Annotated in this window: 55 protein-coding genes (2 of these 55 only partly in view); 26 read left to right on the top strand and 29 right to left on the bottom strand. The window is 71.9% G+C overall.

The annotated features are described in order from the left end of the window. Positions 1-1,548, bottom strand: partial view of a DEAD/DEAH box helicase gene (locus F6J85_RS07690; RefSeq protein ID WP_150924496.1) — the 5' portion only. Its footprint begins 363 nt before the window's first position; 1,548 of the gene's 1,911 nt are visible here — the first part of the coding sequence; it begins with the start codon at positions 1,546-1,548; the stop codon falls past the left edge of the window. Positions 1,549-1,675: 127 nt separating this feature from the next. Here F6J85_RS07690 and F6J85_RS07685 point away from each other — a divergent pair, with 127 nt between their 5' ends. Continuing rightward, complete coding sequence (locus tag F6J85_RS07685) at positions 1,676-2,641, top strand: SGNH/GDSL hydrolase family protein (protein WP_150924495.1); 966 nt, start codon at positions 1,676-1,678, stop codon at positions 2,639-2,641. Here F6J85_RS07685 and F6J85_RS07680 read toward each other — a convergent pair. Next, on the bottom strand, positions 2,638-3,447 hold the full coding sequence (locus tag F6J85_RS07680) for a TrmH family RNA methyltransferase (RefSeq protein ID WP_150924494.1): 810 nt from the start codon (positions 3,445-3,447) through the stop codon (positions 2,638-2,640). The two genes, F6J85_RS07685 and F6J85_RS07680, sit on opposite strands and share 4 nt — an antisense overlap. A 72-nt stretch (positions 3,448-3,519) precedes the next feature. Between F6J85_RS07680 and F6J85_RS07675 the strand changes: the two genes are divergently transcribed. The 3 genes from F6J85_RS07675 to F6J85_RS07665 all read left to right on the top strand — a co-directional run bounded on the left by F6J85_RS07675 (position 3,520) and on the right by F6J85_RS07665 (position 6,440). Continuing rightward, positions 3,520-4,386, top strand: coding sequence for a Sir2 family NAD-dependent protein deacetylase (locus F6J85_RS07675; RefSeq protein WP_238707094.1), 867 nt, complete (start codon positions 3,520-3,522; stop codon positions 4,384-4,386). 9 nt (positions 4,387-4,395) lie between these two features. Continuing rightward, positions 4,396-5,001 carry a histidine phosphatase family protein gene (locus tag F6J85_RS07670; protein ID WP_150921163.1) on the top strand — a complete coding sequence of 202 codons (606 nt, stop codon included), beginning with the start codon at positions 4,396-4,398 and terminating at the stop codon, positions 4,999-5,001. Positions 5,002-5,123: 122 nt separating this feature from the next. Further along, a complete protein-coding gene (locus F6J85_RS07665) occupies positions 5,124-6,440 on the top strand; it encodes an HNH endonuclease signature motif containing protein (protein ID WP_150924493.1) in 1,317 nt (438 codons plus the stop codon). 64 nt (positions 6,441-6,504) lie between these two features. Here the strand turns inward: F6J85_RS07665 and F6J85_RS07660 are convergent, their stop codons facing one another. Genes F6J85_RS07660 through pdhA form a run of 8 tightly spaced genes read right to left on the bottom strand, consistent with a single transcriptional unit; the run spans position 6,505 to position 15,878 of the window. Further along, positions 6,505-7,314 carry an HpcH/HpaI aldolase/citrate lyase family protein gene (locus F6J85_RS07660; protein WP_150924492.1) on the bottom strand — a complete coding sequence of 270 codons (810 nt, stop codon included), beginning with the start codon at positions 7,312-7,314 and terminating at the stop codon, positions 6,505-6,507. Beyond that, positions 7,311-7,790 carry a MaoC family dehydratase gene (locus F6J85_RS07655; RefSeq protein WP_150921160.1) on the bottom strand — a complete coding sequence of 160 codons (480 nt, stop codon included), beginning with the start codon at positions 7,788-7,790 and terminating at the stop codon, positions 7,311-7,313. The genes F6J85_RS07660 and F6J85_RS07655 overlap by 4 nt, the downstream gene beginning before the upstream one ends. 9 nt (positions 7,791-7,799) lie before the next feature. Continuing rightward, positions 7,800-8,969, bottom strand: coding sequence for an acyl-CoA dehydrogenase family protein (locus F6J85_RS07650; protein WP_150924491.1), 1,170 nt, complete (start codon positions 8,967-8,969; stop codon positions 7,800-7,802). Continuing rightward, the gene (locus F6J85_RS07645; protein WP_238707093.1) at positions 8,959-10,914 is read right to left on the bottom strand and encodes an acetyl/propionyl/methylcrotonyl-CoA carboxylase subunit alpha; all 1,956 of its coding nucleotides are present in this window, start codon (positions 10,912-10,914) and stop codon (positions 8,959-8,961) included. Before F6J85_RS07645 ends, F6J85_RS07650 begins: the two co-directional genes overlap by 11 nt. Before the next feature lie 5 nt (positions 10,915-10,919). Then, on the bottom strand, positions 10,920-12,491 hold the full coding sequence (locus tag F6J85_RS07640) for a carboxyl transferase domain-containing protein (protein ID WP_150924490.1): 1,572 nt from the start codon (positions 12,489-12,491) through the stop codon (positions 10,920-10,922). After that, positions 12,488-13,753 carry a dihydrolipoamide acetyltransferase family protein gene (locus F6J85_RS07635; RefSeq protein ID WP_150924489.1) on the bottom strand — a complete coding sequence of 422 codons (1,266 nt, stop codon included), beginning with the start codon at positions 13,751-13,753 and terminating at the stop codon, positions 12,488-12,490. The genes F6J85_RS07640 and F6J85_RS07635 overlap by 4 nt, the downstream gene beginning before the upstream one ends. Beyond that, complete coding sequence (locus F6J85_RS07630; RefSeq protein WP_150924488.1) at positions 13,750-14,760, bottom strand: alpha-ketoacid dehydrogenase subunit beta; 1,011 nt, start codon at positions 14,758-14,760, stop codon at positions 13,750-13,752. The genes F6J85_RS07635 and F6J85_RS07630 overlap by 4 nt, the downstream gene beginning before the upstream one ends. Beyond that, positions 14,757-15,878, bottom strand: a complete 1,122-nt coding sequence (pdhA, locus tag F6J85_RS07625) for a pyruvate dehydrogenase (acetyl-transferring) E1 component subunit alpha (RefSeq protein ID WP_150927273.1) — start codon at positions 15,876-15,878, stop codon at positions 14,757-14,759. The genes F6J85_RS07630 and pdhA overlap by 4 nt, the downstream gene beginning before the upstream one ends. Before the next feature lie 175 nt (positions 15,879-16,053). On the opposite strand from pdhA, the gene F6J85_RS07620 reads away from it, so the two are divergent. Beyond that, positions 16,054-16,527: an Lrp/AsnC family transcriptional regulator gene (locus F6J85_RS07620; protein ID WP_150924487.1), complete on the top strand. Its 474-nt coding sequence runs from the start codon at positions 16,054-16,056 to the stop codon at positions 16,525-16,527. On the opposite strand, the gene F6J85_RS07615 is transcribed toward F6J85_RS07620, so the two are convergent. Beyond that, positions 16,499-17,473 (bottom strand): EamA family transporter, encoded by a 975-nt coding sequence (locus tag F6J85_RS07615; protein WP_150924486.1) that lies wholly within the window; start codon positions 17,471-17,473, stop codon positions 16,499-16,501. The genes F6J85_RS07620 and F6J85_RS07615 overlap by 29 nt on opposite strands. Before the next feature lie 71 nt (positions 17,474-17,544). On the opposite strand from F6J85_RS07615, the gene F6J85_RS07610 reads away from it, so the two are divergent. Beyond that, on the top strand, positions 17,545-18,108 hold the full coding sequence (locus F6J85_RS07610; RefSeq protein ID WP_150924485.1) for a CGNR zinc finger domain-containing protein: 564 nt from the start codon (positions 17,545-17,547) through the stop codon (positions 18,106-18,108). Here F6J85_RS07610 and F6J85_RS07605 read toward each other — a convergent pair. After that, complete coding sequence (locus tag F6J85_RS07605; protein WP_150924484.1) at positions 18,068-18,961, bottom strand: alpha/beta fold hydrolase; 894 nt, start codon at positions 18,959-18,961, stop codon at positions 18,068-18,070. The two genes, F6J85_RS07610 and F6J85_RS07605, sit on opposite strands and share 41 nt — an antisense overlap. 70 nt (positions 18,962-19,031) lie before the next feature. On the opposite strand from F6J85_RS07605, the gene F6J85_RS07600 reads away from it, so the two are divergent. Next, positions 19,032-19,766 (top strand): 3'-5' exonuclease, encoded by a 735-nt coding sequence (locus F6J85_RS07600; RefSeq protein WP_238707092.1) that lies wholly within the window; start codon positions 19,032-19,034, stop codon positions 19,764-19,766. Positions 19,767-19,828: 62 nt separating this feature from the next. Here F6J85_RS07600 and F6J85_RS07595 read toward each other — a convergent pair whose 3' ends face one another. From F6J85_RS07595 to glgA, 3 genes are all read right to left on the bottom strand, one after another. After that, positions 19,829-20,080, bottom strand: a complete 252-nt coding sequence (locus tag F6J85_RS07595) for a type B 50S ribosomal protein L31 (protein ID WP_150921150.1) — start codon at positions 20,078-20,080, stop codon at positions 19,829-19,831. Positions 20,081-20,189: 109 nt separating this feature from the next. Further along, complete coding sequence (locus tag F6J85_RS07590; RefSeq protein ID WP_150921149.1) at positions 20,190-20,975, bottom strand: ABC transporter ATP-binding protein; 786 nt, start codon at positions 20,973-20,975, stop codon at positions 20,190-20,192. A 10-nt stretch (positions 20,976-20,985) separates the two neighbouring features. Continuing rightward, positions 20,986-22,179 carry a glycogen synthase gene (gene glgA, locus F6J85_RS07585; protein WP_150924482.1) on the bottom strand — a complete coding sequence of 398 codons (1,194 nt, stop codon included), beginning with the start codon at positions 22,177-22,179 and terminating at the stop codon, positions 20,986-20,988. A gap of 77 nt (positions 22,180-22,256) precedes the next feature. On the opposite strand from glgA, the gene glgC reads away from it, so the two are divergent. After that, positions 22,257-23,501 (top strand): glucose-1-phosphate adenylyltransferase, encoded by a 1,245-nt coding sequence (gene glgC, locus F6J85_RS07580; protein WP_150924481.1) that lies wholly within the window; start codon positions 22,257-22,259, stop codon positions 23,499-23,501. A gap of 6 nt (positions 23,502-23,507) precedes the next feature. Here glgC and F6J85_RS07575 read toward each other — a convergent pair whose 3' ends face one another. After that, positions 23,508-23,981, bottom strand: coding sequence for an S-ribosylhomocysteine lyase (locus F6J85_RS07575; RefSeq protein WP_150924480.1), 474 nt, complete (start codon positions 23,979-23,981; stop codon positions 23,508-23,510). Between the two features lie 96 nt (positions 23,982-24,077). Here F6J85_RS07575 and serB point away from each other — a divergent pair, with 96 nt between their 5' ends. After that, positions 24,078-24,716: a phosphoserine phosphatase SerB gene (gene serB, locus F6J85_RS07570; RefSeq protein ID WP_150921145.1), complete on the top strand. Its 639-nt coding sequence runs from the start codon at positions 24,078-24,080 to the stop codon at positions 24,714-24,716. A gap of 31 nt (positions 24,717-24,747) precedes the next feature. Then, the gene (locus F6J85_RS07565; protein WP_150924479.1) at positions 24,748-25,440 is read left to right on the top strand and encodes an alpha/beta fold hydrolase; all 693 of its coding nucleotides are present in this window, start codon (positions 24,748-24,750) and stop codon (positions 25,438-25,440) included. A 21-nt stretch (positions 25,441-25,461) separates the two neighbouring features. On the opposite strand, the gene fabG is transcribed toward F6J85_RS07565, so the two are convergent. Then, positions 25,462-26,172 carry a 3-oxoacyl-ACP reductase FabG gene (gene fabG / locus F6J85_RS07560; RefSeq protein WP_150921143.1) on the bottom strand — a complete coding sequence of 237 codons (711 nt, stop codon included), beginning with the start codon at positions 26,170-26,172 and terminating at the stop codon, positions 25,462-25,464. A 127-nt stretch (positions 26,173-26,299) separates the two neighbouring features. Here fabG and F6J85_RS07555 point away from each other — a divergent pair, with 127 nt between their 5' ends. Genes F6J85_RS07555 through F6J85_RS07540 form a run of 4 tightly spaced genes read left to right on the top strand, consistent with a single transcriptional unit; the run spans position 26,300 to position 28,202 of the window. Continuing rightward, the gene (locus F6J85_RS07555; protein WP_150924478.1) at positions 26,300-26,788 is read left to right on the top strand and encodes a DUF4190 domain-containing protein; all 489 of its coding nucleotides are present in this window, start codon (positions 26,300-26,302) and stop codon (positions 26,786-26,788) included. Positions 26,789-26,827: 39 nt separating this feature from the next. Beyond that, on the top strand, positions 26,828-27,193 hold the full coding sequence (locus F6J85_RS07550) for a DUF3099 domain-containing protein (protein ID WP_150921141.1): 366 nt from the start codon (positions 26,828-26,830) through the stop codon (positions 27,191-27,193). Further along, positions 27,190-27,393, top strand: a complete 204-nt coding sequence (locus F6J85_RS07545) for a hypothetical protein (protein WP_150924477.1) — start codon at positions 27,190-27,192, stop codon at positions 27,391-27,393. Before F6J85_RS07550 ends, F6J85_RS07545 begins: the two co-directional genes overlap by 4 nt. After that, positions 27,390-28,202, top strand: a complete 813-nt coding sequence (locus tag F6J85_RS07540; RefSeq protein WP_150924476.1) for an SURF1 family cytochrome oxidase biogenesis protein — start codon at positions 27,390-27,392, stop codon at positions 28,200-28,202. The genes F6J85_RS07545 and F6J85_RS07540 overlap by 4 nt, the downstream gene beginning before the upstream one ends. A 9-nt stretch (positions 28,203-28,211) precedes the next feature. Here the strand turns inward: F6J85_RS07540 and F6J85_RS07535 are convergent, their stop codons facing one another. Then, on the bottom strand, positions 28,212-29,810 hold the full coding sequence (locus F6J85_RS07535) for an ABC-F family ATP-binding cassette domain-containing protein (protein ID WP_150924475.1): 1,599 nt from the start codon (positions 29,808-29,810) through the stop codon (positions 28,212-28,214). Positions 29,811-29,975: 165 nt separating this feature from the next. On the opposite strand from F6J85_RS07535, the gene F6J85_RS17965 reads away from it, so the two are divergent. From F6J85_RS17965 to F6J85_RS07515, 5 genes are read left to right on the top strand one after another with little or no spacing between them, the layout of a single operon-like run. Then, positions 29,976-31,001, top strand: coding sequence for an iron-siderophore ABC transporter substrate-binding protein (locus F6J85_RS17965; protein ID WP_238707091.1), 1,026 nt, complete (start codon positions 29,976-29,978; stop codon positions 30,999-31,001). 4 nt (positions 31,002-31,005) lie between these two features. Then, on the top strand, positions 31,006-32,052 hold the full coding sequence (locus F6J85_RS07530; RefSeq protein ID WP_238707090.1) for a FecCD family ABC transporter permease: 1,047 nt from the start codon (positions 31,006-31,008) through the stop codon (positions 32,050-32,052). 8 nt (positions 32,053-32,060) lie between these two features. Beyond that, positions 32,061-33,074, top strand: a complete 1,014-nt coding sequence (locus tag F6J85_RS07525; protein WP_150927271.1) for a FecCD family ABC transporter permease — start codon at positions 32,061-32,063, stop codon at positions 33,072-33,074. After that, a complete protein-coding gene (locus F6J85_RS07520; RefSeq protein ID WP_150924473.1) occupies positions 33,071-33,895 on the top strand; it encodes an ABC transporter ATP-binding protein in 825 nt (274 codons plus the stop codon). Before F6J85_RS07525 ends, F6J85_RS07520 begins: the two co-directional genes overlap by 4 nt. Then, entirely contained in the window at positions 33,892-34,803 is a 912-nt protein-coding gene (locus tag F6J85_RS07515; RefSeq protein ID WP_150924472.1) for a siderophore-interacting protein, read from the top strand. Before F6J85_RS07520 ends, F6J85_RS07515 begins: the two co-directional genes overlap by 4 nt. Positions 34,804-34,813: 10 nt before the next feature. On the opposite strand, the gene F6J85_RS07510 is transcribed toward F6J85_RS07515, so the two are convergent. The 10 genes from F6J85_RS07510 to sufB all read right to left on the bottom strand — a co-directional run bounded on the left by F6J85_RS07510 (position 34,814) and on the right by sufB (position 45,576). Further along, positions 34,814-37,327 carry an FtsX-like permease family protein gene (locus F6J85_RS07510; protein WP_150924471.1) on the bottom strand — a complete coding sequence of 838 codons (2,514 nt, stop codon included), beginning with the start codon at positions 37,325-37,327 and terminating at the stop codon, positions 34,814-34,816. 6 nt (positions 37,328-37,333) lie between these two features. Further along, on the bottom strand, positions 37,334-38,107 hold the full coding sequence (locus F6J85_RS07505; RefSeq protein WP_150924470.1) for an ABC transporter ATP-binding protein: 774 nt from the start codon (positions 38,105-38,107) through the stop codon (positions 37,334-37,336). 76 nt (positions 38,108-38,183) lie between these two features. Continuing rightward, complete coding sequence (locus F6J85_RS07500; protein WP_150924469.1) at positions 38,184-38,915, bottom strand: TetR/AcrR family transcriptional regulator; 732 nt, start codon at positions 38,913-38,915, stop codon at positions 38,184-38,186. 48 nt (positions 38,916-38,963) lie between these two features. Continuing rightward, positions 38,964-40,343 carry an MFS transporter gene (locus F6J85_RS07495; protein WP_150924468.1) on the bottom strand — a complete coding sequence of 460 codons (1,380 nt, stop codon included), beginning with the start codon at positions 40,341-40,343 and terminating at the stop codon, positions 38,964-38,966. Further along, on the bottom strand, positions 40,340-41,500 hold the full coding sequence (locus tag F6J85_RS07490) for a MalY/PatB family protein (RefSeq protein WP_150924467.1): 1,161 nt from the start codon (positions 41,498-41,500) through the stop codon (positions 40,340-40,342). The genes F6J85_RS07495 and F6J85_RS07490 overlap by 4 nt, the downstream gene beginning before the upstream one ends. A gap of 15 nt (positions 41,501-41,515) precedes the next feature. Then, positions 41,516-41,845, bottom strand: a complete 330-nt coding sequence (locus tag F6J85_RS07485) for a metal-sulfur cluster assembly factor (RefSeq protein WP_150921129.1) — start codon at positions 41,843-41,845, stop codon at positions 41,516-41,518. A 27-nt stretch (positions 41,846-41,872) separates the two neighbouring features. Further along, complete coding sequence (gene sufC / locus F6J85_RS07480) at positions 41,873-42,646, bottom strand: Fe-S cluster assembly ATPase SufC (RefSeq protein WP_150921128.1); 774 nt, start codon at positions 42,644-42,646, stop codon at positions 41,873-41,875. Then, positions 42,647-42,973 (bottom strand): non-heme iron oxygenase ferredoxin subunit, encoded by a 327-nt coding sequence (locus tag F6J85_RS07475; protein ID WP_150921127.1) that lies wholly within the window; start codon positions 42,971-42,973, stop codon positions 42,647-42,649. Continuing rightward, positions 42,970-44,157, bottom strand: a complete 1,188-nt coding sequence (gene sufD, locus F6J85_RS07470) for a Fe-S cluster assembly protein SufD (protein WP_150924466.1) — start codon at positions 44,155-44,157, stop codon at positions 42,970-42,972. The genes F6J85_RS07475 and sufD overlap by 4 nt, the downstream gene beginning before the upstream one ends. Beyond that, positions 44,158-45,576: a Fe-S cluster assembly protein SufB gene (gene sufB / locus F6J85_RS07465; RefSeq protein WP_150921125.1), complete on the bottom strand. Its 1,419-nt coding sequence runs from the start codon at positions 45,574-45,576 to the stop codon at positions 44,158-44,160. A gap of 245 nt (positions 45,577-45,821) precedes the next feature. Between sufB and F6J85_RS07460 the strand changes: the two genes are divergently transcribed. Beyond that, the gene (locus F6J85_RS07460) at positions 45,822-46,925 is read left to right on the top strand and encodes a COX15/CtaA family protein (protein ID WP_150927269.1); all 1,104 of its coding nucleotides are present in this window, start codon (positions 45,822-45,824) and stop codon (positions 46,923-46,925) included. Between the two features lie 102 nt (positions 46,926-47,027). After that, positions 47,028-47,507: a dinucleotide-utilizing enzyme gene (locus F6J85_RS17680; RefSeq protein WP_191906785.1), complete on the top strand. Its 480-nt coding sequence runs from the start codon at positions 47,028-47,030 to the stop codon at positions 47,505-47,507. A gap of 73 nt (positions 47,508-47,580) precedes the next feature. Here the strand turns inward: F6J85_RS17680 and F6J85_RS07455 are convergent, their stop codons facing one another. Continuing rightward, complete coding sequence (locus F6J85_RS07455; protein ID WP_150924465.1) at positions 47,581-48,507, bottom strand: heme o synthase; 927 nt, start codon at positions 48,505-48,507, stop codon at positions 47,581-47,583. Positions 48,508-48,720: 213 nt separating this feature from the next. Here F6J85_RS07455 and tkt point away from each other — a divergent pair, with 213 nt between their 5' ends. The 5 genes in view from tkt to F6J85_RS07430 are tightly spaced (at most 10 nt apart) and all read left to right on the top strand, a layout consistent with a single transcriptional unit that may run on beyond the window. After that, complete coding sequence (gene tkt, locus F6J85_RS07450; RefSeq protein WP_150924464.1) at positions 48,721-50,817, top strand: transketolase; 2,097 nt, start codon at positions 48,721-48,723, stop codon at positions 50,815-50,817. Then, positions 50,814-51,935: a transaldolase gene (gene tal / locus F6J85_RS07445; RefSeq protein WP_150924463.1), complete on the top strand. Its 1,122-nt coding sequence runs from the start codon at positions 50,814-50,816 to the stop codon at positions 51,933-51,935. The genes tkt and tal overlap by 4 nt, the downstream gene beginning before the upstream one ends. Next, the gene (locus F6J85_RS07440; protein ID WP_150924462.1) at positions 51,932-53,554 is read left to right on the top strand and encodes a glucose-6-phosphate isomerase; all 1,623 of its coding nucleotides are present in this window, start codon (positions 51,932-51,934) and stop codon (positions 53,552-53,554) included. The genes tal and F6J85_RS07440 overlap by 4 nt, the downstream gene beginning before the upstream one ends. 10 nt (positions 53,555-53,564) lie before the next feature. Further along, positions 53,565-55,115 carry a glucose-6-phosphate dehydrogenase gene (gene zwf, locus F6J85_RS07435; protein ID WP_150921119.1) on the top strand — a complete coding sequence of 517 codons (1,551 nt, stop codon included), beginning with the start codon at positions 53,565-53,567 and terminating at the stop codon, positions 55,113-55,115. After that, positions 55,112-55,941, top strand: the 5' portion of a protein-coding gene (locus F6J85_RS07430) for a glucose-6-phosphate dehydrogenase assembly protein OpcA (protein WP_150924461.1). The gene runs 121 nt beyond the window's last position; 830 of the gene's 951 nt are visible here — the first part of the coding sequence; the start codon lies at positions 55,112-55,114; the stop codon falls past the right edge of the window. Before zwf ends, F6J85_RS07430 begins: the two co-directional genes overlap by 4 nt.

The following is a 55,941-nucleotide window of genomic DNA, read 5'->3' as shown; positions in this document are numbered from 1 at the left end:
CTCCTCCGGGGTGCCGGGCACGGCCAGCTGACCGAAGTCCTTGCCGTCGAAAACGACGCGGTCGAAGTGCGCGTGCGACCCGAGGGCCTGGAAGGTGAACTCCTCGGTGAGCCCGTCGGAGGCCTTCTCCTCGCGCTCCGCCGCGTCCATCATGTCTTCTTCGGCGTTCCACTGGTCATCGTCGGAGTCGCGGTCCAGCGCGTGGTCGCGCTGGCGTTCGAGCTCGCCGGCGAGGGCCAGGAGGATCGGAACGTTCGGCAGGAAGATGCTCGCCGTCTCGCCGCGCCGCCGCGCACGCACGAAGCGCCCGATGGCCTGCGCGAAGAACAGCGGCGTCGCCGCCGACGTCGCGTACACCCCGACGGCAAGCCGCGGCACGTCCACGCCCTCCGACACCATGCGCACCGCGACCATCCACCGGCTCGTGCTCTGGGAGAACTGCTCGATGCGGGAAGAGGCCTCCGCCTCGTCGGAGAGGACGACGGTGGGCTGCTCGCCGGTGACGTCGGCGAGGATCGCGGCGTACGCCCTGGCGGCCGTCTGGTCGGTCGCGATGACCAGTCCCCCGGCATCGGGGATGTGCTGGCGCACCTCGGTCAGGCGCCGGTCGGCCGAACGCAGGACGGCCGGGATCCACTCCCCGTTGGGATCCAGCGCCGTCCGCCAGGCCTGCGAGGTGATGTCCTTGGTGTTGTCCTGCCCGAGATGCGCCTCCATCTCGTCGCCGGCCTTCGTCCGCCACCGCATCTGCCCGGCGTACACGAGGAACATCACCGGGCGCACGACGCCGTCCTCCAGCGCGCGCCGGTATCCGTAGGCGTAGTCGGTGCGGGAGACCCGGATACCCTTGGCGTCGGGGTGGTACTCCACGAACGGGATCGGGGCCGTGTCGCTGCGGAAGGGCGTGCCCGACAGCAGCAGGCGCCGCGTGGCGCGGCGGTACGCCTGACGCAGGGCGTCGCCCCAGCTGAGCGCGTCACCGCCGTGGTGCACCTCGTCGAGGATGACCAGCGTGCGCGCGTCCAGCGTCAGGCGTTCGTGCACGGATGCGTTCACCGCGACCTGCGCGTACGTCACGGCCACCCCGTGGTACTGCCGCGACGGCGCGGCATGCCGGTTGCTGAAGGCCGGGTCGAGGCGGATCCCGACACGCGCGGCGGCGTCGGCCCACTGGGTCTTGAGGTGCTCGGTGGGGGCGACCACGACGATGCGGTCCACCACGCCGCGGCGCACGAGCTCGCTCGCCAGGCGCAGTGCGAAGGTCGTCTTGCCGGCACCGGGGGTCGCGGCGGCCAGGAAGTCGCGCGGCCCCTTGCCGACCCCGTCGGGGCCGTCGCAGCCGAAATAGACGTCGAGCGCCTCGGCCTGCCAGGCGCGCAGTCGCTGAGCGGTGCCCCACGGCGCACGCTGGGGGTAGGTGGGCGAGAGGTGCTCGGCGGCGAAGCTGCCGAAGTGCCCTTCGTGCTCGTGCGAGCCGTCTCCGTGCGCGGTTCCGGCACCCGGATCGGAGGCATGTTCGGAGGCGATGATCAGGTCGTCGTCCAACATTCCTCCCTCTCCTGATCGGCGCGACTCACTACCCTAAGCGATGCTTCCGACCCCTCCGCGCGGGCGGCGGAGGCCCCGCCGTGTGCATGTCGGCGGGTCGGCGGTAGCCTGGATGACCGGAGGAACGATGACGACTGACCCCGACGTCCCTGCCCCAGATCCCACCCCCACAAGCACCGCGCCGCACCCCTGGCGGCGTTATGTCGCGATCGGCGACTCATTCACCGAAGGCATCGGCGACCCCGAACCGAGTTCTCCCGGAGGCCATCGCGGCTGGGCCGACCGTGTCGCCGAAGTCCTCGCCGCACAGGTCGACGACTTCGCCTATGCCAACCTCGCAGTGCGCGGAAAGCTCATCGGCCAGATCGTGGCCGACCAGATCGAGCCCGCGATCGAACTCCATCCCGACCTGGTCACCTTCTCCGCCGGCGGCAACGACGTCATCCGCCCGGGCTCCGATCCCGACGCCGTCGCCGAGCAGTTCGAGGATGCGGTCGTGCGCCTGTCGGCCACCGGCGCGACACTCGTCGTGTTCACCGGCATCGACACGAATTTCACTCCGGTGTTCCGTGGCATCCGGGGCAAGGTCGCGATCTTCAACGAGAACGTGCGTGCCATCGCCGAGGCGAACGACTGCATCGTGGCCGATCAGTGGGGGCTGAAGACGGTGCAGGACATGAGGTTCTTCGACGACGACCGGCTGCACTACAACTCCCTCGGGCACCACGAAGTGGCCCGGATGGTGCTGCGCACGCTGCACGTGCCGAACGACCTCCAGCCCATGCGGCCCGATCCGCTCCCCGCCATGACGTGGCGCGCGGCCCGCGCGAACGACCTGGTGTGGGCGCGTGAGCACCTCGTGCCGTGGGCGCTGCGCCGCCTGCGGCACCAGTCCTCCGGCGACCACGTCCGCCCCAAGCGCCCCGAGCCCCTCCCCGTCGTCGCGGCCGCTGCCGCTGCCGCCGCGGCGGCAGCCGGCGCCGATGCCGAGGCCGCTGCCGCCGCGGGGGTACGCGCCGCCGAGGCCGAGGCGCGGGCCCGCGCGGCCCGGACTGAGGGCACCGGCTCCGAGGAGGAGGGCAGCGGCCGCTAGTGCCGCAGCGCCCACAGGGCGACGGCGGATGCCGCGGCGACGTTGAGGGAGTCCACTCCCCCATCCATCGGGATGGTCACCACCGTGTCCGCCGCTGCCAGAGCGCGCCTGCTCAGTCCGTCTCCCTCCGCGCCCAGGAGGAGCGCGACGCGGTCGGGACGACCGGCGGCGAAGTCGTCCAGCGGCACGGCCTCCTCGGACAGCGCGAGGGCCGCTACGTGCAGACCCGCCTCGTGCAGGAGCGGACCGGCCTCATCCCATTCCGGCAGGCGCGTCCACGGCACCTGGAACACGGTGCCCATGCTCACCCGCACGCTGCGGCGGTACAGCGGATCGGCGCACCGCGGCGTGACGAGCACGGCGTCGGCGCCCAGGCCTGCGGCGCTGCGGAAGGCGGCCCCGACGTTGGTGTGATCGACGATGTCCTCCAAGACCACGACCAGGCGTGCGCCGGCCACGACGTCAGCGACGGTGCGCAGCGGCGGGCGGTGCATCGCGGCGAGGACTCCGCGGTGCACCGCGTACCCCGTCACGCCGGCGGCGACGTCTTCGGGCACGACGTACACCGGCACCGCGTCATCCGGGGCATCCGCGAGCAGCGCGCGCGCGTCGTCCAGCCACTTGTCCTGCACGAGGAGCGAGCGCGGGCGGTGACCTGCCGCGAGGGCGCGCGCGAGCACCTTGGCGGACTCGGCGATGTACAGCCCCTCCGCCGGCTCCCGCACGCGCCGCAGCGCCACGTCCGTGAGGTCGCGGTAGTCGCCCAGCCGCGGGTCGGCGGCGTCCCCGATCTCGACGATGCGCATGCCCTCCACTCTGCCAGCAGCACGGCAGCCCCACCGTCCCGCGCGCCTACACTCGAACAGGGAGGTGGGCCCGTGCCGGCAGTGTTCGCGCAGGATGCAGCGACAGCTGATGCGCTCGAACGCGCGATCGACCTGCTGAGCGGCCGCCGGCTGGCGATCCTGACCGGCGCCGGAGTCTCCACCGATTCGGGCATCCCCGACTATCGCGGCGAAGGGGCGCCTGTGCGCACGCCGATGACGGCGCAGCAGTTCCTCGCCGGCGAAGAAGCGCGCCGCCGGTACTGGGTCGGCAGCCACCTCGGATGGCGCGCCTTCTCGGCGGCCGAGCCCAACGCCGGACACCGCGCGATCGCCGACCTGGAGCGTGCCGGGGTCGCCACGGGGGTCGTGACGCAGAACGTGGACGGCCTCCATCTGCGGGCAGGCAGCAGCCGCGTCGTCGAGCTGCACGGCACCATGCGGCGCGTGTTCTGCACGCACTGCGGCCAGGTGTTCGACCGGCGTGACCTGGCCGCCCGCGTGGAAGCGGACAATCCGTGGCTGAGCGTGGACGAGGACCTGCCGCTCGGCCCGGACGGCGACGTGCGCCCCGACCGGGTCGAAGGGTTCCGCATCCCGGCCTGCACCGTGTGCGGTGGCGTGCTCAAACCCGACGTGGTGTTCTTCGGCGAGTTCGTGCCCACCGAGAAGTTCCGCGAGGCCGAGCAGCTCGTGCACGCCAGCCAGGCGCTCGTGGTCGCCGGCTCGTCCCTCGTGGTCAACTCCGGCATCCGACTGGTCGAACGGGCGCGGCGGCGCCGCATCCCCGTCGTGATCATCAACCGGGGTGCCACACGGGCAGACGCCCGCGCGAGCATCAAGTTCGACGCGGGCACGAGCGAGGTCCTCGCCGCTCTGCGCGATGCGCTCACAGGGACGTCGGAGGCGCACGCCGGTTAGGCTCGTGCGGTGACGCTCCTGACCCTCATCCGCCACGGCGAGACCGACTGGAACCGCGACGGCCTCATCCAGGGCTCCACCGACATCCCCCTCAACGACACCGGACGCGCCCAGGCGCGGGAGGCGGGGATGCTGCTGGCCGAGCATCGGGAACTCGACACCCCCATCGTGGTGGTCTCCAGCGACCTGTCGCGCGCCGCCGAGACCGCCGACATCATCGCCGAGGTCCTCGGGGTGCCCGAGCCGCACCGCTACCCCGGCCTGCGCGAGCGCTCCTACGGAGAGGCCGAGGGGGTGGACGCGACGGTGTTCCGCCAGCGGTGGGGACAGTGGAGCACCGCTCAGGTGCCCGGCGCCGAGCCGTGGCCCGAGGTGCGGGACCGGGCGCTGAGGGCCATCCGCACCGCCGTCGACGACGCGCGCCGCGCGACCGCCCCCCGCGCGCCCCAGGTCGTCGCGGTCGCCCACGGCGCCCTCATCCGGCAGGTCATCCGCCACGCCACGGGCGACGAGCTGCCCGCCGAGGGCGAGCGCCTGCCCAACGGGTCGGCGCACACGTTCCTCGTCGAGCGCGAGCGCATCCGGCTGCTGTCGTACGTGGGCGCCGCGGTCTGAGTTCGGCCTCCGCGCCGCGGCCGGCGGTCGAACCTCTTCTCCCCCACGCCTGACGGGGACGAGTTATCCCCAGGCGGTCACTCGCCCGATCGTGTGTCGTAGGTAGGTGCGACACTTGTGGTATGACCCTCCTGGCAAGCATCGAAGATCACGACGAGAGCGCACAGCTCGCATCGATCGTCGATGAGCTGCGCGAAGCCGAAGAGGAGATCGCCATCCTCGAAGCGGTGAAGGTGGCACAACTGGCCGGGGCGATGCGGATCGCGCTGCGTCGGATGGAGGGGAAGCACGCCACCCAGCGCGCCCGCGAGCTGGAACTGCGCTCCGTCGCCGCCGAGATCGGCGCGGCCGTCCGGTGGAGCGACCGCGTCGCGCAAGCACGCATGAGTGATGCACTCGATCTCGTCGAACGCTTCCCCGCCACCATCGACGCCCTCACCACCGGCCGCATCACCGCCCGGCACGCAGCGGTCATCCAGGACGCCGGGTGCGTCCTGACCGACGACACCGATCGGGCCGCGTTCGAGCAGGTGGTGGTGGAATGGGCCGCCGCGGAGACCGTCGCCCGCACCCGCGACTACGCGCGCGGGCTGGCCGAGCACCTCCACCCCGAATCCATCACGACCCGCTTCGAACGGGCAGAGAAGGCACGCACCGTCACGCTCTCCGAACTGCACGACGGGCTGGCCAAGCTGGAGATCATCGGACCCACCGCCCTCCTCCACGGCATCCACGACCGCCTCACGCAGCAGGCCCGCGCCATCCGCGCCACCACCACCCAGCCAGGTGAGGAACCGCGAGTGGTCGACGCGGAACCGGCCGTGGTCGACACCCGCACCCTCGATCAGATCCGCGCCGACCTCGTGTGCGACATGCTCCTCACCGGGCAGCCCACGATCGACCACACCACCGACATCCTCCCCGGTGGCCTCGGCGCCATCCGCGCCAGCGTGCACGTCACCGTCCCCGCCCTCACCGCCGCCGGTATCGCCGACCGCGGCGCCAGCATCGACGGCACGTCACCCATCGACGCCGACACCGCGCGTCAGCTCATGGCCACGGCGCCCGGCTGGGACCGCATCCTCACTCACCCCGTCACCGGCATGGTGCTCGCCGTCGACCGCTACCGCCCGGGCACGATCCTCGAGCGCTTCCTCGCCGCCCGCGACATCCACTGCCGCTTCCCCGGCTGCCGCCAGCCCGCCCGCCGCTGCGATCACGACCACAATCTCGACTGGGCCCTCGGCGGGCGCACGACCGTCGGAAATCTCGCCTGCCTGTGCAAACGGCACCACACGCTCAAGACCGAAACCGAGTGGACGGCCGCGCAGGAGCCCGACGGCACCATCCGCTGGACCTCTCCCCTCCACCGCCGCTACACCGACAAGGCCCCACCCCGCGTCGCCTTCGTCCCCGACGCCGACCCACCCCCGTTCTAGGGCGTGTTGATCGAGCGCATCAGCACGGCGCGAACCCAGCCCGCGCACCGGTGCGGCAGGGCGGTCACGCGCTCCGGGCGAGGATGGTGCGGGCGTGCACGAGCACCGGCTCATCGATCATGCGGCCCTCGTAGCGGAACACGCCGCCCTCGCCCTCCGCAGCCCGCAGCACCCCGGCCGCCCACGCGGCCATCGCCGGATCGGGCCGATACGCGGCGCGGATCACCTCCGCCTGCGACGGATGGATGCAGGCGGTCGCGGTGAAGCCGGAGGCGGCTGCATCCTCCGCCTCGGCGCGGAGTCCGTCGGTGTCGGCGATGTCCAGGTGAACCGCGTCGATCGCGGCCTTGCCGCGGGCGCGGGCGGCCAGCAGCACGCGGGAGCGGGCGTGGCGGGCGATGTCGAGGTACTGCCCCCGTGCGTCACGGCTGGAGGTTCCGCCCAGGCTCGCGACGAGATCCTCCGCGCCCCACATGAGGGCGACGACCCGCTCGGATGCGGCGAGCTTGTCGGCCACGGCCACCCCGCGCGCCGTCTCGCACAGCGCGATCACGGAGAACCGGGCGTCGATCGCCCGCAGGGCCTTGGCCGATTCGGCCTTCGCGACCATGATCGTGCGGAAATCGGTCTGGGACAGGCTCGCCATGTCTGCCAGGAACGCCGCCGTCCCCGGTGCCGAGACCCGCACGATGGTGCGGGCGGGATCCAGCTCCGCCTCGATGACATGTCCGCGCGCGGCCGTCTTGTCGCCGGCTCCGACGGCGTCCTCGAGATCGAGGATGACGGCGTCGGCGCGTTCGGCGGCCTTCGCGAACCGCTCGGGACGGTCGGCGGGGCAGAACAGCAGGGCGGGCCCGAGGGTGAACGCGGTCACGCCCGGCCCTCCGCATCCTCGCGCCACAGCAGGACGGAGCGCGTGGCGCGTGCCACGACGGTGTCGTCCTGCGACCGCCCGGTGTGCCGCATCGTGACGATTCCCTGGCCCGGCCGCGACGCCGACGCGCGCGTGGCGAGGATCTCGGTATCGGTGTAGAGGGTGTCATCGGGGAACAGCGGTGCGGGGAAGGCGATGTCCTCCAGCCCCAGCTGGGCCACGAGCGTCCCCTGCGTGAGCTGCGCCACCGACGCTCCCACCATCGTGGCGAGGGTCCACATCGAGTTCACCAGCGGCCGGCCGAACGGCTGCGTGGCGGCGTAGGCGGCGTCCACGTGCAGCGCCTGCGGGTTGGCGGTGAGGGCGGAGAAGAGGATGTTGTCGGCCTGGGTCACCGTGCGCCCCGGGCGGTGGAGATATCGCGCTCCGACCTCGAACTCCTCGAACCACAGGCCGCGCTGCACGATTGCGTTCACGCCCTCACGCTACCCGGTGAGCCCCAGCGCCCGTGAGATGACCAGCAGCTGCACCTCGGTCGTGCCCTCGCCGATCTCGAGGATCTTCGAGTCGCGGTAGTGACGGGCCACGGGGTATTCGTTCATGAAGCCGTTGCCCCCGAACACCTGGGTCGCGTCGCGGGCGTTGTCCATGGCCGCCTCGCCGCTGACGAGCTTGGCGATCGCCGCCTCCTCCTTGAACGGCTCACCCGCGTCGCGCAGACGCGCGGCATGCAGCCACGCCAGCCGGGCGGTGTGCACACGCGCGCGCATGCGGGCCAGGAGGAACTGGATGCTCTGGCGCGACGAGAGCCGCTCGCCGAACACGGTGCGGGCCTTGGCGTAGTCGACGGCCGCTTCGAGGCATCCCTCCGCGGCGCCGGTGGCCAGCGCGGCGATCGCGATGCGCCCCTCGTCGAGGATGTGCAGGAAGTTCGCGTACCCGCGGCCCCGTGCGCCGAGGAGGTTCGCCTCCGGCACCCTGGCACCGTCGAAGGCCAGCGGATGCGTGTCGGAGGCGTGCCAGCCGACCTTGTCGTAGCCCGGCCCGACGACGAACCCCGGTGTGCCGTGGGGCACGATGATGGCGGAGATCTCGGGGCCCCCCGACGCGGTGCGGCCGGTGACGGCGGTGACGGTGACGAAGCGGGTGATGGCCGTGCCGGAATTGGTGATGAACTGCTTCGCCCCGTCGATCACCCAGTGCCCGTCCTCCAGACGCGCGGTGGTGCGGGTCGCCCCTGCGTCGCTGCCGGCCTCGGGCTCGGTCAGACCGAAGCCGGCCAGAGCCCGCCCGGCGAGCAGATCCGGCAGCAGGTCGCTCCGCTGCGCATCGGTGCCGAAGCGGAACACCGGCATCGCGCCCAGGCTGACACCGGCTTCGAGGGTGATCGCGATGGACTGGTCCACGCGCCCGAGCGCCTCGATCGCCAGGCACAGCGCGGTGTAATCGCCGCCCTGCCCGCCCACGTCCTCCGGGAAGGGGAGGCCGAACAGCCCCAGCTCGCCCATCTGGGCGACGATGTCCAGGGGCAGGGTGGCGTCACGGTCGGCCTCGTACGAGCGGGGCGCGACGACCTCGTCGGCGAACGCGCGGACCATCCCGGCCAGTTCGCGCTCCTCGGCGCTGAGGCCGTGGGTCAGGGTGTCAGTGTGCATGGGAGGCCTCCTGTGCCTGGGGGTCTGGCGGGTCTTCGGCGGGCGTTTCGACGTCGGCGACGCGCTGCCCGCGCGCGACCGACGCACCGATCGGGACCCGCAGTCTCGCCACCCCGTCGCGGGGGGCGGCCAGAGCGTGCTCCATCTTCATCGCCTCGATCGTGAGGACCTTGTCGCCCGCCCGCACGGTGTCGCCGTCGGCGACGTGGAGGGCGACGACCGTGCCGGGAAGGGGTGCCGTCAGCGCGGGAGCGACGTGCGCCGGATCGGCGGCCGCCCGACGGCGCAGGGTCGCGTCCCGTCGTGACAGCGGCGCGACCTGCACGGTGGCGCCACCCGCGTGCACCCACACGGTGCCGTCGGCATCGCGGGCGGTCACGGCGTCGGGGGCCGCGGGCTCGTCCGCGCTCACCTCGGCGACCCCGGCGGGGGTGTCGAACAGCGCGGAGACGGCGCGGCGCACACCTCCCGCGCGCCACCCGTCGCGCGCATCCCACAGCTCCCCCGCCGCCGGGCGCGCGGCGTCGCGCGCGGCGGCGAGGACAGCCGGCGCGGGAGCAGCCGGCTGCGCCGGTGGAAGACGATCCAGCAGCCCCGTGTCCAGGTCGCCGCGGAGCACCCGGTCGTCGGCGAGCACGGTGCGCAGGTAGGCGATGTTCGTCTCCACGCCCAGCAAAACGGTGCCGGCGAGGGCGGCATCCAGCCGCGCCAGGGCGGTCGCGCGGTCGGGGGCGGTGGCGATGACCTTCGCCACGAGCGGGTCGTAGTCCACGCCGACCGTGCTGCCCGTTTCGATCGCGGCATCCGTGCGGGCCGCCGGCGCCGGGCGCCACCGAAGCACCGTGCCGGTGGCGGGCAGGAACCCGCGTTCCGGACTCTCGGCGTACACGCGGGCCTCGATCGACCATCCGCTCAGGCGGATGTCGTCCTGTGTCAGGCCGAGCGGATGGCCCTGCGCGACGCGCACCTGCTGCTCGACGAGGTCGAGCCCGGTGACCGCCTCGGTGACGGGGTGCTCCACCTGCAGGCGCGTGTTCATCTCCAGGAAGAAGAACTCCTCCGGGTTCTCCCCCGAGACGAGGAATTCCACGGTGCCCGCCCCGACGTAGTCCACGCTCGCGGCCGCAGCGCACGCCGCTTCCCCCAGGCGCGCACGCAGGGGCGGGTCCACGATGGGCGAGGGGGCCTCCTCGATGACCTTCTGGTGCCGGCGCTGCAGCGTGCACTCGCGCTCGCCGAGGTGCACCACCGTGCCGGCCGCATCGGCGAACACCTGCACCTCGATGTGGCGCGGCTCCGCGACGAAACGCTCGAGCAGCAGGGTGTCGTCGCCGAACGCGGCCGCCGCCACGCGCCGCGCCGTCGCCAGCGCCGCCGGCAGGGCCGCCGCATCCCGGACGACCTCCATGCCCTTTCCGCCGCCGCCGGCCGACGGCTTCACGATGAGCGGATAGCCGACCTCCTGCGCACGCGCGGCGATCTCCTCGTCGGTCATCCCCTCGGCCCCGAAGCCGGGGACGACGGGCACGCCGGAGGCAGCGACATGATCGCGCGCGCGGATCTTGTCGCCCATGACCTCGATCGCGCGCTCCCCCGGTCCGATGAAGACGACGCCGGCATCACGGCACGCGCGGGCGAACGCGGCGTTCTCGGAGAGGAACCCGTACCCGGGGTGGATCGCGTCGGCCCCGCTCGTGCGGGCCGCCGTCAGGACGGCGTCGATGTCGAGGTAGGACGCACGGGCGGCGGCCGGGCCGATCCGCACCGCGACATCGGCCTCGCGCACGTGCGGCTCCCCCGCGTCGGCGTCGCTGTACACCGCCACCGAGCGGATGCCGAGACGACGCAGCGTCCGGATGACCCGGCGGGCGATCTCGCCGCGGTTGGCCACGAGCACCGTCTGGAACTGCTCGAGGGGCATGGGCGGGGTGGGCATCGGGTCCATGGGGGTCACATCCGGAAGAGGCCGAAGCGGGGCTCGGGAAGGGGCGCGCGCGAGACGACGTCCAGCGCCAGGCCCACCACGGTGCGCGTGTCGGCGGGGTCGAGGATGCCGTCGTCCCACAGGCGGGCGGTGGCGTAATAGGGGTCGCCCTGCGCGTCGTAGCGCTCCTGGATGGGGGCGCGGAAGGCCGCCTCGTCCTCGGCGGGCCACTCCTGACCGCGCGCATCCAGCTGGTCGCGCTTGACGGTGGCGAGCACCGCCGCGGCCTGCGCTCCGCCCATCACCGAGATGCGGCTGGCCGGCCACGTCCACAGGAACCGCGGGTCGTACGCCCGCCCGCACATCGCGTAGTTTCCGGCGCCGAAGGATCCGCCGATCACGACGGTGAGCTTGGGCACGCGCGTCGTGGCCACGGCGGTGACCATCTTGGCCCCGTCCTTCGCGATGCCCCCGGCCTCGGCATCCCGGCCGACCATGAAGCCGGAGATGTTCTGCAGGAACAGCAGCGGGATGCCCCGCTGATCGCACAGCTCGATGAAATGCGCGGCTTTGAGCGCCGATTCGCTGAACAGCACGCCGTTGTTGGCGATGATGCCGACCGGGTGCCCGTGGATGCGGGCGAAGGCGGTGACCACGGTCGTGCCGTACTCGCGCTTGAACTCGTGCACCGAGCCGGCGTCCACGAGCCGGTCGAGCACGGCGTGCACGTCGTAGGGGCGTCCCACCTCGACCGGGACGACGTCGTAGAGGGTGGCGGGGTCTTCCGCCGGTGGCACGGATGCGGTCACCTCCCATGCGCGGGGCGCCGGGGGCGGGAGGGTCGCGACGATGTCGCGCACGATCTCGAGGGCGTGGTCGTCGTCGTCGGCGAGGTGGTCGACGACGCCCGACCGGCGCGCGTGCACCTCCCCGCCGCCGAGCTCTTCGGCCGTGACCGTCTCGCCGATCGCCGCTTTCACCAGCGGCGGGCCGCCGAGGAAGATCGTCCCCTGTCCGCGCACGATCACGGTCTCATCGCTCATGGCCGGGACGTACGCGCCGCCGGCCGTGCACGAGCCCATGACGGCGGCGATCTGCGGCACGCCCGCCGCCGAAAGGCGCGCCTGGTTGCGGAAGATGCGCCCGAAGTGGTCGCGGTCGGGGAAGACCTCGTCCTGCATCGGCAGGTACGCGCCCCCGGAATCGACGAGGTAGATGCAGGGCAGCCGGTTGTCGAAGGCGATCTCCTGCGCCCGCAGGTGCTTCTTCACCGTGAGCGGGAAGTACGCCCCGCCCTTGACGGTCGCGTCGTTGGCGACCACCATGACGAACCGCCCGTGGACGAGCCCGATCCCGGCGACCACGCCCGCGCCCGGCGCGTCGCCGTCGTACATCCCCTCGGCCGCCAGCGGCGCGACCTCCAGGAATGCACTCCCCTCGTCCAGCAGCCGGTCGATGCGCTCACGGGCCAGCAGCTTGCCGCGCGCGACATGGCGTTCGCGGGCGGGCTCCGGTCCGCCGAGCGCCGCCTCGGCCAGGCGCCGACGGAGCTGATCGGCCAGGTCGGACTGGGTGGATGCGGTCGCCTGCTGCGTCATCGCAGCAGCATCGCACGGCCGGGCGCACGCAGCACTCCCGCGACGTCCATCAGGAAACCGGCCGCCTCGGCGCCGTCGGCCAGGCGGTGGTCGAACGACAGGCTGAGCGTCACCACGTCCCGCAGCGCCACGGCGCCCTCGTGCTCCCACGGCTGTCGCCGCACCGCGCCCACCGCCAGGATGCCCGCCTCCCCCGGATTGAGGATGGGCACGCCGCCGTCGACGCCGAACACGCCCACGTTCGTGATCGTGAACGTGCCGCCGCTCAGCTGCGCCGGGGTGAGCGCGCCGGCCCGGGCGGTCGTGACGACCTCGGCGAGGGCGTCGGCGAGCTCGACGAGACTGAGCGCGTCGGCGTCGGGCACGTTGGGCACGACGAGCCCCCGATCGGTGGCCACCGCGACGCCGAGGTTGACGTATGACGGCTGCACGATCTCCGTGGCCGCCTCGTCCCACCGCGAGCCCAGCACGGGGGTGCGGCCGAGGGCCAGGCACACCGCCTTGGCCACGACGGTCAGGATGCCGATGCGGTGACCCTGCAGCGCCCGATCCCGCGCGAGTTCGTCGAGGAGCCGCTGCGTCTCGGTGACGTCGATCGTGACGAAGGTGGCCGCGTGCGGGGCGGTGAAGGCGCTTCGGACCATCGCGGCGGCGGTGTGCTTGCGCACCCCCCGGATCGGGATGCGGGTGACCCGCGGGTCACCGGCCGGTGCCGGACGGGCCGCCGCCTCCACGTCGGCACGCGTGATGGGCCGCTCGCCCACCTCCAGGGTCGCCAGGTCGACCCCGAGCGTCTTCGCCAGGCGCCGCACGGGCGGGCTGGAGCGCGGGCGTTCGCGCTCACCCTCCCGGCGCGGCGGGGACGGCGGGGGTTCGGCGGCTGCGGCGCGTCGGGCACGCCGCTGCGGGTGACCGGCACGATCGAGCGCGCCGTATCCGACGAGGGTCGCCTGCCGGGCGCCGGGCGCCGGCGCCTCGGGCTCGGCCGGCGGTGCGGGCTCGGCCTGCGGTGGGGCATCCTCACCGGCCAGGGTGAAGGTGATCAGCGGAGCGCCCACCGCGACGGTGTCGCCGGCGGCTGCGTGCAGGCGCTGCACCGCGCCGGCGAAGGGCGACGGCAGCTCGACGACGGCCTTGGCGGTCTCGACCTCGGCGAGGGTCTGGTTCAGCGCGACGGCTTCGCCCTCGGCGACGAGCCACTGCACCAGTTCGGCGTCGGTGAGGCCCTCACCGAGGTCGGGCAGGCGGAATTCCTGGATCACTGCGCCGCTCCTGCCAGGGTGTGCGGACGGTCCATGACGCGGTCGACGGCGGCCAGGATGCGGTCGAGGTCGGGCAGGTGATGGCCTTCGAGCTTGGCGGGCGGGTACGGGATGTCGTGCCCGGTCACCCGCTGGGGCGCTGCCTCCAGGTACTCGAAGCAGCGCTCGGCGATGCTCGCCACGATCTCCGCTCCCACCCCCGCCTCCCGCGCCGCCTCGTGCGTCACGATGGCGCGGCCGGTCTTGCGCACCGACGCGGTGACGGTGCGGTAGTCCACCGGTGAGATGGAGCGCAGATCGATCACCTCGATCGAGACGCCCTCGTCCTCGGCCGCCACCGCGGCGTCCAGGGCTATCGCCACCTGTGCGCCGTACGTGACGAGGGTGACGTCGGTGCCGTCGCGGACCACGCGCGCCAGCCCCATCGGCGGCTCGTCTGCGAGGTCGAGGTCGGTGTCCACCTCTCCCTTGGAGTGATAGAGGCGCTTGGGCTCGAAGAAGACGACGGGGTCGTCACTGGCGATCGCCTGCCGCAGCAGCACGTAGGCCTCCCGGGGGTCGGATGCGGCGATCACCCGCAGCCCGGCGGTGTGCACGAAGTACGCTTCGGGCGACTCGGAGTGATGCTCGGCGGCCCCGATGCCCCCGCCCCAGGGGATGCGGATGGTCAGCGGCATCCGCACGGCCCCTCGGGTGCGGTAGTAGAGCTTGGCGACCTGGCACACGATCTGATCGAAGGCGGGGTACACGAACCCGTCGAACTGGATCTCCACGACGGGGCGGTAGCCGCGGTAGGCCAGGCCCACGGCGGTGCCCATGATGCCCGACTCCGCCAGCGGCGTGTCGATCACGCGGGCGGCGCCGAACTGATCGAGCAGCCCGTCGGTGACACGGAAGACGCCCCCGAGCTTCCCGATGTCCTCACCCAGCAGCAGCACCCGCGGGTCGTCCATCATCGCTGAGCGCAGGCTCGCGTTCACCGCGCGCGCGAGGGTCATCGTGCTCATGCCCGCTCCTCCGTCTCGGCGAATCCGGCGAGGTACTCGGCGTACTCGCGCCGTTCCTCCGCGAGACCCGTGTGCGGCTCGGCGTACACGTCGTCGAGCACTTCGACGCCGGGGCGCGTCTGCGCGCCGACGCATGCCGCGCGCACGGCGGCGGCCAGCGTGTCGGCGGCGGCGGCGACCTCCGCCACGGCGTCGTCGTCGAGCAGGCCCTGCGCGCGCAGGTAGGTCTCGAACCGCGTGATGGGGTCGCGGCGCTGCCAGCGCTCCACCTCGGCGGCGTCGCGATACCGCGTGGGATCGTCGGCGGTGGTGTGCGGGCCCATCCGGTAGGTCACCGCCTCCAGGAACGTGGGCCCCTCGCCGCGGCGAGCCCGCTCGCGCGCCCACCGCATCGCGGCGTAGCAGGCGAGCACGTCGTTGCCGTCGACGCGCATGCTGGGGATGCCGAAGCCCGGCGCGCGTGCGGCCAGCGGCACGCGCGACTGCACGTCGACGGGTTCGGAGATGGCCCACTGGTTGTTCGAGCACACGAACACCACGGGGGCCTGGTAGGACGCCGAGAACACCAGCGCCTCGCTGACGTCGCCCTGGCTGGTCGCGCCGTCGCCGAAGTACGCCACCGCGATCTCGTCCGCGCCGTCGCGCTGGATTCCCATCGCGTACCCGGTGGCATGCAGGGCGTGGGCGCCGATGATCACCTGCATGGGGGCCATCCGCAGCCGCTGAATGTCGTACGCGGTGTGGGCCTCGCCGCGCCACGCCATGACGAACTCGTCGGGGCGGGCGCCGCGGGCCAGCACGACGCCGGTCTCGCGGTAGCTGGGGAAGATCATGTCGGCCGCCGCCAGCGCGTGGGTCGTGCCGATCTGCACGGCCTCCTGGCCGCGGCACGGGGGCCAGAGGCCCAGTTGGCCCTGGCGCTGCAGCGCGAACCCCTCCGCATCCACACGCCGGGTCAGGACCATGTCGCGATAGAGCGCGCGGAGCAGGCCGGGATCGAGCGAGCCCAGCCACGGATCCAGCGTGGGGTCGGGGATCCGCTCGCCTTCGGGAGTGAGCACGCGCGCGGCGTCGTCCACGCTCAGCGCAAGATCGGGGACAGCAGCAGGGGTGAGCATCATCGTCTTCCCTCCAGTGGGCCCTGCCGCCTTCGTGGGGCTGCAGAGCGTCCGGTGGCGGCAGCGTCGCCGACACCGCGACCATACGTCCGGGTCGCACCTAGCTCAAGCATCTTCCACGCGGTTGAGCAGGATGCTTCATCCGCGGTCGAGGAGCCTGCTATGGTTGCGCACCATGTCACGCTTGGATGCTGTCGACCTCGACCTGCTGCGCGCTCTCGCCGACGACCCGCGCGCCACGGTCGTGGCCCTGGCCGACCGCCTCGGCCTCTCCCGCAACACCGTCCAGGCGCGCATGACGCGACTGGAGCGCGCCGAGGTGGTGCTGTCGTTCGAGCGGTCGCTCTCGCCGGCGGCCCTGGGGTTCCCCATCGAGGCGTTCATCCACATCACGGTGCGACAGGCCGCACTCCCCCGCATCGTCAGCGACCTCGAACGCATCCCCGAAGTGCTGCAGGCCCACGGCATGAGCGGTCAGATCGACCTCGTCGCGCGGGTGGCGTGCCGCGATACGCGGCACCTGTTCGACGTCGATGCCCGCATCCTCGCCGTCGAGGGCGTCGAGCGCACCGAGACCTCGCTCGTGATGGGCGAGGTCATCCCCTACCGCGTGGTGCCGCTCATGGAGCTGGCACGGCCGGAACGCTAGCGGCCGCCCCCTTCGGGGCGGCGGCGGGGTCGGCGCGCACGAGGACGACGCCGGCGAGGATGAGCGCGCCGCCGGCACCCTGCACGGGGGTCGGCGCCTCACCCAGCAGCAGCCAGCCGAACAGCATGGCGAACAGCACCTCGGTCAATCCCACGAACGACGCCAGCCGCGCCCCGATCCGCGGCACGGCCAGGACCCCGAGGCCGTACCCGAGCGCAGTGGCCACGAGCGCGACCCACGAGACGGACAAGAACCACGGCACGGCGGTGCCCAGGAGGTCGGTGCTGACCGCCGGTGCGACGAAGGGAAGCACGCCGGTGGCGCACAGGACCACCATGAGCGCCGCGCCCACGACCAGTCCCCCGCCGGCGAGCACCAGGGGCGGCATCGTGTCGGTGGTGCGGTCGGCGATCACGAAGTACGCCGCCATCCACACCGCCGCCCCCAGCGCCAGCGCGATCCCCAGCGGGTCGAAGGCCGCGCCGGTCACATCGACCACCAGCACGAGTCCGACGATCGCGAGGGCGGTGCCGCCCAGCACCACCGCCGAGGGGCGACGGCGCGTCCGCAGCCAGACCCAGGCGACGAGCATCACCGGCGCGGTGTACTGCACGAGCAAGGCGATGGCCACGGGCATGCGCTGCATCGCGGAGAAATAGAACAGCTGACAGCCGGCGACGCCGGTGAGGCCGAACGCGAGCACGAGGAGCCCATGACGGCGCAGGATCGAGCGGTCACGGACGATCGCGCGGATGAGCCATGGCGACAGCAGCACCGCCGCCCCGCCCATGCGGAGCAGGAGCGCGGCCCCGATCGACCAGCCCGCCTCCAGGAGCGGCTTCATGACGGGCCCGCTGGAGGCGAACGAGACCGCCGAGGCCAGCCCGATGACGACGCCGGCGGTGCGCGCCCGCGTGCGGTCGACGGTTCCGGGGATTGCGGTCATGAAATGGTGCCTGTCAGGAGTCAAAGTGGGTACGATGGTGACACTACGCCACCCCGCCGTCAGGAGTCAACGTGGTCTTCATCCATGACACCCGCGTCGCGCTCGCCGCGGCGGTCGACCTCGTGAACTCGCTTCCGGAGGCCTCGTCAGAGGGCACCGACGCGTTCACGACGCTGGCGGATCTGGACGCGTTCCTCACCGACAACGCCTACACGGGCCGCATCGACCGCGACGCCGAGGAGCTCGCCGCGCTCCGCGGCATCCGCCCGCGCCTGTACGAGCTGTGGACCGTCGGCCGCGACGCGGCCGTGCCGCTGGTGAACGGGATGCTCGCCGACGGCCGGGCCCTCCCCCAGCTCGTGACGCACGAGGGGTTCGAGGAATGGCACATCCACGCCACCGGCGCCGACGCCCCGATCGCCACCCGCATCCTCGTGGAGACGGCCATGGCGTTCGTCGACGTCATCCGCGCCGACGAGTACGACCGCATCCGGATGTGCGCAGCCGACGACTGTGCGTCGGTGTACGTGGACTACTCGCGCAACGGCTCCAAGCGCTACTGCGACACCGGCAACTGCGGCAACCGCATGAACGTCAACGCGTATCGGCGCCGGAAGGCGCGAGAAAGCGCCTGACCGCACCCGCCGCCGCCGCCGGCGTCTCGTAGTGGATGAGGTGTCCGACGTCGGCGATCTCCACGAGCTCGGCCCGCGGGAAGATCGTCGCCAGGCGCCGCTCGGCCTCGATCGGGGTGATGTCGTCGCGGACGGCGGCGACCAGGAGCACGGGCTGGGCGATGCGTGCGGCGTAGCCGCTCACATCGTGCGAGACGGATGCCACGAAGGCGTCGTGCAGCACGTCGCGGTCGGAGAACCGGGAGAAGTAGGCGTCGTGCTGCTCGTGCACGAAGCGGCGGAGGGCCGGCTCCTTCGTCTTGACCATCGCCAGGCTCATCACCCGCACGATCACCCGGTTGCGCAGGACCGCTTCGCCGAGCCGGCGCGGCAGGCGCGCACCGGCCCAGTAGTAGAACACCGCCAGGCGCGTGAGGATGCCGCGGGGGCCCTCCAGGGCGGGCGCGCCGATGGGGTTCACCAGCACCAGGGCCGGGGTTTCGAGGCCCTCAGCCACGGCCGCCGCCGACACGATCGACCCGAACGAGTGGCCCAGCACGACCGCCCCCGGCGCCACGGCCGCCACGAAGGCGGCGAGCCACTCGGTGTACAGCGTCAGGTCGTGCGTGCGTCCGGGGACCGGGGCGGTCTCACCGAATCCGGGGAGGTCGGGCGACACCACGCGCACGCCGGGCAGGTGCGCGATCACCGGCTCGAGCCCGTGGTGATCGCCGCGGAACCCGTGCACCGCGACGACGGTGGTCGCCGCATCCGCCTCGCCGTACGTCCAGTACGCCGTGGTCCCGCCCAGCACCTCGGTCTCGCGGCGCTCGACGGCGACGCGCGAGAGCAGGTCGGCATACGGGTTGGGCATGCTTCGAGTCTAGAAGGGCCGGCGGTGCGCCTGCGGTCCGATGTCGGACGCGGCGCATACCGTGTCGGGTATGCACCGCGCGGCCCGCCCCGAGCAGCTCCCACTGTTCCAGGCGCCCGAGTGGACGCGCGTCATCGGAGTCTTCGACCTGGAGACCACCGGCGTCGACGTGACACGCGACCGCATCGTCACCGCGCACGTCGGCGTCCTCGACGCCGACGGGGCCGTGCTCACCGCGCGCGACTGGCTCGCCGACCCGGGGGTGCCGATCCCCGACGGCGCCGCGGCGATCCACGGCATCTCCACCGAGCACGCCCGCGCGCACGGGCGGGATGCGGCCACCGTCGTCGCCGAGGTCGTCGACGCCCTGGCCTGCATCTTCGCGGCGGGGATCCCGGTGGTGGCGTACAACGCGCCCTACGACTTCTCGCTGCTCAAGCACGAGGCCCTCCGCCACGCCGTGGCACCCTTGGAGTCACCCTGGCCCGTCATCGACCCGCTCGTGGTCGACAAGCGCTACGACCGCTACCGCCGCGGGAAGCGAACCCTCTCCGTAGTGGCGCAGCACTACGCCGTGCGGCTGGACGGCGCCCATGAGGCATCCGCGGATGCCGTGGCTGCCGGACGCGTGGCCCTGGCCCTGGCCGACCGGTACGCGGCGTGGCTGCCGCCGACCCTCGACGAACTGCACACACGGCAGATCGGATGGGCGCGGTCACAGGCGGAGAGCCTGACGGAGTACTTCGTGCAGATCGGGCGCCTCGACCCCGAGGAGTCCCTCGACGGGCGCTGGCCGATCCGCTGAGCCGCGCGCCGGGAACGACGAAGGCCCCGCCGGAGCGGGGCCTTCGGGAAGAACGGGAGGGCTCAGCGGCCGCCGAAGTTCTTGAAGCGCTGGTTGAACTTCTCGACGCGGCCGGCCGAGTCCATGATGCGCTGCTTGCCCGTGTAGAACGGGTGCGAAGCGGACGAGATCTCCACGTCGATGACGGGGTACTCGGTGCCGTCGAGCTCGACGGTCTTGTCGCTGGTCACGGTCGAACGGGTGAGAAAGGTCTCACCCGAGCCCAGGTCGCGGAACACGACGGCGCGGTACTCGGGGTGGATGTCAGTCTTCATGCGTGATCCTCGTTGTGGACGAGGCCCCTCGGCGGGGCCGGGAAAAGTCTGCGGTGCGCACGGCACCAAGCGTCGATTCTATCAGTACCGGCTCGCCACCGGGAACACATCAGGATGCGGCGCGCGCGGCATAGCGGCCGCCGTCCTCGGTGAGCACGATGGGCACGCCGAATGCCGCGGTGAGGGATTCGGCCGTGAGCGTCTGCGCGATGGGTCCGGCCGCCACGGCGGCGCCGTCACGCAGCAGCAGCACGTGGGTGAACCCGACGGGGATCTCCTCCACGTGGTGGGTGACCATGACCATCGCCGGCGTCGTGGGCGCCTGCGCATACCCCGACAGGAGCGTGAGCAGCTCTTCGCGCGCGCCGAGGTCCAGGCTCGCCGTGGGCTCGTCCAGCAGCAGGAGCTCGGGATCGGTCATGACCGCCCGGGCGATCTGCACGCGCTTCTGCTCGCCGTCCGAGAGGGTGCCGAAGGTGCGGTCGGCGAGGTGGTCGAGACTCCACTCCGACAGCACCCGCAGGGCACGGCGCTCGTCGATGTCCTCGTACGCCTCACGCCACCGGCCCGTGACCGAATACGCCGCCGTGAGCACGACGTTGAGCACGGTCTCCTCCGGCGGCAGGCGCCGCGCCATCGCTGAGGAGGCGAAGCCGATACGCGGGCGCAGCTCGAACACGTCGGTGCGCCCCATCCGCTCGCCGAGGATCGTCACCGTCCCCGACGTCGGATGCAGCAGCGTGTCGGCCAGCTGGAGCACCGTCGTCTTGCCGGCGCCGTTGGGTCCGAGGATCACCCACCGTTCGTCATCGGCGACGGTCCAGTCCAGGTGCGCGACGATGTCGCGGGCGTTCCGGCGGACGACGACGTCGGAGAACTCCAGGACCTCAGGCATGCTCCCCAGCCTATCGGCCGGCACCGGTCAGTCCCGCGTACAGCGCGGCCGTCTGCGCGGCGATCCGGTCCCAGCCGAACTCCTCCACCGCGCGGCTCCGGCCCGCCTGCCCGTACGCCGCGGCCCGGCCGGGATCGGTGACGACCTCGGTCAGCACGCGGGCCAGATCATCCACGAAGCGCTGCGGATCCACCGGCGTGCCGGTGCCGTCCTGCACCTGCTCGATCGGCACGAGGCGTCCGGTCACGCCGTCGGCGACGACCTCGGGGATGCCGCCGGTGGTGGTGCCGACGACGGCGGCGCCGCACGCCATGGCCTCGAGGTTGACGATCCCCAGCGGCTCGTACACCGACGGGCACACGAACGTGGTGGCGGCGGTGAGGATGGCGCACAGCTCGTGCCGCGGCAGCAGCCGGTCGATCCACACGACGCCCTCGCGCGTGGCCTGCAGCCCGCGCACGAGGCACTCCACCTCCGCGAGGATCTCCGGGGTGTCCGGCGCGCCGGCGCACAGCACCAGCTGCACCTCCGGCGGCAGCTGCTCGGCGGCGCGCAGGAGGTAGGGCAGCCCCTTCTGCCGCGTGATGCGGCCGACGAAGACGACCGAGGGGCGCGTCGGGTCGATGCCGGCCTCGGCCAGGAAGGCGGCGTCGTCCACCGGATGCCACGCCTCGGTGTCGATGCCGTTGTAGATGACGTGCACCTTGCCGGGGTCGAGTTCCGGGTAGCTGCGGAGGATGTCGGCGCGCATCCCCTCGCTGACGGCGACGATCGCGGCGGCGCCTTCGTACGCGGTCTTCTCGATGTAGCTCGACACGGCGTACCCGCCGCCGAGCTGCTCGGCCTTCCACGGGCGCAGCGGCTCGAGGCTGTGGGCGGTCACGACGTGCGGGATCCCGTGCAGGAGCGACGCGAGGTGCCCCGCGAAGTTGGCGTACCACGTGTGGCTGTGCACGACGTCGGCCCCCGCGACGTCGGGGACGATCTCCAGATCCGTGCCCAGGGTCTGCAGGGCACCGTTGGCCGCGGCCAGTTCGCCGGGCACGGCGTAGGCCGTCGTGCCCTCCTCCTCGCGCGGCGCGCCGAACGCGCGCACGCGCACGTCGATCGTGCTCCGCAGCGCTCGCACGAGCTCGGTGACGTGCACACCGGCGCCGCCGTAGATCTCCGGGGGGTACTCCTTGGTCACGATGTCCACGCGCATGTGACGAACCGTAGTACAGCTGTCAAGGGCCCGAGCACCAGCTGGTCGCGCGGCCGGGCCCGCTCTAGGGTGGTGCCATGCCTGCAGCTCCCAAAGTCTTCGGAATCATCCTCGCCGGGGGCGAGGGCAAGCGGCTCATGCCTCTCACGGCCGACCGCGCCAAGCCCGCTGTGCCCTTCGGCGGACAGTACCGACTGATCGACTTCGCGATCTCCAACCTCATCAACTCCGGGCTCCGCCAGCTGGTCGTGCTGACCCAGTACAAGTCCCACAGCCTCGATCGGCACATCTCCCAGACGTGGCGGATGTCGCCCATGCTGGGGGCGTACGTCGCGTCGGTGCCGGCGCAGCAGCGCCTGGGGAAGCGGTGGTTCTCGGGTTCGGCCGACGCCATCCTGCAGAGCATGAACCTGCTCACCGACGAGAAGCCCGACATCGTCATGGTCATCGGCGCCGACCACGTGTATCGCATGGACTTCGGCCAGATGCTCGAGGCGCACATCGAATCCGGTGCGCGCGCGACGGTCGCCGGCATCCGCCAGCCGATCTCCCTGGCCAACCAGTTCGGCGTCATCGACGTCGATCCCGAGGACAACGTCCGCATCCGCGACTTCCTGGAGAAGCCGCAGAATCCGGAGGGGCTCTCGGATGCTCCGCACGAGGTGCTCGCCTCGATGGGCAACTACATCTTCGACGCCGACGCCCTCATCGAGGCGGTGCAGGTCGACGGTGAGTCACCCACCTCCAACCACGACATGGGCGGCGACATCGTGCCGTACTTCGTGCAGCGCGGCGAGGCCGCCGTGTACGACTTCAAGCGCAACGACGTGCCCGGCTCCACCGACCGCGACCGCGCGTACTGGCGTGATGTGGGGACGATCGACTCGTTCTACGACGCCCACGCCGACCTCATCGCGACGCTGCCGATCTTCAACCTGTACAACACCGACTGGCCCATCTACTCGCAGACGGTGAACGCGCCGCCGGCGAAGTTCGTCCGCGACTCGGTCGGCCGCATCGGCAACGCCATCGACTCGATCGTCTCGCTCGGGTCCGTGCTGTCGGGCACGCACCTCGAGCGCAGCGTCGTGGGGCCGTGGGCCCTCGCCGGCGGCGGCTCGACGATCACCGAATCGGTGCTGTTCGACTACGTGCACGTGGGTGCCGGCGCGCGCGTGCACCGGGCGATCCTGGACAAGAACGTCTCCCTCGCCGACGGCGCCACGGTGGGCGTGGACCGCGAGCGCGACATCGCGCGCGGGTTCACCGTCACCGACAGCGGCATCACCGTGGTGGGCAAGGGCGTCCACATCGACGCCTGACCGGTGTCAGACCCCGACGCGCTCGAAGGCGTCGAGGCTGATGCCCTGCTGCAGGATCAGCGCCGACCACTCGCGCGCGGTGTGCAGGCTGTGGTCGCGGTAGTTGCCGCAGCTGACCGCGTCGACGCCGGGGATGTCGCTTTCCACGGCCTCCTCGGCGATGAAGCGCAATCCGTCGCGCAGCGCCCCGACGACGTCGCCCAGGGCCGGCTCCCCCCACGTGATGAGGTGGAAACCGGTGCGGCAGCCGAACGGGGAGATGTCGATGATCCCCTCCAGCCGGTCGCGCAGGAGGCTCGCGAGCATGTGCTCGATCGTGTGGATCCCCGCGGTGGGGATCTCCCCCTCGTTGGGCTGGACGAAGCGCACGTCGAAGTTCGAGATGACGTCGCCGCGCAGCCCCGTCTCGGTGCCGATGAGGCGCACGTAGGGCGCCTTCACGGCGGTGTGGTCCAGGGTGAAGCTCTCGACGTCGGCCATGGCGGTACTCCTCGGGTGGTTCAGGGGGCATCGCGCGCACGCGACGGTTCGAGCCTACGACGTGCTGTCGCGCGGCGGCGCGCTAGGGTCGAGCGCGTGCCCGACGCTTCCCCCCTTCTCGTCGTCCTCGACGCCGACTCCACTCTCCTGCGCAATGAAGTCATCGAGCTGATCGCCGAGGAGGCCGGCCGCGGCGCGGAGGTCGCCGCGGCGACGGAGGCGGCGATGCGGGGCGAGGTCGACTTCGCCGAGAGCCTGCGCTCGCGCGTGTCGGAGCTGCGCGGCGTGCCGGTGGCGGCCTTCGCGCGCGTGGTGGCACGCGTGGAGCCGACCCCCGGTGTGCGTGAGCTCGTCGCCGCCGTGCACGAACGCGGTGGAGTGGTGGCGGTGGTCTCCGGTGGATTCCACGAGGTGCTCGACGAGATCGCACCGGCACTGGGCATCGACCGCTGGCGCGCGAATCGCCTCGAGACCGCCGACGGCGTGCTCACCGGGCGGGTGGCCGGTGACATCGTCGACGGCGCCGCCAAGGCCGCGTCGCTGCGCGAATGGGCCGAGGAATTCGGCGTGCCCGCGGGTGGGACGATCGCGATCGGCGACGGCGCTAACGATCTGCTGATGCTCGCCGCGGCCGCGCTCGGCCTGGCGTTCAACGCCAAGCCCGCCGTGCGCGAGCGCGCCGACCTCGTGATCGCCCCGGTGGATCTCGCGCAGGTCATCCCCCTCCTGCCCTGACCGTGTCGGGGGCCGGGCGTAGCGTGCGGGCATGCACATCATCCTGATCCCCGGCCTGTGGCTCGATGCCTCCACGTGGGACGACGTCGTCCCGGCGCTGGAGGCCGCCGGCCACACGTCCCATCCGCTGACGATGCCGGGCCTGGGCGAACCGGCCGAACGCTCCGCCGACATCGGCATCGCCGACTGGGTGGCCGCGGTGGTGGCCGAGATCGACCGCCTGCCCGATCCGGTCGTGCTCGTCGGGCACTCCGGCGGCGGGAACGTCGCGTGGGGCGCGGCCGACGCGCGCCCCGACCGGGCCGCCCGCATCGTGTTCGTCGACACCTTCCCGCCCGGCGACGGCGGGTCGATCTGGGAGTTCCCCGTCGTCGAGGGCGTCGTCCCCTTCCCCGGGTGGGACGCGTTCGAAGACGCCGAGGTGGGCGACCTGGACGACCGGACGCGGGCCGCCGCGGCATCCCGCGCGCGGTCGGTGCCCGCGCGGATCCCCACGGACGCGATCTCCCTCACCGACCCGAGACGCTACGCGATCCCCGTGACGATGCTCACCGGCACGATGCCGGCGGCAGACCTGCACGCGACCATCGCCCAGGCCCCGCCGTGGGCAGCCGACCTCGCCGCCCTCCAAGCCGTCACCATCGTCGAGCTGAATTCGGGCCACTGGCCGCAGTTCTCCCAGCCGGCCGAGCTCGGCCGCGCGATCGCCGCCGCCCTGGTGTGAGCGTGCGCCGGTCGGCGCGGGTCAGTGACCCATCCCGAGGCCGCCGTCGACGGGGATGACGGCGCCGGAGATGTAGGCGGCGTCCTCCGACGCGAGCCACGTGACCACACCCGCGACCTCGTCCGGGGTCGCGAACCGGCCGGCCGGGATGCTCCGCTTGTACTCCGCCTGCGTCTCCTCCGGCAGCTCCGCCGTCATGTCGGTCTCGATGAAGCCGGGCGCCACGACGTTGGCCGTGATGCCGCGCCCGCCGAGCTCGCGCGTGAGCGAACGGGCGAAGCCGACGAGCCCGCTCTTGGATGCGGCGTAGTTCACCTGCCCGGCAGAACCCAGCAGCCCCACGACGCTGGAGATGAGGATGACGCGCCCCCAGCGTGCGCGCAGCATGCCCTTGGACGCGCGTTTGACGACGCGGAACGCTCCCCCGAGGTTGGTCGCGACGACGGAGTCGAAATCGTCCTCGCTCATGCGCATGAGGAGGGTGTCCTTCGTGATGCCGGCGTTCGCGACGACGATCTCCACGGGCCCGAGCGTGGCCTCCACCTCGCGGAATGCCGCATCCACGGCCGCGGCGTCCGTGACGTCGGCGCGCACCGTGAGCGTGCCCATCGGCCCATCGCCCGAGCGGGCCGTCACGGCCACGCGGTAGCCCTCGGCTACGAAGCGCTCGGCGATCGCACGCCCGATCCCGCGGTTTCCTCCGGTCACGAGCACGACACGATCGGTCGCCATGGGCACACTCCGTTTCGGCGAGGGGATGCGAACGGCCCCAGCCTAGGCGAGCGGCATCCGCCGTGTTTGACACCACGGCGGCGCCACTGGGAATGTGGGAGCACTCGAGAAGAAAGGGGGGCCTCGCGTGAGCGACCCCACTTCGCCGCCTGACGACGACACGACCCCCCGCACGCCGATCCCGCCGCCGCCGGCCCACCCGCAGCGCTACGCTCCGCCGGCGCCCCAGGACTATGCGCCGCCGGCGTATCCCGCCCAGCAGGTGTATCCGGTACGCCAGAGCTACGCTGCCCCGCAGGGCTACGGCGCCCCGGCCTATCCGCAGCGCAGGACGAACGGCTTGGCCGTCGCGTCGCTCGTCTGCTCGATCGTCGGCATCGTCTTCTCCTTCACGATCGTCCTCGGCCTGGCGTCGGTGGCCGGCGTCATCCTGGGTCACCTCTCGCTCAAGCGCCTGAAGACCTCCGGCGAAGCCGGCTACGGCATGGCGATGGCCGGCACGATCATCGGCTGGTCGGGGGTGGCGCTTTCCGCGCTGATGTTCGTCATGCTGGTGGTGCTCCCCTTCCTCCTGCTCATGGGGTTCATGGGGGCGGCGGTGCCCTCCAGCGCCTGAGATCCCGCCCAGGCGAGCCCGGCGTAGGCTGGGAGGACCGTGAAATCGTCCCCCCGCACGCCCTCCGCGACCTCGTTGCCCCGCGCTCCGCGCGACGAGGCCGGCGCGCGGCTGGTCAAGTACATGATCACGATGGGCATCCGCATCGCCTGCTTCATCGCGATGGTGCTGATCACCCCCTACGGGTGGTACACGTGGGTCCTGGGGGCAGCTGCGGTGTTCCTGCCGTACATCGCCGTGGTGATCGCCAACGTGGGGGCCGATCCGCGCCGCGCCGCGGCGGAGAGTCCCGACCGTCAGATCGCCACGCCGGCCCCCGAGGCGCCCGCTCCCCCGGCCGCGCCGGGTGTGATCCGCATCAGCGAGACGCCCCGGCTGAGCCCGGAGCCGGAGGACGAACGATGACCGCCGAATGCTCACGCGCGGGATGCCGCGACGCCGCGACGTGGCTGATCACGTGGCGCAACCCCCGCATCCACGCGGCCGACCGCCGCAAGGAGTGGGTCGCGTGCGACGCGCACGTCGACTACCTCCGCGACTTCCTGGCCGCGCGCGACTTCCCGCTCGATGTGGGCCGGCTGACTCCCGAAGGAGCGACCGCATGAGCCGCCGGACCGCGCCCGCGCTCGTGCGCTGGACCGCCTACATCGCCGTCGCCGTCGTCTTCGCGATCGCCTGCGGATTCCTCGCGAACTGGCAGTTCGCGCGCGGCGAGGAGCGCGGGCGCCAGCTCGCGCTCGTGGAGGCCAACTACGACAAGACGCCCGTCCCGCTCGCCGACGTGCTGGCGCCGGGCGACGAGCTGGCCGCATCCGACGAGTGGACCCCCGTCGTCCTCACCGGTGAGTACCTCGCCGACGAGCAGGTCCTCGTGCGCAACCGGCCGCACGGCGGGACCGCGGCGTTCGAGGTGCTCGTGCCGTTCCTGCTCGACGACGGCCGCGCCCTGCTGGTGGACCGCGGGTGGGTGGCGCCGGGCGAGAACCAGCCCGATCCCGACGTCGTGCCCGCGCCGCCCTCCGGGCAGGCGACGGTGACCGTGCGCCTGCGCCCGGGCGAGCCGCTGCCGACGTCGGGCCGCACGGCCCCTGAGGGCCAGGTGCCCACCATCCACCTGCCGCTCCTGGCCGACATGGTCGCCGGGCATCAGCTGGAGACCGGCGCGTACGGGATGCTGGTGTCCGAGGATCCGGCGCCGGCGACCGTGCCCGGCATGATCGCCTCGCCGTCGGAGGACCCCGGACCGCACCTGTCCTACGCGGTGCAGTGGATCCTGTTCGCGATCATGGGGTTCGCGTTCATCCTGTACATCCTCGTGACCGAGCGCCGGCACGCGCGCGAGGATGCCGAGACGCGGCGTCCGCGCCGTCGCGATCGCGACGCCGAGGCCGAGGACGCACTGATCGACGCGTGAGCGGTCGCCTCAGGCGAGGGTGATGAGGTCGGCATAGTCGCGACCCCAGATGTCTTCCACGCCGTCGGGCAGGATCAGCACGCGCTCGGGGTTGAGCGCCTCGACCGCGCCCTCGTCGTGGGAGACGAGCACGACCGCGCCCTCGTAGTGCGCGAGGGCGCCGAGGATCTCCTCACGGGAGGCCGGGTCGAGGTTGTTGGTCGGTTCGTCCAGCAGCAGCATGTTGGCGCTGGAGACCACGAGGGTCGCCAGAGACAGGCGCGTCTTCTCTCCACCGGACAGCACGCCGGCGGGCTTGAGCACGTCATCGCCGGTGAACAGGAAGGATCCGAGCACCTTGCGCGCCTCGGTCGCGGTGATGTCCGGAGCTGCCGACATCATGTTCTCCAGCACCGAGCGGTGCACGTCGAGGTTCTCGTGCTCCTGGGCGTAGTACCCGATCTTCAGTCCGTGCCCCGGCTCGATGACGCCGGTGTCGGGCTTGTCGACCCCCGCGAGCATGCGCAGCAGGGTCGTCTTGCCCGCGCCGTTGAGGCCGAGGATCACCACGCGCGAGCCGCGGTCGATCGCCAGATCGACGTCGGTGAAGATCTCCAGCGACCCGTACGACTTCGACAGGCCCCGCGCCATCAGCGGGGTCTTGCCGCACGGGGCGGGCTTGGGGAAGCGCAGCTTGGCGACCCGCTCCTCCTGACGCACGTCGTCCAGGCCCGAGAGCATCTTCTCCGCACGGGCGACCATCTGATGAGCCGCGGCGGCCTTGGACGCCTTCGCGCCGAACCGGGCCGCCTGCAGCTGCAGTGCCGTGGCCTTCTTCTCGACGTTGACGCGCTCCTTCTTGCGGCGCTCCTCGTCGGCCACCCGCTGGCGCAGGTAGTTCTTCCAGTTCATGTTGTACACGTCGATGACCTGGCGGTTCGCATCGAGATAGAAGACGCGGTTCACCGTCTCGCCGACCAGCTCCACGTCGTGGCTGATCACGATCAGCCCGCCCTTGTACCCTTTGAGGAACTCGCGCAGCCACACGACGCTGTCGGCGTCGAGGTGGTTGGTGGGCTCGTCCAGGATCATGGTGCTGGCGTCGGAGAAGAGGATGCGGGCCAGCTCGATGCGGCGCCGCTGGCCACCCGAGAGGGTCTTCAGGGGCTGGTCGAGGATGCGGTCGGGAAGCGAGAGGTTGTGCGCGATCGAGGCCGCCTCGGCCTCGGCCGCGTAGCCGCCGAGCGCCTCGAAGCGCTCGGTGAGGTTGCCGTAGCGCCGCATGGCCCGTGCCGCGACATCCACGTCGTCATCGGCCATCTGCACCGATGCCTCGTGCATGCCGATCGCGAGGGTGCCCAGGCCCCGGGCGTCGAGGATGCGGGTGCGGGCGAGCATCTCCGGGTCGCCCGTGCGCGGGTCCTGCGGGAGATATCCCAGCTCGCCCGAGCGATCCACGCGACCGTCGCTGGGCACCAGATCGCCCGCGAGCACCTTCGTCAGGGTGGTCTTCCCGGCGCCGTTGCGCCCGACCAACCCGATCTTGTCGCCATCGGACACGCGGAACGAGACGTCGGACATGAGTACGCGGGCGCCCACGCGGATCTCGAGATCGTGCACGGCGAGCACAGCGGAAGTCCGATCTGTCAGGGAGGTGGGGGTGGGTCGGCCGATGGCCAGCCCCCCAGTATACGCGCCCGTCATTGTCTCGCCGTCGAGAAAGGCGGGTCGCGGTGATCCGGCAGACCGCCTTAGACTTAGGCGATCCTTACCTAACTCTTCGAGGAGTCTCCTGTGCCCCGCATCCGCACCGCCGCCGCTCTGGTGGCCGGAACCGCCCTGCTGCTGACCGGCTGCTCCACGGCGAGCTCGACCCCGCCCGACGGCGATGCCCCCGGCTCCGGTTCCGACGTCTTCCCCGTCACGATCCAGCACGCGTTCGGCGAGACCGTGATCGAATCCGCGCCCGAGCGCGTCGCCACCGTCGCGTGGGCCAACCACGAGGTGCCGCTTGCGCTGGGCATCGTGCCGGTCGGCATGGAGAAGGCCACGTGGGGCGACGACGACGGCGACGGCGTGCTGCCGTGGGTCGAGGAGCGGCTGGAAGAGCTGGATGCCGAGACCCCGGTGCTCTTCGACAGCGGAGACGGCATCGACTTCGAATCCGTCGTCGACACCCGGCCCGACGTCATCCTCGCGTCCTACTCCGGACTGACCGAGGAGGAGTACGAGACGCTGTCGAAGATCGCGCCCGTCGTGGCCTACCCCGATGTGGCGTGGGCGACCTCCTACCAGGACATGATCCGCATGAACTCGCAGGCTCTCGGCCTGGCAGCAGAGGGTGACGCCCTCGTCGACGACCTCGAGGCCGAGGTCGACGCGGCGCTGGCGGAGAACCCCGCGCTGGCGGATGCGACGGTGCTGTTCTCCTACATCGACCCGACCGACCTCAGCTCGATCGGCTTCTACACCAGCCACGACACCCGCCCCGGCTTCCTCGTGGACCACGGCCTGCCGATGCCGAGCATCGTCGAGGAGGAGTCGGCGGGTACCGAGGAGTTCTACGTCACCGTCAGCTCCGAGGAAGCCGATCGCTTCGCCGACGTCGACGTGTTCGTCACGTACGGCGACCCCGAGGGCGAACTGGTCGCGCGGCTGCAGGCCGACCCGCTGCTCTCCCAGATCCCCGCCATCGCCGAGGGCCGCATCGCGGTGCTCGAGGACAGCACCCCCCTCGCGGCGTCGGCCAACCCCACCCCGCTGTCGATCCCGTGGGGTGTGCGCGAGTACTTCGCGGTGCTGGCCGCTCCCCTCGGCTAGGACCGTGACCGCTCTGCAGCGCACGGCACCGCTGCCGGACACCGCTCCCCTGCGGCGTCCGGCAGCGGTGCGTCTGCTGTGGCTCGCGGTCCTCGTCGGCATCGTGCTCGTGCTCATGCTCGCCTCGGTCGCCTTCGGCACGCGCCCGGTGTCGGTCGCGGAGGTCTGGAGCGCGTTGACCGGCACCGTCGACGGCGTCGGGGAGGGCGCCGTCATCGCGCGCCTGCCCCGCACGGTGCTGGGGCTTGTGGTGGGCGCCGCCCTCGCGGTATCGGGCATGACGATGCAGGCGGTCACGCGCAATCCGCTCGCCGACCCCGGCATCCTCGGCGTCTCCGGCGGCGCGGCGCTGGCCGTCGTGATCGGCATCGCGTTCTTCGGCCTGTCGCATCCCTACGGCTACCTCGCGTTCGCGACGGCCGGCGCCGCCGCGGCGGCGGTGTTCGTGTACGCGGTGGGCTCGCTCGGACGCGGCGGGGCGACGCCGCTGAAGCTCGCCCTCGCCGGCGCGGCGATCACGGCGGCCTTCACATCCCTCGTCAGCGCGATCCTCCTCCCCCGCGTCGACCTGCTGGAGACCTTCCGCTTCTGGCAGATCGGCGGCATCGGGGGCGCCACGTGGGATCGCATCGGCGCCATCCTCCCCGCCTTCGCGCTGGGTATCCTCGTGTGCGTCCTCACCGCGCGCGGCATGAACTCCCTGGCCCTGGGTGACGACATGGCCACGGGCCTGGGCGAGCACGTCGCGCGCACGCGCCTGATCGCCTCCGCCGGAGCCGTCGTGCTGTGCGCGGCGGCGACGGCGATCGCCGGCCCCATCGCATTCGTGGGCCTGGTCATCCCGCACCTGTGCCGGCTCCTGGTCGGAACCGACCATCGGTGGCTGCTGCCGTACTGCGCGCTGGCAGGGGCCGCCCTGCTGCTGCTGGCCGACATCGTCGGCCGCGTCATCGCCCGCCCGACGGAGATCGAGGTGGGGATCATCACCGCCCTCATCGGAGCGCCCGTGTTCATCGCCATCGTGCGCCGCCAGAAGGTTCGCGAGCTGTGACCGTCGCGATGGTGCGCTCGGGCCGGCGCGCCCGCCTTCGCCGGCGTGCGGCTGTGACGACGGCGCTGGCGCTCACCGCGCTCGCCCTGTTCGCGGTGAGCCTCATGGTGGGACGCACCTTCTACGACCCCGCCGTCGTCGTGCGCGTCATCTTCGGCGAGGTCGTCCCCGGAGCGTCGTTCACGGTCGGGGAGCTGCGCCTTCCCCGCGCCGTCCTGGCCGTCCTGGCGGGGCTGGCGTTCGGCATCGCCGGCGTGACCTTCCAGACGATGCTGCGCAACGCGCTCGCCTCCCCCGACATCATCGGCATCAGCTCCGGCGCCAGCGCCGCCGCCGTGCTGGGGATCGTCGTGCTGTCGCTCGGGCAGACCGCGGTGTCCTTCCTCGCGCTCGCCGGCGCCCTGGTGACGGCGACAGCGATCTACCTGCTCTCGCACCGGGGCGGCTTCACCGGCACCCGTCTCATCCTGATCGGCATCGGGGTGGCGGCGATGCTGGACAGCGTCGTGACGTACGTCCTCTCGCGCGCGGCCGCATGGGATCTGCAGACCGCCATGCAGTGGCTCGCCGGGAGCCTCAACGGCGCCTCGTGGCAATCGGTCCTGCCCCTGGCGATCGCCTCGGCCGTGCTCGTGCCGGTCCTGCTGGCCAGCGGTCGCGATCTGGGCGTCCTGCGTCTGGGCGACGAATCCGCCACGGCTCTGGGGGTGCCGGTGGGCCGCACCCGCGCGCTGCTGCTCATCGGCGGCGTGGCGCTGCTGGCCTTCGCCACCGCGGCGGCGGGGCCGATCGCCTTCGTGGCGTTCATGGCTGGGCCCATCGCCGCGCGCATCGTCGGCCCCGGCGCATCCCTCGGCCTGCCCGCAGGGCTGGTCGGCGTGGTGCTCGTCCTCGCCGCCGACCTCATCGGCCAGTTCGCCTTCGGCAACCGGTATCCCGTCGGCGTCATCACCGGGGTCCTCGGGGCGCCCTTCCTCGTGTATCTGCTCATCCGGACGAACCGCTCGGGAGGCTCCCTGTGACCGTGGCCCACCACCTCGCCGCCGAAGGCCTCACCCTCGGGTACGGCGACCGCGTCATCGTGCGGGGGCTCGACCTGGTCGTGCCGCCCGCCCGCATCACCGCGATCGTCGGGGCGAACGGATGCGGCAAGTCGACGCTGCTGCGCGCGATGGCGCGCCTGCTGTCCCCGCGCGCGGGCACCGTGGTCCTGGACGGCAAGGCGGTGCACTCCCGGCCCTCGCGCGAAGTCGCCCGCATCCTGGGCCTGCTCCCGCAGAGCCCGCTCGCCCCCGAGGGGATCGTCGTGGCCGACCTGGTGGGGCGGGGCCGCCATCCGCACCAGCGTCCGCTGGCCCGCTGGAACGCGCGCGACTACGAGGTGGTCGCGCAGTCGCTGGAGGCCACCGGGATCGCCGACCTCGCCGACCGCTCCGTCGACGAGCTGTCCGGTGGGCAGCGCCAGCGCGTGTGGATCGCGATGGCGCTGGCGCAGGAGACCGACATCCTGCTGCTGGACGAGCCCACGACCTTCCTCGACGTCGCGCACCAGATCGAGGTGCTCGACCTGCTCACCGACCTCAACCGCGACCGCGGGACGACGACGGTCATGGTGCTGCACGACATCAACCTCGCTGCGCGCTACGCCGATCACGTCTTCGCCATGCGCGAGGGCGAAGTGATCGCCGGCGGCGCCCCCTCCGACGTCATCACGCCCGAGCTCATCCGCCACGCCTTCGGGCTCGACTGCCTCGTCGTCCCCGACCCGGTCTCCGGCACGCCCCTCGTCCTCCCCCGCGGTCGTCACCATTCCGCGGCCGCCTCCCGAACGGATCCCCGATGACGTCGACCACCGTCGCGACCAGTCGCTTCTTCCGCGCCCGCCTGCTCTCCGTCACCGACGTGACGCCCAGTTTCCGCCGCTTCACGTTCGGCGGCCCCGACCTCGCCGACTACGGCGACCCGGGCCTGGACCAGCGCGTCAAGATCGTCTTCCCCACCGCCGTGGCGGGCCTGGACGCCATGCCCACCGAGGAGGACTGGTACGCCCGGTGGCGGGCGATGGATGCCGCGACCCGTCCGCCGTTCCGCACCTACACGACCCGCGCCGTGCGCAACGACCTCTCCGAGGTCGACGTCGACATGGTCGCCCACGAGGTGATCGGCCCGGCCTCGGCGTGGATCGACGGCGCCCGGATCGGCGACGAGGTGCTCATCTTCGCCCCCACCACCGCCCACACCGGCGTGAGCTTCGGGATCGACTTCGTCCCGCCCGCGCAGACCGGCTGCTTCCTGCTCGCCGGCGACGAGACGGCAGCGCCCGCGATCGCGGTGATCCTCGAGCAGCTGCCGGCGGAGGCGCGTGGCATCGTGGTGCTGGAGGTGCCCGAGGAGGGCGACCTCGCCTACCTGCCGCAGCATCCCGGCTTCACGTACCGGATGGCCGCGCGCGCCGGCGCGCCCCGCCACGCCCACCTGGAGCGCGCGGTGCGCGAGGCCTCGCACGAGCTCGTGCCGCCCGGTCACGGCGCCGAGGTGGAGGAGATCGACATCGACGAGGGCATCCTGTGGGAGGTGCCGCGCACCGCGAAGGGCGGTGCCGCCCTCAAGCGCGCGCCGATGTACGCGTGGCTGGCCGGCGAGGCCGGAGCCATCAAGGCTCTGCGCCGCCATCTGGTCGCCGAGCACGGCGTCGATCGTCGCGCCGTGGCGTTCATGGGCTACTGGCGCGACGGCCGCCCCGAGGCCTGACCCCGCCCGGTCACGACCGGGCGATGGCGTCCGTGGGGCGACCGGCCATCGCGCGCCGGGCCGCGACGGCCGTGATGGGCAGGGTGATCGCGGCCACCGCGGCGCCGACGGCGACGAGGATCGCCAGCGGCAGAGGTGCGGACGGATCGGCGCCCACGACGAGGGCGGTGGGCAGGATGGCCGCGCACGCGACGACCAGGCCGACGCCGAGCCCCGTGCCGGCGGCGAGGCCGGTCTCGATCAGGAGGACCGCCCTCACCTGGCGCTGGGTGGCGCCGGTGAGGCGCAGCATCGCCAGCTCCCGGCGCCTGCCGAGCGTGGAGACGGCGACGGTGTTGATGACGGCGATCATCGCGTAGGCCAGGACGACCACGATCATGAGACCGTTGATGAGGGCGTTGACGTTGAGGCCCTGCTGAAGGGCGCTCTCCAGGGCGCTCCGGTCGCCCACGGTGACGGCGGGCTGCCCGGCGACTGCGCCGGCCACCGCCGTCTCGAGCGCGGCAGGCGTGGCGCTCTCGCTGCGTGCCACCAGCACCGTCTCGGCGGCGCGCGCGGTGGTGTGCGCGGCGAGGAGGTCGGCGGGGAGGAGAAGGTGCTCGTAGCCGGGTAGATCGTCATAGATGGCCACGACGCGCAGTTCTGCGGCGGCGCCGTCACCGAACCGGAAGTCGACGGTGTCGCCGATGCCCAGATTCAGCTCCTCGGCGGAGGACGCGGGCAGTGCGAGGGTCTGTCCGGTGAGGTCGGTGAAGTCGCCCGCCACGAGTTCGGTGGAGAGCACGTGCGGGATCGCCGCGCCGTCGAGCCCGCGTAGCGGCCAGGGGCGGTCGGGATGCGAGGAGTCGTGGGGCCGCTCCATCCAGCCACCGGAGACGACCAACGGGCTGACCGCGTCCACCTCCGGCAGCGCCGCGATGTCACCGGCGATCTCGGTGGCAGTCCCGGCGGGCCCCCACACGACGACCTCGGCGGTAAGGGTCTGCACCTGCGCGCGCGCCGCCGTGGTGGTGAGCATCGCCTGGGAGACCAGATTGCCCGCCCCGATCCCGACGACGAGCGCGGCCGCGCCGGTCACCGTCGAGAGGGTGGCGATGCGTGATCTGACGTTGACGCCGGCCAACCCGGCGAGCCCTCGGTGGAATCCGCCCATGACAGGGCGGAGCACGACTCTGCCCAGGCGCAGGTGCACGGGCGCCAGCAGCGAGGCGGAGATCGCTCCGGCCAGCACGGCGGGCCCCGCGGTGGCGGAGACCAGCGACGGCGGCATGAAGCACGTGATGATCGCCAGTGCGACCGCGCCCCCGCCGAAGAGGAGACCCAGGAGCCACCGGATGAAGCCGACGCGTGCGGGAGGCAGATCCGCCTCCCGGAGCGCGTCGATCGCGCGAGCACGGCGGGCGGGGCGGGAGGCCAGGCGGGCGGCGAGCCAGACGACGGCCGTGGTGGTCACCAGGGCGATGCCGAAGGGGATCAGTCCCACGCGCAGCTGGAGGCCGTGGGGGACGACGCCCCACGCACGCATGGCAGCGAACAGCGCGTGGGCGAGCGGCACACCCAGCGCGAGCCCGATCAGCGCCCCCGCGATCCCCGCGAGGGATGCTTCGCCCACCAGCAGTGCGCGCGCCTGGCGCCCGGTGGCGCCGGTGGCGCGGAGCAGGCTGATCTCGCGGCTGCGTTGACGCACCGAGAGCGCGACGATGCCGGACGCGACGGTGGCCAGCACCGTCAGCACGATCCCGCCGAAGACCGCGCCGATCACGATGGCCGGTGTGCGGGACCCGGACACGGCGGGATCCTCGGCTGCGCCCCGGCCCTCCCCCGTCAGCACGCGCACATCGGGGAACTGCGACTCCAGCGCCGCGCGCACCGCGGCCTCATCCGCACCGACCGCCGGGACGATGCCCAGCGCGTCGATGCCCTCGCCCCCGAGCGCCGCGTCGTCGAGGAACAGCGTCGCCGCGTCGGCGGGGCCGCCGATGACTCCCGTCACCTGGACGGGCGCGGTCCGCCCGGCCACGGTCACGGTGAGGCGATCGCCCGGTCGCACGTCCAGCGTCGCGGCGGCCGCCGACGTGAGGACCGCTTCGCCGGTGCCGGGCCCCGCCCCGCGGGGGATCGCCAGAGCGCTCACGGCCGCCGAGGCCGAGTTCTGTCCGGTCATCGTGACCGAGCGCTCCGGAGTCCGGACGAAGGCATCGAAGAGCCGGATCGGCACGGCCAGCTCGACACCGTCGAGCTGCGCGGCCTGCCCGACGACCGCGGCGGAGAGCCGGTGGCGTTCGGGATAGGGACGCAGATCGGTCGTGCGCCGCCCCTGCGCGTCCAGCATCGTGTAGCTCGGGGAGCCGATGACCACCAGCTCCGCACCGCCGATGCGCTCAGGCGGGGCGGCCAGTCGGATGCCGGTTTCGAACATCGCGCCGCTGACCACGATGAGCGCCGAGCCGAGCCCTGCGGCGATGACGATCGAGACGACGGCAGCTGCGCGCTGACGCAGACCCGCCAGGATGAGAGTGAGCATGCCGGTTCACCGCACGTTCTCGCCCGAGGGCAGCTTCGACAGGCGGGCCGCGATCTGGTCGGCGGAGGGCCGGGTCATCTGCTCCACGATCCGGCCGTCGACGAGGAAGATCACCGTGTCGGCGTAGGAGGCCGCCACCGGGTCGTGGGTGGTCATCATGATCGTCTGCCGGTCTTCGACGGCGGCCGCGCGGAGCAGTCCGAGGATGCTGGCGGCGGTGCGCGTGTCCAGGGCGCCGGTGGGCTCGTCCGCGAACAGGACCGCCGCCCTCGCCGCCAGCGCCCGGGCGATCGCCACGCGCTGCTGCTGCCCGCCGGAGAGCTCGCTCGGGCGGTGACACCGCCGGTCGGTCAGCCCGACCCGGGCGAGGGCGGCGTCGGTGGTGCGCTCGTCGGGCCGGCGGCCGGCCAGGAGTTCGGGCAGGGCGACGTTCTGCGCCGCCGTGAGGGTCGGGATGAGGTTGAAGGACTGGAACACGAACGCGACGTTGTCGCGGCGCAGCCGGGTCAGGGCGTCCTCCGAGAGCCCGGTGAGGTCCTGACCGACCAGGACGGCGCGGCCGGTGGTCGGCGCATCCAGTCCCGCCGCGCAGTGCAGCAGGGTGCTCTTGCCCGATCCCGACGGTCCCATGACCGCCGTGAACGAGCCCTCCTGCAGCGCGAGGCTGACGCCGCCCAGAGCCCGGACCGTGCCGTCGCCCGCGCCGTAGGTCTTGGTCACCTGCTCCAGCACCACGGGAGTGGCGCCCGCTCCCCGCCCACTCGTCACCGTCGCACTCATCCCGCGCCCTTCTATCTGTGTTAGCTACGAACAGTTCGTAGCGTACACAGATCATGTTCGACAGGGAAGAGCGGCGTCACCCGCCGGCGAGCTGCCGGAGACCTGCGAGGATGCGATCCAGCCCGAACTCGAAGTCCTCGTCGGCCACGGCCTGCGGGCTCCGGTACAGGCCGGAGGACATGAGCGATGCCACCCGTGGCACCCGGGCGGTGAAGCGCTCGGCGCCGATCTCCCGGATCAGCAGGCCGGGGTCGGGCGTGCCGGCGTCGGCGCGCAGGAGGTCGCGCACCGCTCCGGCACGCGTACGGACATACCCGTCCAGCAGCCCGGCGGCCTGCAGCGTCTCGCGATCGCCGAGCCCACTGCCCTCCAGTCGCTCGAGGAGGTCTTCCAGCCACGCGAGCGAGTGGGGCGCGAACGGAATGCGCACCCGCATGTCGCTGAGCCATGGGTGGCGCGCGTACCTGTCCCGCAGGGCGCGGCACCACGCGGCCGCCGCATCCGCCCAGTCCTCGCCCTCCGGGATGCCTGCGGGGGCGCCGAGCGCATGGTCGTGGACGATGACGTCCAGGTCGTCGCGGGAATCCACATACCGGTACAGCGCGTTCGTGGTCACCCCGAGCCGCTCGGCGATCCGCCCCAGCGACAGCGCCTCCGCACCCTCGGCATCGGCCAGCGCGATCGCTGAGGACGCGATGCCGGGAAGGCTCAGCATGGCCTTGGGGCCGGGGCGACCGGCCGCTGTGCCGGACCCCCACGTCTGACGCAGCCCGCGCGGAAGTGGTGCGCTCGTGGATCGGTCGTTCATCGTGGAAGCCTACCCCTCGCGCTCGCGTATGTGCACGCCCCACACTGTTCAGCGAGTGCTATGCGTGGCGTGGAGTTCGCGCGCGTGCCCGAGGCGCAGGCCGGGAACCAGCGCGAGGAGGGCCAGGGCCGTGGCCATCGCGAACACCGCGCTGAACCCGAGACCCGAGCCGGCCAGCGCGGTGAACACGAGACCCATCGTGGCGATGGTCATCGCCGAGCCCAGCGCGTCGGAGATCGACAGCGCGGAGGAGGAGAACCCCTGCGTCTGCGGTGTCGAGTACGCGAGCGTCAGGACCGTCAGCCGCGAATACATCAGTCCCATGCCCGCTCCGGCCAGCGCCCATCCGGCGATCAGGACGACCGGATGCAGCTGCAGGACGGCGGTGAGGAAGGCCGCGGTGGTGGCGGTGACGAGCATCGCCGTGCCCATCCCGGTCAGGCGCGCGTTGCCGAGCCGGTCGCCGATGCGCCCCTGCACCTCCGCGCCGGCAGCCCATGCCAGCGCCGCAGCCGTCAGGCCGAGACCGGCCCACGTCGGCGAGAACCCGTACTCGTCGATCAGCAGGTAGGGCACGTACACCTCGGCGCCGAACAGCGCGCCAGCGATGAGGCCGCGCATCAGCACGACGCTGGGCAGTCCGCGGCCGGCGCGGAGCGTGCCGGCGGGAAGGAGCGGGCGCACGGCGAGGGCGATCACGATGACCGATGCCACCACCCCGGCCCACGCCCACCGCCCCAGCCCGCCCGACAGCCCCAGGGCCAGAGCCGCCACCGCGACGGTCACGGCGCACGCCAGGCGCACGCCGATCCCTCCGCGCGCCGGTTCGTCGGGCCGCAGCGGCAGGGCATGCAGCCGCGTGACGACCATGACGTACGCGACGACGGTCAGCGCCGCGACCCCCAGGAACACCCAGCGCCAGTGCAGGAACTCCGTCACCGCGCCGGCCAGGAACGGCCCCACCAGCGACGGCACCACCCACGCGGCGGCGAACGCGGCGAACACCCGCCCGTGCAGCGTCGCCGGATACACCCGCGCGACGACGACGTACAGCGCGACGGTCTGGCCGCCCGTGCCCAGCCCCTGGACGAGGCGCCCGACCACGAGCGTCTCCATCGAACCGGCGAGCCCGGCCACCACGAGCCCCGCCAGGAACAGCACGACCGCGGTGGTCAGCGGCGCGAGCACCCCCGCCCGGTCGCACCACGCGCCGACGACGACCATGCCGATGACGCTCGTGGCGAGGGTCCCCGAGAACGCGACCGCATACAGCGCATCGCCGTCAAGATCGGCGCTGACCACCGGCATGACCGTCGTGACGGCGAGGGACTGCACGGCGGCCAGGAGGATGAGGCCCAGGGCACCGACGGTGACCCAGACGTACTGCGTGCTCCAGATCCCCGCCGCGGTCCGCGTGCCCCCGCTCACGAACGCACCAGCGCGCCGATGCGCTCGACCGCTTCGCGGAGCACCTCCGGCGCGCAGCCGAAGTTCAGGCGCACGTGGCCGGCGCCCTCGTCCCCGAACATCGGGCCGTGGTGCAGCGCGACGCGCGCCTCCCGCCGGATGCGGCGAGCCGGGTTCTCGCCCCACCCGAGCCCCGACAGGTCGATCCACGCGAGGAAGCCTGCCTCGGGGATGCGGTACCGGGCACCCGGCACGTGCGCGGCGAGGAGGTCCGCCAGCACGCGCCGGTTCTCATCCAGCGCCGCCAGCAGCGAGTCCAGCCAGGGGTCACTCTCCGGCGCGAAGGCGGCGACGGCGGCGAGGGCGCCGAAGTGCCCGGTGCGCCATTCCACCTCCGCCGGCATCGCGTGCAGGAGCGCGGTGTGCTCCTCGGATGCGGCGACCATGAGCGCGCATTTGAGCCCGGCGAGATTGAATGCCTTGCTGGCGCTGACGAGTGCGAACCCGACGCGGGCGGCGTCCTCCGACACCGACAGGAACGGGGTGAACGTCGCCTCCGGCTGGGTGAGCGGCGCATGGATCTCGTCGCTGACGACGACGGCGCCGTATCGGGCGGCGATCGCGGCCACCTCTGCGAGGGCGCCCCGGGAGTGCACGGTTCCGGTCGGGTTGTGCGGATTGCACAGCAGCACCGCACGCGCGCCGCCGGACAGCGCCGCCTCGATGCCGGGGAGGTCCAGCTCCCATCCCTCTCCGGTGTCGCGCAGGGGCACGCGCTCGACGACTCCCCCGGCCTCGGGGATGCCGTCGTAGAACGGTGGATACACCGGCGGGGTGACGATCACGCGGTCCCCCGGTTCCAGGACGGCGCGCAGCACCTCGACGACTCCCATGATGACGTCGCACGTCGACCGCATGCGGGCAGCGTCCGGGGTCCAGCCGAAGCGGCGCTGCGCGAACCCGGCGTAGGCGGCGCGCAGTCCCGGGTCAGGGCCCGTGTAGCCGGTGTCGCCGATCCGCACGGCCTCGGTGAGGCTGCGGGTGATGGCGGGGGCCAGGGGGAAGTCGGTCTCAGCGCCGAACAGCGGCAGCACGTCGTCGGGGTAGGTCCGCCACTTCGCGCTCGTGCGTTCGCGCAGCTGGTCGAGGGGCAGGGCCTTGAGGGGGGTGACGCTCACCGCAAGAGCTTACGATCAGATCGCGAAGCCGAGCGCCCGCATCATGTCGCGCCCGTCGTCGGTGATGCGCTCGGGACCCCACGGCGGCATCCACACCCAGTTGATGCGGAAGCGCTCCACGACGTCGTCCAGAGCCTGCGCCGTCTGCTCCTCGAGCACGTCGGTGAGGGGGCAGCCGGCCGACGTCAGGGTCATGTGGATGACCAGCGCGTCGTTCTCGTCGTCCCACCCGAGGTCGTAGATGAGGCCCAGGTCGACGACGTTGATCCCCAGTTCGGGGTCCATGACGTCTTTGAGGGCCTCGGTGACCTCGTCGTATTTCTCGGGAGCGAGCGTTGCGGTCATGTAACGATCCTAAGCGCCGGGGCGCCGTCAGGCATCGACCGAGGTGCCGGCCTCGGTGATGAAGCGGTCGTAGCCCTCTTCCTCGAGCCGGTCGGCCAGCTCGGGGCCGCCCTCCTCGACGATGCGCCCGCTGACGATCACGTGCACGAAGTCGGGACGGATGTAGCGGAGGATGCGGGTGTAGTGCGTGATCAGCAGCACGCCCAGGTCGCTCTCGGCCTTGGCGCGGTTGACACCCTCCGACACGATCTTCAGCGCGTCGACGTCCAGGCCCGAGTCGGTCTCGTCCAGCACGGCGATCTTGGGCTTGAGCAGTTCGAGCTGCAGGATCTCGTGACGCTTCTTCTCGCCGCCGGAGAAGCCCTCGTTGACGTTGCGCTGGGCGAACTTGGGGTCCATGCGGAGGTTCTTCATGGCGTCCTTGACGTCCTTGGTCCACCCGCGGATGCTGGGGGCCTCACCCTCGATGGCGGTCTTGGCCGTGCGGAGGAAGTTCGTCACCGTGACGCCGGGGATCTCCACCGGGTACTGCATCGCGAGGAACAGGCCCGCCCGTGCGCGCTCGTCCACGCTCATGGCCAGGACGTCCTCACCGTCCAGCGTGATCGAGCCGGAGGTCACGGTGTACTTGGGGTGACCGGCGATCGTGTACGCGAGGGTGGACTTGCCCGAGCCGTTGGGGCCCATGATGGCGTGGGTCTGGCCCGTGCGGATCGTCAGGGTGACGCCGTTGAGGATGGGCGTGGTGCCCGCATCCGTCTCGACCGTCACGTGCAGGTCGCGGATCTCGAGGACAGACATTCAGACTTCCTTCGTTCGGGTGGGGTCGATGAGCACGTCATCGCCGTCGATCTCGACGACGTAGACGGGCACCGGCTCGAAGGCCGGGAGGTTCAGGGGGTGTCCGGTGCGCAGCGAGAACGCCGAGCCGTGGGCCCAGCACTCCAGCGTGTCGCCGTCGACGAACCCCTCGGACAGGGAGACGTCGCCGTGCGTGCACGTGTCGCCGATCGCGTGCACCTCGCCGGCGGAGTCGAGCACGACGGCGACGGGCTTGCCGCCGACCTCGACCCGCAGCGGCGTGTCGGTCTCCAGCTCGCTCAGGGCGCACGCCCGCTCGGCGCTCACAGCGCGGCTCCTTCGAGGAGCTCGCGCTCGATCGCGGCGGTCAGCTCTGTCTCCAGGTCGGGCACGCCGATGCGCTGCACGATCTCGCTGAGGAAGCCCAGCACCACCAGGCGGCGGGCCTCTTCCTCGTCGATGCCGCGCGCCTGCAGGTAGAACAGCTGCTCGTCGTCGAATCGACCGGTCGCGCTCGCGTGCCCGGCGCCGACGATCTCACCGGTCTCGATCTCGAGGTTCGGGATGCTGTCGGCCCGGGCGCCGTCGGTGAGCACGAGGTTGCGGTTCGCCTCGTACGAGTCGGTGCCCACGGCATCCCGCCCGATGAGCACGTCGCCGATCCACACGCTGCGGGCACCCACGCCCTGCAGGGCACCCTTGTAGAGCACGTCGCCGACGGTGTGCGGGCCCTTGTGGTGGAGGTACACCTGCGACTCGAAGTGCTGGCCGGCGTCGGCGAAGGACAGCCCGAACAGGCGGCCTTCGGCGCCGGGCCCGGACAGCTCGACCGAGGGGTTCACGCGCACGACCGCGCCGCCGAGGGTCACCACCACGTGCGTGAGCTTGGCGTCGCGGTCAACGCGCGCCTGGTGGGTGGCCGCATGCACGGCGTCGTCGTCCCAGCGCTGCACGGCGATGACCGTGAGGGCCGCCCCGTCGCGGACGAGGATCTCCACGTTCTGCGCGTACTGCGCCGATCCGGAGTGGTACAGGATCACCGTCGCGCGGGAGTTCGGCTGCGCCTCCAGCACGATGTGAGCCGCGCCGAACCCGTCGGCGCGCTCGCCCACCAGGTCGATGCGCAAGGGGTCCGTCAGCTCTTCACCGGCGGGGATGCGCACGTGCAGGCCCGCGCCGTCACGCTGCCACGCGATGGCCGCAGGCAGGTCTTCGGGGCGGAAGAACTCCCCACGGACGTCGGCGCCGGACACGACGTAGCCGGCCGCGGCGCCGGTGTCGACGCGGACGGCGGAGGAGGCCTCGCCCGGTGTCAGCACGCCGCCCAGGCGATCGATGGGGGTGTGCTTCCAGTTCACCTCGCGGCCCGTGGGGGCACCGAAGTGGGCGGGGTCGAAGGACCAGGGTCGCTCGGAACGCGTCTGAATGGGCGCGGCAGGCGCGTCGGCCCGGCCCCATCCTCCGTCGGTGTGCGCTCGGCTTCCCGGCAGGGGGGTGGTCGTGGTCGTCATTTAGCCGACGGATCCTTCCATGCCCATCTCGATGAGCTTGTTGAGTTCGAGGGCGTATTCCATCGGCAGTTCCCGCGCGATCGGCTCGATGAACCCGCGCACGATCATCGCCATCGCCTCGTCCTCGGGCATGCCGCGGGACTGCAGATAGAACAGCTGCTCCTCGCTGACCTTGGAGACGGTGGCCTCGTGGCCGAGCTGCACGTCGTCGACGCGGATGTCGATGGCGGGGTACGTGTCGCTGCGGGAGATCGAGTCCACCAGCAGCGCGTCGCATCGCACGGTGTTGGCGGAGTGGTGCGCGTTGGCGTCCACGCGAACCTCGCCGCGGTATCCGGCTCGCCCGCCGCCGCGGGCGATCGACTTCGAGACGATCGAGGACTGCGTGTACGGCGCCATGTGGATCATCTTCGCTCCGGCGTCCTGGTGCTGCCCGGGACCCGCGAAGGCGACCGAGAGCGTCTCGCCCTTGGCGTGCTCGCCCATGAGGAAGATCGACGGGTACTTCATCGTGACCTTCGAGCCGATGTTGCCGTCGACCCACTCCATCGTCGCGCCCTCGTGCGCGACCGCACGCTTGGTGACGAGGTTGTACACGTTGTTCGACCAGTTCTGGATCGTCGTGTAACGCACGCGGGCGTTCTTCTTCACGATGATCTCCACGACGGCCGAGTGCAGCGAGTCGCTCTTGTAGATCGGCGCCGTGCAGCCCTCGATGTAGTGCACGTAGGAGCCTTCGTCGGCGATGATGAGCGTCCGCTCGAACTGGCCCATGTTCTCGGTGTTGATGCGGAAGTAGGCCTGCAGCGGGATCTCCACGTGCACGCCCGGCGGCACATACACGAACGAGCCGCCCGACCACACCGCGGTGTTCAGCGCGGCGAACTTGTTGTCACCGGCGGGGATGACGGTGCCGAAGTACTCCTCGAAGAACTCCGGGTGCTCGCGCAGGGCCGTGTCGGTGTCCATGAAGATGACGCCCTGGGCCTCGAGCTGCTCGTTGATCTGGTGGTAGACGACCTCGGACTCGTACTGCGCCGCGACGCCGGAGACCAGGCGCTGACGCTCGGCCTCAGGGATGCCGAGGCGCTCGTACGTGTTGCGGATGTCGTCGGGGAGGTCTTCCCACGACTGCGCCTGCTTCTCGGTGGAGCGGACGAAGTACTTGATGTTCTCGAAGTCGATGTCGCTGAGGTCGGCGCCCCACGTCGGCATCGGCTTGCGGCCGAACAGCTGCAGCCCCTTCAGACGGGTCTTCAGCATCCATTCGGGTTCGGCCTTCAGCGCGGAGATGTCGCGCACGACGGCCTCGCTCAGGCCTCGCCTCGCGCTCGCGCCCGCCGCGTCGGGGTCGTGCCATCCGAACTCGTAGACACCGAGGCTCTCGAGCTCGGGCCGGTCGATCAGGACATCAGCCATCTCGGGGTCACTCTCCTCTCGGGCCGCAACGGTGTGATCCGCTCCGGCATTCCACGTCCTCCGTGGAGTTTCCGGAGGGGGGACGCCGCTGGTGGGCCCGCTTCGTGGCGCGATTCTCGCGCCTAGACTGTCAGTGGTGCGGAACGCGCAAGCGCCGCATCCCGAACCCCTTGATTCTACAGGGTCCGGCCCTTCTTCGGGGCCGCCCCCGGCCCGCCGCACCCCTCGAGGAGAACGCCGCTGTGATGTCCCGCACCGCCACCCCCCTCCCCGCGGTCGAGGTCACGGGCGTCGTCCCCTCCCGCGCTCTGCGGGTGCTGGCGTGGCTGTCGTTCGCGGCGGAGGTGATCATCATCGGCACCGGCGGCGCCGTGCGCCTGACCGGATCCGGGCTCGGCTGCACGGAGTGGCCGCTGTGCACGCCGGAGTCGCTCGTGCCCCTCCCGGAACAGGGGCTCCACGGCATCATCGAGTTCGGTAACCGCACGATGACCGGAGTGGTCGGCATCCTCGCCCTGGCCGTCCTCCTTCTCACCCTGCACGCCGTCGCGGGCCTCCCCCTGGTCAAGCGCGCGCTGTGGGGTGCCGCAGTCGGCGTGGTCGCCGCCGTGGTGGCGTACACCGTCTCCGCGCCGTTCGGGCTGCCGGCGTTCGGCTTCGCCTCCGGCGCGCTGCTGCTGGCGGTCGTGATCGCCGCGATCGACTCGCTGCGCCGCACCCCGCGGCGTCGGGACCTCGCCGCCCTGGCCTGGGTCACCCTGGCAGGGGTCATGGCGCAGGCCGTCGTGGGGGGGCTCGCCGTCGTGAGCGACCTGAACCCGTTCGTGGTGGGCTTCCACTACACCGCATCGCTGCTGCTGGCGTGCGTGACCGCCGCCTACCTGGTACGGATGCGGTCGGTCACCGGTCCGCGCGTGCGGGTCGTGCCGGCGTGGTTCGCGGTCCTCACCCACGTGAGCGGGGTCGCGCTGGCCGCGACGATCTTCTTCGGCGTGCTCACCACCGGCTCCGGCCCCCACTCCGGCGATGCCGACATCGTCCGCGACGGATTCGACGCCACGGTCCTCGCACACGTGCACGCGTGGCCCGGCTACATCCTCGCCGCGCTCGTGGTCGTGCTCACCGTCGCGGCATGGGTCCTCCGGCTCGAGCCGCGCCGGTGGCTCCTCGTCCTGGTCGCCGCGATCGCGGTGCAGGTCGCGGTGGGTGTGTGGCAGGCGCGGACGGGTCTTCCCGAGATCCTCGTCGGCATCCACATGGTGCTCGCCGCCCTGTCGGCGGCGGTGTACACGGTGCTCGTGCTGCGCCTGAAGCGCCCGGCGGCGGCACGCGACACCGTCCCCTCATAGCCGATTCATCGGGTGGGCCGTGGTGATATCGCGGCCCATCGGTCAAGCTGGAGGGATGCCGCGGCCGATCGGGCCCGGCAATCCACGCTAGGAGCCCCCGCTATGACCTCCCGCCCCAGTCTCGTGCGCAGCATCCCGTTCTGGGTGCTCATCGTCGGATCCCTCGCCCTCACGGGTGTGGGCGCCTGGCTCGTCCTCGACCACCTCGGCCGCATCGAATCCGGCATCCGCAGTCAGACCGCCGAAGGGGCCATCGCCGTCTACATCGGCCCGCCTGCTGCCACGGCGGGTGCGGTCGTCCTGGGCGCCGGTCTCGTCGGCCTGCTGCTCGCGCTCACCCTCGCCGCGCTGCGCTCCCTGCTTCCCGCCGGCGACGTGGTGGAGACGGTGGAGTGGACCGAGGATGACACCGCAGCCGACGACGTCCTCTCCCCCGCATCCGGCCCGACCACCACGGCCGAGCCCTTCGCGACCACCGCCGCACCCGCCGCTTCCGCCGCCCCCGCGGCGCCCGTGATCGCCGAGGACCCCGACGTGGAGACCCCCAGCGACGCGCCGCCGCCCCGGGGCGCGCGCGACTGATCCACCAGGACACGATCCCGCCGAGGAACCGCGATGCGGTTTCCGGCGGGATCTTCCGTTCGGCGGGTGCCGGTCAGAAGGGCAGCAGCGGGTCGACCGCGATCGCCACGAACAGCAGCGTGAGGTACGTGATCGACGCGTGGAACACGCGCATGGGTCGCGGCTCGGTGCCCCGCACGGCGCGGGAGTACAGGCGATGCGACTCGTAGATGAACCAGCCGCCGAACACCAGCGACGACACGGTGTAGACCAGGCCCATCGAGGCGACGGGAATGAGCAGGAGCGAGCACGCGACGGTCGCCCACGCATACAGGATGACCTGCAGGCCCACCTGCGAGCCGCTGCGCGTGGCGCCCAGCATGGGCACGTCGACCTCTTCGTACTGGTCCTTGTACTTCATCGACAGCGGCCAGTAGTGCGGCGGCGTCCACAGGAACACCAGCACGAACAGGATGAGGGCGGCCCAGCTGAGCGAACCGGTCACCGCCGACCAGCCGATCAGCACGGGGAAGCATCCCGCGATGCCGCCCCACACGATGTTCTGCTCGGTGCGACGCTTGAGGATCATCGTGTAGATCACGACGTAGAAGAAGATGGCGCCGGCCGACAGCGTCGCCGCGACCCAGTTGGTCGTCAGCAGCAGCCACACGGTGGAAACCAGCGCGAGCGTCCAGGCGAAGATGAGGGCGCCGCGCGGGGAGACCTCGCCGGTCACGAGGGGCCGGTTCTCGGTGCGCTGCATGTGCGCGTCGATGTCGCGGTCCAGGTACATGTTGAACGCCGCCGCCGACCCGGCGCTGAGCGATCCGCCGATGACGGTGGCCAGGACCAGCCACAGGTCGGGCAGGCCGTTCTGCGCGAGGATCATCACCGGGACGGTGGTCACCAGCAGCAGCTCGAGCACGCGCGGCTTGGTGAGCGCGATGTACGCGCGCACGGTGCGTCCGGCGGAGCGACGCACCGTCGGCAAGGCCGTGTGGGTCGTCGTAGAGATGTCCATCGCTCCCCGTATCGCGCTCTGTCCAGGTCCTTCCGAGTCTAGGCCATGGCCGCGCGTGTCCCGGCCCGCCCGCGAGCGTCATCCCGGCCCCGGCGGTGCCCGCCTTCGCTATGCTGACAACCAACGCGCGCCCAGCGCATCTCCCCCTGACCCTCGATGATCGAGGCCGCGGATCTCATGCGGTTGGGCGCAGGGATCGAGAAAGGCGACCGGGTGTCGGACTTGCAATGGGATGAAATCGATGGGCGTGCGGTCGACACCGCGCGGGTGCTCGCGGCGGATGCCGTGGAGAAGGTGGGCAACGGCCACCCCGGAACCGCGATGAGCCTCGCCCCCGCGGCGTACCTGCTGTACCAGCGGGTGCTGCGCCACGACCCCGCCGACCCGCACTGGCCGGGACGTGACCGCTTCATCCTCTCGGCGGGCCACTCCTCCCTCACCCAGTACGTGCAGCTGTACCTCGGCGGGTTCGGGCTGGAGCTGAGCGACCTGCAGGCGCTGCGCACGTGGGGCTCGAAGACGCCGGGGCATCCGGAGTTCGGCCACACCGACGGCGTGGAGATCACCACCGGCCCCCTCGGTCAGGGCCTGGCGTCCTCGGTGGGCTTCGCCTACGCCGCGCGCTACGAGCGCGGCCTGTTCGACCCGGAGAGCCCGGCGGGCCAGAGCCCGTTCGACCACTTCGTGTACGTCATCGCCTCCGACGGCGACCTCCAGGAGGGCGTCACGAGCGAGGCGTCCTCACTCGCGGGCCACCAGAACCTCGGCAACCTCGTCGTCATCTACGACTCCAACCAGATCTCGATCGAGGACGACACCAACGTCGCCTTCACCGAGGACGTCGCCCGGCGCTACGAGGCGTACGGCTGGCACGTGCAGACGGTGGACTGGAAGAAGACCGGCGAGTACACCGAAGACGTCCACGAGCTGTACGCCGCCATCGAGGCGGCCAAGGGCGAGACCGACAAGCCCTCCCTCATCGTCCTGAAGACGATCATCGGATGGCCCGCCCCCGGCAAGCAGAACACCGGCAAGATCCACGGCTCCGCTCTCGGCGCCGACGAGCTGCGCGCCACGAAGGAGGTGCTCGGATTCGACCCCGAGCAGACCTTCGCCGTCGCCGAGGACGTCCTCGAGCACACGCGCGGCCTCGTGGCCCGCGGTGAGGCCGAGAAGGCGGCGTGGCAGGAGGCGTTCGACGCGTGGGCCTCGGCGCACCCCGAGCGCAAGGCGCTGTGGGACCGTCTGCAGGCGCGCGAGCTCCCCGCCGACATCGCCGACGCCCTCCCCGCCTTCGAGGCGGGCAAGGAGGTCTCCACACGCGCGGCGTCCGGCACCGTCATCAACGCCCTCGCCGCCGAGCTCCCCGAGCTGTGGGGCGGATCGGCCGACCTGGCCGAGTCGAACCTGACGACCATCAAGGACGCGAAGTCGTTCATCCCGCAGGAGTGGTCCACGCACGAGTGGGACGGCTCCCCGTTCGGCCGCGTGCTGCACTTCGGAATCCGCGAGCACGCGATGGGCGCCATCGTCAACGGCATCGTGCTGCACGGCCCGACGCGCGCGTTCGGCGGCACGTTCCTCATCTTCAGCGACTACATGCGCCCGCCCGTGCGCCTGGCCGCCCTCATGAACATCCCGTCGATCTTCGTGTGGACCCATGACTCGGTCGCCCTCGGCGAGGACGGCCCCACCCACCAGCCCATCGAGCAGCTGGCGACCCTGCGCGCCATCCCGAACTTCACGCTCGTGCGCCCCGCCGACGCGAACGAGACGGCCGTGGTGTGGCTGGAGATCCTGCGGCGCACGGCGGGACCGGCGGGCCTGGCCCTCACGCGCCAGAACATCCCGGTCTTCCCGCGCGGGGAGGGCGATGCCAGCGGCGACGAGTTCGCGTCGGCGCAGGGCGCCGTCCGCGGGGCCTACGTCCTGGCCGAGGCGCCCGGCGGCACGCCCGACGTCATCCTGATCGCGACCGGCTCCGAGGTGCAGGTCGCCGTGGCCGCCCGCGAGCAGCTGGCCGCCGAGGGCGTGAACGCCCGCGTGGTGTCCGCGCCGTCGCTGGAGTGGTTCGACGAGCAGGATGGCGCGTACCGCGACTCCGTCCTGCCGCCGTCGGTGCGCGCCCGCGTGTCGGTCGAGGCCGGGATCGCCCTGCCGTGGCGCGGCATCGTCGGCGACACGGGCCGTTCGGTCTCCATCGAGCACTTCGGCGCGTCGGCGGACTACAAGACCCTGTTCCAGAAGTTCGGCATCACCGCCGAGGCCGTCGCGCAGGCGGCCCGCGAGAGCATCGAGGAGAACGCATGAGCACCCCCACCGCCCAGCTCGTCAACGAAGGCGTCAGCATCTGGCTCGACGACCTCTCGCGGCAGCGGATCCTGACGGGCAACCTCGCCGACCTCATCGCCACGCGCAACGTCAGCGGCGTCACCACCAACCCGACGATCTTCGCCGGCGCCCTGTCGCAGGGCGAGGCGTACGAGGCGCAGGTCCGGCAGCTGGCCGCCAAGGGCGCCAGCACCGACGAGGCGATCTTCGAGATCACGACCGACGACGTGCGCGCCGCATCCGACGTGTTCGCGCCGGTGTTCGCTTCGACCGGCGGCGTCGACGGTCGCGTGTCGATCGAGGTCTCCCCCGAGCTCGCACACGACACCGAAGCCACCATCGCGCAGGCGAAGGAACTCGCCGCCGCCGTGGACCGACCGAACGTCCTGATCAAGATCCCCGCGACGAAGGCGGGCCTGCCCGCCATCACCGAGGTGATCGCCGCGGGCATCTCCGTCAACGTCACGCTCATCTTCAGCCTGGAGCGGTACGCCGAGGTCATCGACGCCTACCTCACGGGTGTCGAGCGGGCGCAGGCGGCCGGCCACGAGATCTCGACGCTGCAGTCCGTCGCCTCGTTCTTCGTCTCGCGCGTGGACACGGAGGTCGACAAGCGTCTGGCCGCCGTCGGCACGCCGGAGGCCGAGGCGCTCAAGGGCAAGGCGGGCCTCGCCAACGCGCGACTGGCCTACGAGCTGTACGAGAAGGAGTTCGCCTCCGACCGCGCCAAGGCGCTCCTGGAGGCCGGCGCCACCGTGCAGCGCCCCCTGTGGGCCTCCACCGGCGTCAAGGACCCGGAGCTGCCCGACACGCTCTACGTCACCGAGCTCGTCGCGCGGGGCGTCGTCAACACGATGCCGGAGAAGACGCTCGAGGCGACCTTCGACCACGGCGTGATCGGCGGCGACACCGTCACGGGCACGTACGACCAGTCGCGCGAGGTGTTCGCGCAGCTCGCCGACGCCGGCGTCGACTTCGCCGACATCACCCAGGTGCTCGAGGATGAGGGCGTCCAGAAGTTCATCGCCTCATGGCAGGAACTGCAGGAGACGGTCTCCACGGCACTGCAAGCAGGCACCACGGAGGCCGCTCGATGAGTTTCGGGATCCACGTCTCCGGGCGCCCCAAGGAGCTCGTGGACTCGGTCGTCCCGGGGCTGGCCGCCTCGCTCGTGGCGTCGGGCATCACCGCCGGCGACGCCACGCTGTGGGGAGCCGCCGCCGAGGACGAGGCATCCCGGCGCCTGGGCTGGGTGCAGTCGGTGTCGCTCTCGCGACCCCTCGTCCCCGAGATCGAGGCGCTGCGCGCCGAGCTCGTCGCCCAGGGCGTGACCCGCGTGGTGCTGGCGGGAATGGGCGGGTCCTCCCTGGCCCCCGAGGTGATCGCCCAGACCGCCGGCGTGCCGCTGGTGATCCTGGACTCCACCTCGCCGGGGCAGGTGCTCGCCGCGATCGACGGCGATGCCGAAGCCGGCGGCCTGCAGCAGACCGTGCTCGTGGTCTCGTCGAAGTCGGGCTCGACCGTGGAGACCGACTCGGCCAAGCGCGCCTTCGAGGCGGCGTTCCGCGACCTCGGCATCGACCCGCTCGAGCGCATCGTCGTGGTGACCGACCCCGGTTCACCGCTGGATCAGTCCGCACGCGCCGAGGGCTATCGCGTCTTCAACGCCGACCCCGACGTCGGGGGGCGCTTCTCCGCGCTGACCGCCTTCGGCCTCGTGCCCTCGGGCCTGGCCGGCGTCGACATCAGCGAGCTGCTGGACGAGGCCGAGGCGACCCTCCTGGAAGTGGCCATCGACGGCCGCGAGAACCCGGCGCTGACCCTGGCCGCCGCGATCGCCGGCGGCGATCCGCGTAAGGACAAGCTGGGCCTGGTCACCGACGGCACGCACATCGTGGGCCTGCCCGACTGGATCGAGCAGCTCATCGCCGAATCCACCGGGAAGAACGGCACCGGCATCCTCCCCGTCGTCCTGCTGCCGGTCTCCCCCGAGGTGGAGGACCCGCCCGCCGACCTGCAGATCCTGCGACTGGTCGACGACGCAGAGGCCTTCCACCTGTTCGAGCGCCACTTCGGCGAGATCCTCGTGAGCGGCTCCCTCGGCGCGCAGTTCGTGGTGTGGGAGTACGCGACGGCGATCGCGGGCCGGATGCTGGGGATCAACCCGTTCGACCAGCCCGACGTCGAGTCGGCCAAGGTCGCCGCGCGCGGACTGCTGGAGGCCCGCCCCGAGCCGACCGCACCCGCCTTCGTCACCGACGGCGTCGAGGTGCGCGTGAGCGATCCGGCCCTGGCTGCCTCCGGCACGCTCGCCGGCGTGCTCGACGCGCTGTGGGCCCGCATCCCCGCCGACGGCTACGTCTCCGTGCAGGCGTACGTGAACCGTCTGGCCGTGCCGCAGCTGCACGGCCTGCGCGAGCTCGTCGCCGCCGACTCCGGGCGGCCCACGACGTTCGGGTGGGGGCCGCGGTTCCTGCACTCCACCGGGCAGTACCACAAGGGCGGACCCGCGGTGGGGGTGTTCCTCCAGATCACGGAGCAGTCCGACGTCGAGCTGGAGATCCCCGGCCGCCCGTTCACCTTCGGCGAGCTGATCCAGGCGCAGGCCGCCGGCGACGCCGCCGTCCTCGCCGAGGGCCACGGCCGTCCGGTCGTCACCCTGACCCTCACCGACCCGCAGATCGACGTGCTCTCGCTCTTCGAGGCCGCCCAGTGAGCGCGCGCGCATGACCGTCGACATCTCGCAGGGACACAATCCGCTGCGCGATCCGGAGGACCGCCGGCTCAGCCGCATCGCCGGGCCCAGTGCCCTCGTGATCTTCGGCGTCACCGGCGACCTGTCGCGCAAGAAGCTCATGCCGGCCGTGTACGACCTCGCCAACCGCGGGCTCCTGCCCCCGGGCTTCGCGCTGGTCGGTTTCGCCCGCCGCGACTGGGAGGACCAGGACTTCGCCGAGGTCGTCCACGACGCCGTCAAGCAGTACGCGCGCACCGAGTTCCGCGACGAGACGTGGAAGGAGCTCCTGGAGGGCATCCGCTTCGTCCCCGGCGAGTTCGACGACCCCGACGCCTTCCGCCGCCTGCGCGAGACCGTCGAGAGCCTGGACGTCGAGCGCGGCACGATGGGCAACCACGCGTACTACCTGTCCATCCCGCCCAAAGCCTTCCCGCTCGTGGCGCAGCAGCTGAAGGAATCTGGCCTCGTCGGCGGCGCCGAGGAGGGTGAGCCCGGTTGGCGCCGCGTGGTCATCGAGAAGCCCTTCGGACACGACCTGGAGTCGGCGCGGGAGCTGAACGCGGCGCTGGAGACGGCGTTCCCGGCCGACTCGATCTTCCGCATCGACCACTACCTCGGCAAGGAGACCGTCCAGAACATCCTGGCGCTGCGCTTCGCGAACGAGCTGTACGAGCCGATCTGGAACCGCAACTACGTCGATCACGTGCAGATCACGATGGCCGAGGACATCGGTGTGGGCGGACGGGCCGGCTACTACGACGGCATCGGCGCGGCGCGCGATGTCATCCAGAACCACCTGCTGCAGCTCATGGCGCTCACCGCGATGGAGGAGCCGATCAGCTTCAACGCGCGTCACCTCCGTGCCGAGAAGGAGAAGGTGCTCGCCGCCGTCCGCCTACCCGAAGACCTGTCCCTCGCCACGGCGCGCGGGCAGTACGCCGGCGGGTGGCAGGGCGGGGAGCAGGTCACCGGCTTCCTGGAGGAGGACGGCATGGATCCGGGCTCCACGACGGAGACCTACGCCGCCGTCAAGCTCGAGGTGAACACGCGCCGCTGGGCGGGGGTGCCGTTCTACCTGCGCACGGGCAAGCGCCTGGGCCGGCGGGTCACCGAGGTGGCCGTGGTGTTCAAGCGCGCTCCGCAGCTGCTGTTCAGCCGCAGCCAGACCGAGGAGCTGGGGCAGAACGCGCTGGTCATCCGTGTGCAGCCCGATGAGGGCGTCACGATCCGGTTCGGCTCGAAGGTCCCCGGCGACGGCACGCAGGTGCGCGACGTGACGATGGACTTCGGCTACGGGCACGCCTTCACCGAGGCCAGCCCCGAGGCCTATGAACGCCTCATCCTCGACGTGCTCCTGGGCGACCCGCCCCTCTTCCCGCGTCACGAGGAGGTCGAGCTCAGCTGGCGGATCCTCGACCCGATCGAGGAGTTCTGGGCCGAACAGGGCGGACCCCTCGAACAGTACTCTCCGGGATCGTGGGGGCCGGCCTCGGCCGATGAGCTCCTCGCCCGCGACGGCCGCACCTGGAGGCGCCCGTGATCATCGACCTGCCCGACACGACCGTCAGCAAGATCTCCAAGGCGCTCGTCAACGTGCGCGAGGAGGGCGGTGCCGTCGCCCTCGGACGCGTGCTGACGCTCATCATCGTGACGCACCACGGCGCGGAGGAGGAGGTCATCGAGGCCGCCAACGACGCGTCGCGGGAGCATCCGATGCGCGTCATCGTGCTCATGATCAACGACGAGGACGACCGTCCGCGCCTGGATGCGGAGATCCGCGTGGGCGGCGACGCCGGCGCGAGCGAGGTCGTCGTGCTCCGGGTCTACGGGGCCGCCGGCTCGAACGCGGAGAGCCTGGTCACGGGACTGCTGCTGCCCGACGCCCCCGTGGTGGCGTGGTGGCCCGCCGATCCCCCGGCCTCGCCTGCGGAGTCGGAGGTGGGCCGCATCGCTCAGCGACGCATCACGGATGCCTCGAGCCAGCCCGACCCGGCGGCGTGGGTGGATGCCCTCGGCAGCCACCACTCCCCCGGCGACACCGACTTCGCCTGGACGCGCCTCACGCGCTGGCGCGAGCAGCTCGCGGCCGTGCTCGACCAGCCCCCCTACGTGCCCGTCACCGCGGTGCAGGTGCGGGGTGCGGCCGATTCCCCCTCCACGGTGCTCCTGGCCGCGTGGCTGCGCCTGAAGCTGGGCGTGCCCGTCGACTCGGAGTACGTGCCCACCGACCAGTGGGCCGGGGGCATCAAGAGCGTCCGGCTGACCCGGTCCAACGGCGACACGCTGCTGGAGCGGCCGACGCCCGGCGTGGCCGTGCTCACGCAGCCGGGACAGCCCTCGCACGAGCTCGCGTTCCCTCGGCGCAC

Source organism: Microbacterium lushaniae, assembly GCF_008727775.1.
In the GTDB taxonomy this organism is placed as follows: domain Bacteria; phylum Actinomycetota; class Actinomycetes; order Actinomycetales; family Microbacteriaceae; genus Microbacterium; species Microbacterium lushaniae.
The sequence above is the reverse complement of the archived record's forward strand: the minus strand, read 5'-3'. Positions and strand labels throughout refer to the sequence as shown.

Bases quoted from the DNA above. Each gene is read 5' to 3' on its own strand.
- F6J85_RS07685 (WP_150924495.1), top strand. From the start codon at position 1,676: ATGACGACTGACCCCGACGTCCCTGCCCCAGATCCCACCCCCACAAGC.
- F6J85_RS07680 (WP_150924494.1), bottom strand. From the start codon at position 3,447: ATGCGCATCGTCGAGATCGGGGACGCCGCCGACCCGCGGCTGGGCGAC.
- F6J85_RS07665 (WP_150924493.1), top strand. From the start codon at position 5,124: ATGACCCTCCTGGCAAGCATCGAAGATCACGACGAGAGCGCACAGCTC.
- F6J85_RS07650 (WP_150924491.1), bottom strand. From the start codon at position 8,969: ATGCACACTGACACCCTGACCCACGGCCTCAGCGCCGAGGAGCGCGAA.
- F6J85_RS07645 (WP_238707093.1), bottom strand. From the start codon at position 10,914: ATGGACCCGATGCCCACCCCGCCCATGCCCCTCGAGCAGTTCCAGACG.
- F6J85_RS07640 (WP_150924490.1), bottom strand. From the start codon at position 12,491: ATGACGCAGCAGGCGACCGCATCCACCCAGTCCGACCTGGCCGATCAG.
- F6J85_RS07630 (WP_150924488.1), bottom strand. From the start codon at position 14,760: ATGAGCACGATGACCCTCGCGCGCGCGGTGAACGCGAGCCTGCGCTCA.
- pdhA (WP_150927273.1), bottom strand. From the start codon at position 15,878: ATGCTCACCCCTGCTGCTGTCCCCGATCTTGCGCTGAGCGTGGACGAC.
- F6J85_RS07620 (WP_150924487.1), top strand. From the start codon at position 16,054: ATGTCACGCTTGGATGCTGTCGACCTCGACCTGCTGCGCGCTCTCGCC.
- F6J85_RS07615 (WP_150924486.1), bottom strand. From the start codon at position 17,473: ATGACCGCAATCCCCGGAACCGTCGACCGCACGCGGGCGCGCACCGCC.
- F6J85_RS07605 (WP_150924484.1), bottom strand. From the start codon at position 18,961: ATGCCCAACCCGTATGCCGACCTGCTCTCGCGCGTCGCCGTCGAGCGC.
- F6J85_RS07600 (WP_238707092.1), top strand. From the start codon at position 19,032: ATGCACCGCGCGGCCCGCCCCGAGCAGCTCCCACTGTTCCAGGCGCCC.
- F6J85_RS07595 (WP_150921150.1), bottom strand. From the start codon at position 20,080: ATGAAGACTGACATCCACCCCGAGTACCGCGCCGTCGTGTTCCGCGAC.
- F6J85_RS07590 (WP_150921149.1), bottom strand. From the start codon at position 20,975: ATGCCTGAGGTCCTGGAGTTCTCCGACGTCGTCGTCCGCCGGAACGCC.
- glgA (WP_150924482.1), bottom strand. From the start codon at position 22,179: ATGCGCGTGGACATCGTGACCAAGGAGTACCCCCCGGAGATCTACGGC.
- glgC (WP_150924481.1), top strand. From the start codon at position 22,257: ATGCCTGCAGCTCCCAAAGTCTTCGGAATCATCCTCGCCGGGGGCGAG.
- F6J85_RS07575 (WP_150924480.1), bottom strand. From the start codon at position 23,981: ATGGCCGACGTCGAGAGCTTCACCCTGGACCACACCGCCGTGAAGGCG.
- F6J85_RS07565 (WP_150924479.1), top strand. From the start codon at position 24,748: ATGCACATCATCCTGATCCCCGGCCTGTGGCTCGATGCCTCCACGTGG.
- fabG (WP_150921143.1), bottom strand. From the start codon at position 26,172: ATGGCGACCGATCGTGTCGTGCTCGTGACCGGAGGAAACCGCGGGATC.
- F6J85_RS07545 (WP_150924477.1), top strand. From the start codon at position 27,190: ATGACCGCCGAATGCTCACGCGCGGGATGCCGCGACGCCGCGACGTGG.
- F6J85_RS07540 (WP_150924476.1), top strand. From the start codon at position 27,390: ATGAGCCGCCGGACCGCGCCCGCGCTCGTGCGCTGGACCGCCTACATC.
- F6J85_RS07525 (WP_150927271.1), top strand. From the start codon at position 32,061: ATGGTGCGCTCGGGCCGGCGCGCCCGCCTTCGCCGGCGTGCGGCTGTG.
- F6J85_RS07515 (WP_150924472.1), top strand. From the start codon at position 33,892: ATGACGTCGACCACCGTCGCGACCAGTCGCTTCTTCCGCGCCCGCCTG.
- F6J85_RS07510 (WP_150924471.1), bottom strand. From the start codon at position 37,327: ATGCTCACTCTCATCCTGGCGGGTCTGCGTCAGCGCGCAGCTGCCGTC.
- F6J85_RS07505 (WP_150924470.1), bottom strand. From the start codon at position 38,107: ATGAGTGCGACGGTGACGAGTGGGCGGGGAGCGGGCGCCACTCCCGTG.
- F6J85_RS07500 (WP_150924469.1), bottom strand. From the start codon at position 38,915: ATGAACGACCGATCCACGAGCGCACCACTTCCGCGCGGGCTGCGTCAG.
- F6J85_RS07485 (WP_150921129.1), bottom strand. From the start codon at position 41,845: ATGACCGCAACGCTCGCTCCCGAGAAATACGACGAGGTCACCGAGGCC.
- sufC (WP_150921128.1), bottom strand. From the start codon at position 42,646: ATGTCTGTCCTCGAGATCCGCGACCTGCACGTGACGGTCGAGACGGAT.
- sufD (WP_150924466.1), bottom strand. From the start codon at position 44,157: ATGACGACCACGACCACCCCCCTGCCGGGAAGCCGAGCGCACACCGAC.
- sufB (WP_150921125.1), bottom strand. From the start codon at position 45,576: ATGGCTGATGTCCTGATCGACCGGCCCGAGCTCGAGAGCCTCGGTGTC.
- F6J85_RS07460 (WP_150927269.1), top strand. From the start codon at position 45,822: ATGTCCCGCACCGCCACCCCCCTCCCCGCGGTCGAGGTCACGGGCGTC.
- F6J85_RS17680 (WP_191906785.1), top strand. From the start codon at position 47,028: ATGACCTCCCGCCCCAGTCTCGTGCGCAGCATCCCGTTCTGGGTGCTC.
- F6J85_RS07455 (WP_150924465.1), bottom strand. From the start codon at position 48,507: ATGGACATCTCTACGACGACCCACACGGCCTTGCCGACGGTGCGTCGC.
- tal (WP_150924463.1), top strand. From the start codon at position 50,814: ATGAGCACCCCCACCGCCCAGCTCGTCAACGAAGGCGTCAGCATCTGG.
- F6J85_RS07440 (WP_150924462.1), top strand. From the start codon at position 51,932: ATGAGTTTCGGGATCCACGTCTCCGGGCGCCCCAAGGAGCTCGTGGAC.
- zwf (WP_150921119.1), top strand. From the start codon at position 53,565: ATGACCGTCGACATCTCGCAGGGACACAATCCGCTGCGCGATCCGGAG.